Here is a 57,224-nt window from a genome sequence, read left to right as displayed (position 1 = left end):
GGTGTCGTCGCGGTGGCGGCGGTGTGTGACCTCGTCCGAGGTTTGCGGTTTGGCAGTGTAGCCCGAGGCCGTCACCGCCTCGATGAGGTCGGCTGATAGGCTCTCGAGGTCACCCGCGCGAGGATGGTCGATGGGGACGTTTGCGCGAGCCGATTCCGTTGCGAGATTGACCGTAGCGTCAACCCCGTCAACGCTATTGAGGGCACGTTCCACGCGGGAAACGCAGGCCGCACACGTCATCCCTTCAATGGCGAAGTCGAGGGAGGTAGCGGTCGGCTCCGGCTCTTTGTCTCCGCCGGTCTCCTCGGCTGCGTCGTGCTCCGTGGGCATTTCGTGGCCGAGCGCGACGGCGACGACGCTCGCGCCGCTGATCGCTGCCTGGCGCTCGGCATTGCGGAGCTCAGTGGGGACGTCGAGGCCGAGTTCGCTTAGCCAGCGAGTTTGTCCGACGAGAACGAGCTCATCGCCAACGACGGCGTGAATACCCATCCCCGCGTGGTTGCCGAAACGCGTGCCGGCCGGGAGGGGGGTGTCGCCGTCGGCGACCGCGGCGCGCACGACGGCGCGGGCGAGGGGGTGTTCCGACGACGCCTCGGCAGCCCCGGCGAGCCGCAGCAGCCGGGTGCCGGCGGGGGTGAGTCCTCTGGGTCCGCGCGACGACTCCCCCAGCGGATGAACGGCGTCAACCTCCATGACGCCCGTCGTCAGCGTGCCGGTCTTGTCGAGCACCATCGTGTCGATGCGGTGTGCGCCCTCAAGGATCTCGGGGCCGCGGAAGACGACGCCGAGCTGGGCGGCGCGTCCCGAACCGACAAGGAGAGCCGTGGGCGTGGCGAGACCTAGTGCGCACGGGCACGCGATGACGAGCACGGACACGGCGACGGTGATCGCCTGAGAGACGCTCGCGCCCATCACGAGCCAGCCGATGAACGTCGCGAGCGCGAGAGCGAGGATGACGGGAACGAACACCGCGGAGACGCGGTCGGCAAGCCGCTGAATGGGCGCCTTCCCCGCTTGCGCGTCGGCAACCATCCGCGCGATATGGGCAAGCATCGTGTCGCGCCCAACCGCCGTGACGCGGACTAGCAGCGCTCCCGACGTGTTGAGCGTGGCCCCGATGACGGGATCAGACGGGCCGACTTCACGGGGCAGCGATTCTCCCGTCACGAGGGAGGTATCGATGGCCGACGTCCCCTGCTCGATCCGCCCGTCAGTGGGGATCTTTTCCCCCGGTCGCACGCGGACGAGATCACCCTCAACGAGGTCCTCAACGGGGACCTCGTGCTCGCTCATCGCCCCATTGTCGTCAACCTGGACAACCGTTGCCCGCTTGGCTCCCAACGACAGCAGCGACCTGAGCGCGTCGCCCGCGCGGTGGCGCGAGCGCGCCTCTAACCAGCGTCCGAGGAGCAGGAATGTCGCGATCATTGTGGCACCCTCGAAGTACACGTGGGGTGCGGCAGACCCCGAACGCGGCAGGAACTCCATGGGGGCCATGACGCCGATGGCGCCCGCCTCGGTGAAAAATAGGGCGTAGTACGACCACGCGATCGAGGCGATGATGCCGAGCGATATGAGCGTGTTCATCGTCGTTGACCCGTGACGGCCAGCCTGCCACGCCGAGGCGTAGAACGGGGCTGCGCACCACGTGACCACGGGTAGCGCCAGGGCAGCGCACACCCATTGCCAGCCGGGAAACTGAGCGCCCGGAACCATCGAGATCACCATGACGGGCAGCGAACATACGCACGCAACGATCAACCGGTGCGCCAACATACGAGCCCGCCGCGCCTGCGAATCGATAGGCGCGGCGGTGGGTGAAGACGACGTCATGGTTAGCGCTCGATCGAGGTGACCGCGTAGCCGGCCTCGGTGACCGCTGCCGTAATAGCGGCATCATCGACTGCGCCGCGCGCGCTAACCTTGGCGGTGGACACGCCGTCCTTGACGAGGTCCACGCTCACCTTCTTCACGCCCGGCAGTCGCGACAGCGCGTCGCTCACGTGCTGTACACAATGGCCACACGTGAGACCGGTCATCGAGACGGTGAGGGTGCGAGAACCAAACATGATCGAGTCCTTTCGTCAGGGGCTAGTGCGCAACCCGCGCATGTGGACCGTATCGAGGACACGTGAGCACACCAAGCGTCTGCGGGCGCATTTCGGCGTCAGCGAACGCGGGGAATAAGTCGCTATGCTGAGGCGTTTGTGCCCAGATATGCGCGTGAGGAGGAACGAGATGTCGGCACTATCGCGATGGTATTCCACCGCGCGGCGCCTGTGCTCCACCTTGCTCCTCGCTAGTCTTCGCGTCGAGATGGATCACCAGTGGCAGCGGGCACGCTGGCATCGCGAGCGCAAACGAACGCGCGCGCGTGGGGTGGCGCAGTGGCTGCCGCCGGCGTGGGGAGTGGCCACGTCGATGCTTCTGGCCACTCGCGCGCGTGTCATGTCCGCTTCGCCCCTGGCCAACCCGCGCCGAATCGATGCTCTCGACCACCGCTCGCGCGCGCGCATGAGCGAGGCGATGGAGGAGATGCAGCGCGCGTATTTCGCCTACCCGTGGCTCGGTGCCGCGACCATCGGCATGAGTGGAAGGGTCGGATCACTGCTGGCGCGGCTCGCCCGCACCAGCCTCCGCCTGGCCGTGTGGAGTCGGCGCGGGGATCGTGAACGCCATCTCGATCGACTGAGCCGCATCCCCGAGGATGGCTACGAGGCCTTCATGGCCGCATGGCTCGCTCTGGCCGAGGCCGCCGGGGTCATTCGCGCCGGTGACATCCACGTGCGCGAGGTTAACTGGGAGCGGACGGATCCGCCGGTGCCACGACTCACCCGCACCGGCGTGCCCCACAGTCTGGCCGATGCGCTCGAAGACATCGACGATCTCACCTTTGCCGCCACCTACGGATCGCTGGTGAAGATCGTTCGGGTCGGCGACGTCGACCAGGCATGGCTGCGGCCCCTGCGCCACGTCTACACCCGCGTGCGGGGCCGCCGGCAGCGCTGGATCGTCGAGATTCCCGGTACCGATCACCTATCGATGGCCACGACGACGAACCGGCAGATCCGCAGGCCAACCTGCTCGAAACCCTCGGGCAGACATCCAACCAACGCATCGGGGTTCACCGCGCGATCCTCGCGACCATGGCGCGAGCCGGGATTACGACGCCGGAGGAACTCGCTCGCCAAGACGTCATCATGATCGGTCACTCCCAGGGTGCCATGATCGCCATGGCACTCGCGGCCACGACCGATCTGCCCTATCGCGTTGGGGCGATCGTCTCGGCCGGCGGACCTATCGGACGGATGCCCGTCCCGCGCGGCGTCGCTATCCTGGCTCTGCGCCACGTCCAGGACCCCATCCCGCTCTTCGGGGGTCTCGCCGGTGAAGTCGATCCCAGCATTACCGTCTTTGAACGCTCGCTGCGTGCCCCGCAGGCCGGCGTCCTCTACTATGCCCACGCGGCCAACACGTATGCGACGACGGCACGGCACGCTGCCGAGTACGCACGCCACGTACCCAACTCCCCCGTCGGGCGGATCATCGAGCGAGTACGTGACTACTTCCCCCAACCCGAGCCCCTGGGGGCGACAGAACCGGGCAGAGTCTTTCTTTACGAGCTTTACCAAGATGTCCTTGACCAGGCTTCGACAGAGAGGTCACGACCGTGGCACCGACACCGCTAAACCGCGACGACAACCACCTCATCCATTCCCCTGCTATTCGCCGCGGTGCTCGTGGGATCCGCCGCGTCGTCGGTACGCTCGGGCGACTCGTCGACGGTGGCCGGGCTCGCGCAGTGGGCAGGGATAGCAGGCGATCGAGGGAGACGATTGTCGCCGATGCGTTGGCTAGCCACAGCGCCGTTGACCGGGTTGACTGCGAGCTGACACGCCGCTTCGGATCGACAACGCGCCTGCTCGTGCGGGCATGGATCGACTCCGCCGCGGCCGGTATCGACGCCGCCCAGCTCATCGACAGCGGTGCTGCCGGAGTGGCCACTGTCGAACAGGCCCGGCGGATCCAACACGCCCGACTCGCCGAGTGCTCGGCCCCCAGCTGGCCCCAGCACGCGGGCGTCGAGGGCACAGGTGAGGGGGATAGCGTCTACCGCGCCCGCCGCCTCATCGACGATCTCACGCGCGGGGTGTGGCAGTGCGTGCGAGACGAGCGTCCCGCCCTTGACGTCATCCTCGTCGCCGCCGAACTCGACCGTCCGTGGGCGGTCGGACTCGAACTCATCGGAGTCGAGTCGTTGCTGACGCCGGCGGCTGCGGCGGCCCGCTACGGCGCGGCGACGTAGACGACTTACGCGGTGGGCGGGGTCGAATGCCAGCTGGCCTGTTCGCGCGCGTACCCGATGTAGTCGGCCGGACTCAACGCGACGAGGCGCTCTTCAACCTCGCTGGGCAACCCCAATGAGCTGACGAATTGGCGCAGCTGAGCGGCGTCGATCCGATGCCCGCGCGTGAGCTCCTTGAGACGTTCGTACGGGTTATCCATGCCCTCGACGCCGGAAAGGGCAGCAACGCGCATTGCCTGCTGAATGGCCTCCCCCAGGACCTCCCAATTGGCGTCGAGATCGCGAAGAAGCACCTCCCGGTCGACGTCAATGCCGTCGATCCCGCGCGCGAGATTGGTCAGAGCAAGCAGGGAATGGCCTAGGGCGACCCCGATATTGCGTTGCGTCGTCGAATCGGTGAGGTCGCGCTGCATGCGCGACGTGACGAGCGTCGCGGCCAGCGAGTCGAGAAGCGCGCACGAGACCTCGAAATTCGCCTCGGCGTTCTCGAAGCGGATGGGATTGACCTTGTGGGGCATGGTCGAGGAACCCGTCGACCCCTGGGCGGCGAGATTCTGGTGGAAATAGCCGAGCGAAATGTATGTCCACGCGTCCGTCGCGAAGTTGTGGGCGATGCGGTTGAAGCGAGCCATGTCGGCGTAGAGCTCGGCTTGCCAGTCGTGAGACTCGATCTGGGTCGTCAGCGGATTCCACGTCAGCCCCAGGGACTCGACGAAACGACGGGTCAGGCCCGGCCAGTCGACGTCGGGACAGGAGACGACGTGGGCCGCCCACGTGCCCGTCGCACCGTTGATCTTGCCGAGATACTCGGTCGCCTCAATGCGGCGAAGCTGACGAGACAGGCGGTGAGCGACAACGGCGCGCTCCTTGCCCGTCGTCCCGGCGTCGCGGGTTGGCCATGAGTGTGGGCGAGCATGGCGGCATCGGCGTTGTCACACGCCATCTGGTCGATGCGATCGACGACGGCGCGGGCGGCCGGAAGCCAGCATTCCTCGACCGCCTGGCGAACGGTCAGGGCGTAGGCAAGATTGTTGATGTCTTCGGACGTACAGAAAATGTGGACACCCTGGACGAACTCGGGCAGCCGGGTCTGCGACCCGAGAACAGCGGGAGCATCCTCCATCCGCTGTCGCACGAGGTACTCGACGGCCTTGACGTCGTGCTTCGTGACGGCCTCGGTGCGGGCCAGCTCGGCGATATCCTCGCCGTCAAAATCGGTGACGATCCGACGCAGATAGGCGACGTCGTCCCCACTCAGCGCCCCACCGGGAATGACGGCGGCCTCGAGAAGGAAAATCAACCACTCAACCTCAACGTGAACCCGCGCCCTATTGAGCGCGGGTTCAGACAGGAAATCGACGAGAGGACGGGCGACCGAGCGGTAACGGCCATCGAGCGGACCCAGGGCCACCGGGTCGCTCAGATCGTAGAGGTGACGGGTGGGCACGGGAAGGAGGGCAAGTCGCGCACTACTCATGCCCCCATTATGCCGCCCGCACACCCGCCGGCCTCAACCACCCTCAGGCATGCCGAAGCGCCTTCCACACGGACATCCGGGTGCCGAAGTGGAGGATCTGGCGGGCATACACCCGCGAGGCCACCCACGCGATTCCCGCCAGGGAGACAATCTGGATGCCGAACGACATCGCCAACATGGCAAGCGGCAGCTGGTTGACCGCGTAGACCGCCGGAGCGGTGAAGCAACCGACGATGGGCAACATCGAACACACCGTGAGGAAAGTGGATCCGGGCGCGTACATGAGGCCGAAGAACGGCACATAGAAGCACACGACGAGGATGAGCGTCATGGGACCGGTTGCCGCCGACGAATCCTCCATTCGCGTCGCCGTCGAAGCCATCGCCGCGTAGAGGAAGGAAAAGATGAAATACCCGACGATGCCAAACACCAGCGCCGGGCCGAGCAGCGCCGGCAGATCAATCGGGAGCGAGGATGCGAATCCCGACAGGGCGAGCGCCCCGAGCGAAGCAAGCATGTACAGGAGCGTTTGAGCAAGGACAAAACACCCCAACCCCAGGACCTTGCCGACGACCAGCTGCAGGGGGCTGACGGTGGAGATGATGACCTCGATGATGCGTGAGGCCTTCTCCTGGATAACCCCCATAGCCAGCGTCGCCGATCCCGTCGTCACGGCGAGAAAGACGAAAAAGATGATGACCAACACCGGCGCGAGGCGCTCGATACTGATGGACGAATCCCCGCCGTCCTCACCGATCGTGCGCGTCACCACGTGCGCCGAGGCCATCCGATGGGCTAGCTCGCTCGTGTTACCGCCCAATTCGGTGACGTAGTCGCCGAGCTTGGCCGATTGCAGGAGTTGGGTGAGGGCAAGCTCGAGGCTGGGGGCGACGGCGTCCGTCGTCACGAGTTCCCACCCGGCATCGGGGGTGGCGATGAGCGCATAATCGGCGTCACCGTCCTTAACCTGCTTCTCCGCGGCAGCTGCCGAGGGAGCCGAGGTGACGGTGAGGTCGGGCATTCCCGGCTGCGACCCGATGGCGCGAAGCGAGGACGCGTACGGCGAGGTGCCCGGCTCAAGCACGATCATCGACTCCGACGACATCCAACCGCGCTCGGAGGCGAACCGGATTCCGCCGCCCGCGGCAAGCATGACGATGACGATGACGAGCGACGTGATGATCGTTGACTTCGTGCAGGCGATCTCGGTAAAGCTGCGTCGGGCAATGAGAAGAACCTTGTTCACCGCGCGCCTCCTTTCTTCCACCAGCGCCGTTTCGGCGTCGGCTCGGTTTCGGCTGGCGTGGCCGGGGAAACATCGACAACCGAGCGATACATGAGGGAGAGCGGTTCGTCGTAGCGAGCAAATCGAGTCAGCCCGGAGGCCTCCAGCGCCACCGTCGCGAGTCGGGCGACGCGCGGATCCTCGGGGGCACCGTCGACCAGCAGCCCATCGCCGTGTTCGGTGACCTGTAAGCCCGCGGCGTGGGCCTCGCGGCGGACGGTCTCGCACGCGCTCGCGGAGCCACCAAATTCCGTTCGAGCCGGTGCGTTGGCGCGCAATTGCGCAATGGTGCCGCACGCGACGAGCGACCCGTTGGACAAGATGCCGACGCGGTCGCACAGCTTCTCGACCAGCTCGAGCTGGTGGGAGGAAAACAGCACCGGGAGACCCTCGTCGGCCTTTTGGCGCAACGTCGCCGACATCGATTCGACGGCCAACGGATCCAGGCCGGAAAACGGCTCGTCGAGGACGAGCGCTGTCGGGTCGTGGGTGAGCGCGGACGCCAGCTGGACGCGCTGCTGGTTACCCAGTGACAGGGCCTCGACCGTGTCGTCGCGGGTAGTGGCTGATCGACAGGCGCTCTTCCCACATCGTCGCATTTGCCTCGGCGCGGTCGCGGTCGGTGCCGTGAAGGCGGGCGAGGTAGACGAGCTGATCGTGAACGTGCATCTTCGGGTAGAGGCCGCGCTCTTCGGGCATGTAGCCGAATTGCGAGCGGTTCTCCGCCGTGATCGGCGCGCCATCAAGGAGCACCCGGCCTGACGTCGGCGCGGTCACGCCGAGCATCATCCGCATCGTAGTCGTTTTCCCCGCGCCGTTGGATCCGACGAAACCAAAGATCTCACCGCCGTGAATATCGAAGGAGACGTCGTCAACGGCACGCCGGGTCGGGTAATCCTTCGTCAAAGACTCCAGCGTGATGGTGGTCATGTTTCTATATATAGCCGCTCGGGGGGGGGGGTAGCTGCTAGTGGCAGGGCCGAGGCAGGGGAGAGCCGAGGGGTGGAAGCTCGCGACGTCGCGGGATGATGCGCCCCATAATGGAGAAATGGCACAGGATTCTCACCCGATTCGCGTTCGTCCGGCCCTGGAAAGCATCGCCACGTACAAGCCCGGCAAGGGCCGGCCGGGACGGGTGCGAAAACTGTCGTCCAACGAAAATCCCTTCCCTCCCCTGCCCCAAGTCGTCGATGCGATTGCGGGAATGGCTGACTCGGTCAACCGCTACCCCGACATGATCGCGGCTCCCCTGATCGAGCGACTGGCTGAGCATCACGGCGTCGATGCCGACCGGATCACCGTGGGAAACGGGTCGTGTTCGCTCATCGCCCACCTGCTCCAGGCCGTCGCGACCGAGGGTGACGAGATCGTCATGCCCTGGCGCAGCTTCGAGGCCTATCCCATTCTCGTGGGGATCACCGGAGCCCGGGCAGTCGAGGTGCCGCTCACCCCGGCGTTCGAGCACGATCCTCACGGCCTCGCGCAGGCGGTGACGGAACACACCCGGGCCGTCTTGCTGTGCACGCCCAACAATCCGACGGGGACACCGCTGAGCGCCGAGGCGTTCGAGGCGATCATGGCCTCGGTCCCCTCCGACGTCCTCGTTCTCCTAGACGAGGCCTACTACGACTTCGACGATTCCCCCGGGCGCCTGGACGGCTTCGCACTGGTCGAGAAGTATCCGAACCTCATTGCCGCCCGCACGTTCTCGAAGGCCTACGGCCTGTGCGGGCTGCGGGTCGGCTACGCGGTCTCGTCACCCTTCATTGCCGAGTGCATCCGTAAGACGACGCCACCGTTTGCCGTCAACTCGGCAGCCCAGGCAGCGGCGATCGAGGCCCTCAACCACCGCGATGTCGTCGACCAGCAGGTGGCGACGATCATCGCCGAACGCGACGCCCTCGTCGCCGCTGTTCGTCAGCGCGGTTTCGACGTGCCCGAGACGCGCGCCAACTTCTTGTGGTTCCCGGGTGAGCGGGCGCGCGATGCGATCGTCGCGGCGTGTGAGCGTCACGCGATTTCCGTGCGGGCATTCCCCGACGGCGTGCGCGTCTCGGTGGGCGCCCCCGACGACAATCAGGCGTTCCTCGACGCGATCGCAGACATCGATCCGGCAGCGCTGTAGGGTCCCGCGCACGGAGACGTCACGCCTGAAGCGGGATTGCCCAGCCGCGGAAATCCCACAAGACGTCGCGTCGCCAGTCGGGCGTACCTGGATTGACGAGGACACGCGTCGGCCCCAGCACCGCCTCTAGCCGCGCGCACATCGAGGCGTCAAGCGGCGGTGACGTACCGTCGCCGGCCTGGACAAAATACACGCGATATGGGCGCGGTCCGGCCGGGTTAGCGAGCATATGCACCTCCACTCGGTGCAGGCTCAGCCCCTCAGGTAACTGGGCGATGGCCGCGCGCTCGCGATCATCACAGGGGGAAATTTCGGCCGCCGAATCGAGCGAGCGGTAGGGTTCGGTGGCCGCCAGCTCCTCGACCCCAATGGCCGAGAAGGCTTCGGCGATTGCCTCCCCGCGTTTGAGTGCGCTGATGGTCGCCGCATGATGCGGCTCGACGGTGAGCTCGGTGTCCCTGTCCGGGTCGACAACGGCGCCGGCTCCGGGGTGGTCGGCGAGAATGTCGACGAGGGAGCGGGCGACCAGGTCGGGGGCCGGGGCGTCACCGGGGGTGGCGAGGACCGCGCGCGGGCGAGTTGCCCACACGCTGACGAAGGCGATCCCGTCATCGGCGTTGCTCACGCGCGGCGGTTCGCACGTCCACACGTCGACCGCGGCGAGGGTGCGCAGGTAGGGCTCGAGACGGCCTGAACTGACAGCGACGTAGCGGGCGCTATCGAGGGGCAGGCGCTTTTCGCGCGCAACCTGGGCGCGCGCGAGACGGTGACGCAGCGACGACAGGGGTGACGCCATGGCTTAGGGCCGCGCTCGCAGGACGAGGAACACGCCGGCACCGGCAACACAGCTGGCGAGTGCCACGCCTGCGACGAGAACGGTCGTTGAGGCGGTGTTGGCCCACTTACGCGACGACATCTGGACGTCGACGCTCGAGGAAGAAACCGTCGGGTAATCCCCGTCCGAGGAGGTCTGGCGATCGCCGTTTGTCTGGTTGTCTGGGCGCGACTCCGCCGAGGAGGAGGGAGTGGCCGGCTGATCCGGCGAGGAGTCGCGCGTGGGGGATATGGGGGAGTCGGTCACACCTGGGGCGCCGGGAAGGGTGGGGGTCATGCGGATGGGCAGCAGGTGTGACAGCTGCATCGGCGACGAACCCGCGGAACCCTCAGACGAGTGTGCAGATGACGACGGGGTGGCCGACGGCGACGACGGCGTCGGTGATGACGGGACGGGCGTGGTGGAGGAAGACGGAGTGGAGGCAGATTCGTCGGGACTCGGCGAGGGTGGGGTCACCGGCGGCGAGGGCGGATGAGGACTCGTGGGGGCGGGGGTGTCGGGAGTCGAGGGCTCGGGATCCGGCTTCGTCGGCTTGGTGGGATCCGGGGTTGTGACGTCCGGGTCAGGCGACTCACCGGGATCGACGACGAGGGTGAGGTTCATCGGCAGCGACGAGATCCACCCGTGCGTGCCGCGCCACTGCTGGGCGACGAACGTCAGCTGATAGATGCCCGGGTCGCTGAACGAGATTGGCACTTTCGTCAGATTCCCGACATCGACGATGGCGACGGAACCGTGGAGCCCCTTGTCGTTGCCGACCACGCCGACGTCGCCGCGCGCACCGGCCGCCGGGGTGTAGGGCTCGGGTGGGCACCGATCCCGCCGTCAGGGTGTCCGTGCCGATCTGGGCGCTGGCATCGGCGGGGGTGTCCCCAAGCGGACGGAAACCCGTCAGGTTAAACCGCAGGTCGTAGCCCAGTTCCTGCCACTGGGTGCCGCGCACATCCAGCACCGGATTGGTCGTCGACGCGAGCGTCAGCGTTCCCTTTGTCGCGGGCATGCGCACGCACAGGGCCACGGGCGTGTTCAACGACAGCGACCGGGTAGAGAGGATGACCGAGTCGGAGGAAGCGCCCAGCGGACTGGCGATGGAGTGGGCGTGCACCGGGTACACGGCGTCGGCGTCCACAACCCCGCCCGGGCACTGTGTCGACAAATCGAACGTATAGGAACCGATCCGCCACGATAGAGATGATGACGCCGAGTACGCGAAAGGCACCGGTATTACCAAGAACACCGATGTCAATAGGGCGGCGATGCCGTGCCTCCAGCGCCGGGAGTTCATGACTCCTCTCTCATCTATCTCATGTGTGAATTTCATTTTACGAGATCGCACACTGTTATGCGAGTCCATATTGGCCCAACTCGTCGGCGTGTCGCGGCTCGTGTGCGGCGATATCTCGCGGGTCGAACCGCACGGGTACGGCCCAGATGAGAACGGCGATGACGGAGGGATATTCCTCACGCTGACCTACGATGGATTCATGAGTCTCACCGCGTCGCAGTCCCTGTTTGCCCGCTCCCAACTCGCGACGCCGGGTGGCGTCAACTCGCCGGTGCGCGCCTTCGGCTCGGTCGGCGGAACCCCCTCGTTCATCGCCGACGCGAAAGGCCCCTACGTCCGCGACGTCGATGGACGCATCTACGTCGACCTCGTGGGCACGTGGGGACCGGCTCTGCTCGGCCATGCTCACCCTGAGGTCGTCGCCACCGTGACCGAGGCCGCCGCACGCGGACTGTCCTTTGGTGCTCCAACGGCCGCCGAAGCCGAGTTGGCCGAGGCCGTCACCGCCCGCGTCCCCGCGGCCGAGCAGGTACGCCTCGTCTCCACCGGCACCGAGGCGACAATGACGGCGATTCGCCTGGCCCGTGGCGTGACCGGGCGTGACCTCCTCGTCAAATTCGCCGGCTGCTATCACGGTCACTCCGACTCGCTGCTCGCGCAGGCAGGTTCCGGTGTCGCGACCCAGGGACTGCCGGGATCGGCGGGGGTGCCCGCTGACATCGCCGCGTTGACGATCGTTTTGCCGTACAACGACGAGGACGCACTGCGCGAGTGCTTCGCCGAGCACGGTCGCGACATCGCCGCCGTCATCACCGAAGCGTGCCCGGCCAACATGGGAATCGTCCCGCCGGCCCCAGGCTTCAACCGAGCCATCCGCGAGGTCACCCGCGACCACGGCGCGCTCATGATTACCGACGAGGTCCTCACGGGCTTCCGCGTCTCACCCGCGGGCTTCTGGGGCCTCGAGACCGGTTGGCGACCTGCCCGACTCCCCGCCGTCCTGCCGAGCGACCTCGTGGGAGCTGAGGCCATGCTCGAGGCTCGCCAGGAGTGGTGCCGAGGCCAGGTCGGCGACCTTGACTACGTCCCCGACCTCTTTACCTTCGGCAAGGTCATCGGCGGAGGAATGCCCCTGGCAGCGCTGGGGGGCAGCGCCGAGATCATGGGGCACCTCGCCCCGCTCGGCCCCGTCTATCAGGCCGGCACCCTGTCGGGGAATCCCCTGGCCACCGCCGCCGGCCTGGCGACCCTCAAGCTGGCCGACGACGCCTGCTACGCCCGCGTCGACGCGGTTGCCCAGTCGATCCGCACCTACCTGAGCGCGACACTGAGCGCCCACGACATCCCCCACGTCATCAACTCGGCGGGATCGCTGTTCTCGGTGTTCTTTGGCGAAGAAGTTGCCGAGAGCGGCGTCAGCTCCTACGCGGATGCGCAGCGCCAAGACGAGGATCTCTACCGCGCCTTCTTCCACGCCATGCGTGACGCCGGAGTCGCCCTGCCGCCGTCGTGCTACGAGGCCTGGTTTGTCTCGCGCGCCCACGATGACGACGCCGTCGCCGCCATCTTCACCGCCATTGACACCGCGGTTGCCGAGGTCGCCCAGACCCGCTAGGACATACAGGGCCGGGGGCGGCGATTCGCTGGAGAATCGCCGCCCCCGGCCCGTAGTCGTTCCGAATTAGAGAAGCTGGGCGCGCAGCTCCTCGGGCGCACCGGGGTGCAGCGACCCGAGCGGCACGTCGAACAGCGTCAGCGCGCCCGTCACACCGCCGCTCACGAGACGGTAGAGCGCGCGCCCGCACGCGGTCACGACGGCACCCGTAAACTGCGGATTCGATTCCAGGTCAAGCGAAAACTCGATCCCCGCGGCCGATCCGCCGGCAGTGTGACCGCGCCGCAAGACGCTGCCCCCGTGCGGCATCCCCTGGTGGTCGCGCTCGAGCTCTTCGGCACTGATGAACGTCACCGTCGTGTCGTAGTCGGCGAAGTAATTCGGCATCGACACGATCTCCTCGCGGATGCGCTCGCGGTCGGCACCATCCGCGGCGACGACGTAGCACTCGCGGGTGTGCTTGGCCCGCGCTTCCGCCGGCTCGGTGGCCTGTCCGGAGCGAACGGCCTCGAGGGCTTCTGGACGCGGCACCGTGTACTGCACGGCCCCGACGACGCCCTCGATACGACGCAGTGCGTCGGAGTGCCCCTGCGAGACACCCTTGCCCCAGAACGTCTCCTCCAGCGAGTCGGGGAGGACGGCCTGGCCGAGCAGGCGCGTCAGCGAGAACAGGCCGGGATCCCAGCCGACCGAGATCAACGCGGCCGTGCCCGCTTCGCGCGCTGCCTCGTCGCAGCTGGCAAAGTACTCGGGAATCTTCGCGTGCGTGTCGAAGGAGTCCACGGTCGGGAAGTAACGCAGCGCGGCGGGAACCTGTTCGGCCAGGTCGGTCGCTGAGCCGCCGCAACACAGGCAGACATCGACGCGATCCTTCCACTGCTCCATATCGTCGACCGAGGCGGCGGGAGTGCCCAGGGTCTCAAGCGTGTCGGGATCGCGCCGAGTGAAGACGACGACCGGCTCCATATCCGGTGCGGCGAGCGCGGCCTGCTCGACGCCGCGACCAAGATTTCCATATCCACAAATGGCAAGGCGAATAGTCATGGGGGACAGAGTAAACCAGTCACGTCCCGACCGGGGACGTGTCCACGGTTGCGATGTAGAAAAGAACCATGGAGCTCATCGTCATCCGCCACGGGCAGACGGCCTCAAACATCATCGACGCCCTCGACACGGACTTTCCTGGCGCTCCGCTCAATGCGGCGGGACTGGCTCAGGCTCGCGAGATTCCCGCTGCCTGGAACGCCGCCGGTCTGGGTCGACCCGACGCGATCATCGCCTCACCATTGACGCGAACCCGGCAGACGGCTGCGCCGCTGGCTCGAGCATGGGGGATCCCCATTCGCTGCGATGACCGCTTGCGCGAGGTGCGGGCCGGGGCGTTGGAGATGCTGTACCGCGCCGACGCCCCCGCCACCTACCTGGCCATCATCGCTGCGTGGGTTCGCGGCGACCTTGATCGCCGGATGCCCGGGGGAGAAGTGGGATGCTGCGTTGTCGGGCGCGTCGATGCCCTCATTCGCGATCTGGCGAGCGAGTACGGTCCCGATTCGCGCATCGCCCTCGTCACCCACGGCGCCCTCACTCGCCTCTATACGGCGACGCGAATCGAGGGGATCTCGGCCGATCTCGTCGTGAGTCAACCCGTGCGCAACTGCTCGCTGACGTACGCGATCGGCGACGTCGAGCACGGCTGGCAGGCTCGTCTGTACTCCTCACGCCCGCCGGCATCGTGGGAGCTGCTGCCCGGGCTGCGCCATTTCCGCCGCAGCGTCCAGGTGATCGGCGCGCAGGCCTAAGCGGTCTCCTCGCTGACCTCGCCGGCAATCCCAGCATCGAGCAGTGCCCGGTTGCGTTCGCGTGCGACCAGGTCGTAGTCGAGCGGTTTGCGCAGCCGCCCTTGCAGCGCGTCGACGATGAAGCCCACGCACCCCAAGATGAGGGTGGGCAGCAGCCAGCCGAGCGAGAAGCCCGACAGCGGGATAGCGTCCTTGAGGGCGAGGAACCAGCTCGCCGTGAGGCCCGCGGCCGACGCGGCGTCGACGAGGCCGAAGATGCCCGCGGTCCACACCGCGCACCGATACGTCCAATACATGTGCCCGGGAATGGGAATATCGAGCAGGCAGACGATGACCATGGCAATCGTCACCGGGTAGCACAGCAGCATGATGGGGACGACGACCTTCAGCAGCAGCGTCAGGCCGAGGTTGGCCACGGCGAAGGACACGACGATGTGAATGAGGATGAGGCTCGTGCGTGAGAGCTTGGGGAACAGCCCAGAGAAAAACGCCGTCGACGCCCCGCACAGGCCGACCGCGGTCGTCAGGCACGCGAGAATGACGATGGCACCCAGCACGACCAGGCCCGTATTGCCGAACAACGTAGATGCGGCATAGGACAGGCCGGCACCGCCGTTGTCGACATCGATGTCGCCGATGCGCAGGCCCAGCTGCGACAGCCCGAAATAGACGAGACCCAACAGGACTCCGGCGACGACACCACTCAGCGCCGTGGCGCGGACAGCTGGGTGCCACGCGAATAACCGCGCGCTTTGAGCGAGGTAATGATGATGATGCCGAAGACGAAGGACGCGATGGCGTCGAGCGTGTTGTATCCCTCGAGGATGCCGTTGATGAAGGGATGGGATTCGTAGGCCCCTGCGGCCGGGTGAGTGACCGGATCGAGTTGGACGAAGGCGGCCGTGATGAGGATGACGAGGAGCACGAGCAGTGCCGGGGTCAACCAGCCGCCGATCTTCTCGATGAGGGTCGACGGATTCATCGAGAGCGCGCCGGTGACGGCGAAGAAGATGAACGTGTAGACGAGCAGCGACGTCGTCGTCGAGTCCTCGCCGACGACACCGCCGACGCTCATCTCAAACGACACGGTCGCCACGCGCGGGATCGCGTAGAGCACACCGGTTGACAAGAACGCCATGAGACAAAACGCGAATCCCGGCCAGTGCCCGATGCGTTCGGAGATACCCAGAATTCCGGTTTCCGACGTCGCCGCCGCGACCATGGCCAGCAGGGGCAAGAGGACGCCCGTCGCCATAAACCCAAGTGCCGCGAGCGAGGCAGACTCTCCCGCTTGGATGCCGATAAAGACGGGATAAATGAGGTTGCCGGCACCGAAGAACATGGCGAATAACGCCAGTCCCGTGATGACGATGTGGTAGATGTGGCTCTTCGCGCTCATGGACGCCTCTCGCTTCGATCGATGGGCAGTGGGGAACAATATCGGTTCTTCGAACCCGGTCGCTACTCGACGATCTCGGTGCCGAAGGCAGTCGTGCGCAGCCGGGGCGCCCACGACTCGGGGTCCGGGTGCTCGCGCGGGGGAATCCACCCGGTGATGACGTCGCGGCCGACACCGGTCATCATGGCGATGACCGGGCGCTCGCTGCCGGCGGCTTCGCGCATGAGCGCCGGATTCAGGCTCGCCCGCGCGTGCGTCGCCGCCTCGGGGGCGACCCGGTGGGCGTCGTCGTCGAGGCTGGCGGAGAGGGCGGCGCAAATCGGAGCGAAGTCGTCGCCAAGGGCAGGCATACACGCGGCGACGACGGTTGCCGGCAGGGTGTCGAGGACGCCGCGCAGCAGCGGACCCGCCGAAGCGAACGCCGCCTCGAGGTGGTCGGTCCCCGGCATCTCGTCCTCGCCGGGAACGTCGGCGGCCAGCGCGGCCAGCAGCTGCGTGCCGCCCCACACGAGGATCATTCCGCGGCGCTGTGCCGGGTTGGAGGTCGTGTCCACGCCCGATTCCACGGCATCGCCGAGTCGCCGCACCAGGGCGATGTCGGTCGTCGTCTCCGCCTGGGGCAGCCGATCGGCGAGGCCGCGCCGATCAGCCTCTTGGCAGACCTCGGCGATGATCTCGGCCGCCGCGGTGACGTAGAAGAATCCCTCAAGGTGATTCACGGGTCCCGCGGGCAGAATCGTGCCCGGATTCTCGCCGTCGGCGTGGGCGCGCACGGCGCGCAGAACATCCGTGAGGATCGCCAGACGCAGGTCGTCAATGGCGGTGGGCAGGGTGTCGGCGCCGGACATGGGACTCCTCGTCGTGGGGACAGGTGCGCTCATTGTGTCACGCGCTGGGCGCTCAGCCAACGATGCAGGCCGAGCGTAGACACGCAGTCGTATTCGTTGTAGGCCGCCAACTCGGCGAGGACACCGGGCAGCGCGTCGGGACGGACCTCAAGCTGTTCGGTCGTCATCGTCTCGCGCAACCGGTCATAGAGGACGACCGAGCGCGCGCCATCGGCCAGGTCGCCGCGGTGAAACGCACCCATGTAGAGGGGCTCGAGATCCTTCAGGCTGGCTCCCGGCTGCCCCGTGCGCACCGTCGCGCTGACGACGTCGAACAGATCGGTGAAAATCCCGCGGGGACCGGTGAGGGTGCGTGCACGTTGCTGGTCGATCCCGTGGCGGTTAGCGAGGCGGCGAATAAACAGCGGCTCGGGAGCGGCGTAGTGATAGACGCGCATGCGCGGGTAGGCGCGGCGCCGGGCCTCAAGCCACGAGATAAGGGAGTGGGCCAGGGCGGCTTCCTGCTCGCGCGAGTGCGCCCACCACGACACGTAGCGCCACCCGGCGGCGCGGGCGAGGCCGCCTGCCGGCAGCGACGCGGCGGCGGGATACTCCCACGCCGGCGCCACCGTCATCTCGCGCGGCGCCGAGACTCCCGGCGGCGCCCACACTCCCGGCCCGGTCGGGGCGGGTCCTTCTTCCGCACGGATGAGCGCGCCGGCCAGGTAAATCAGTCCCGTATGGTCCTCGGGCGTCCACCCCCACACTGAGTCGTTTTCGCAGTCGGAAATAGACGTCCCCGGGCGCCGGGTCGGGCAGGGTCGCCAGGGCGCGATGCGTGCGCTCGCACGTGGCGAGGACGCGGGGTCCGTAGGGCCCGGGTGCTTCTTCGCGTTGGGAAACTTGGAGACGCACCCGCTCCAGACTCGCCGTACTGACACCGTCAACCGGGTGTGTGACCAGGTCACGACGCGTGTGGACTCCCTGCGAAAGCAGTCGGGCACGCTGGGCCAGGCCGATACCGGGAACCGCGAGGACGTCGTCGTGGGCCTCGATGGCCCAGGCACAATCCGAGCATTCCCCGCACACCCTGCTCACCTGCCACCACGTCGGGAAGACACCGGTGTGAGCGCGTGCGATGAGGTCGCGGGCCTCTAGTAGGCGGGCGTCGAAATCGTCGATGATCCGAGACGTTGTCAGGGTGACGAGGCGCCCGGACGCGAGGGTGAGCAGTGCGCGTGAGGTGAGCGTGTCGACGCCGCCGCGGGCGAGCAGCCACGCGGCACCGCCGACCTCGAGACGTAGGCGTGCGCGCACGTGCGAGGAGAAGGCAACCCCGCTGACGCGCACGCCCTCGTCGATGAGGACGCTCAGGGGGACCCGTCCCTCAACGCCGTCGATGCGCAGGCGCTCGCCGACGACGACTCCCGCCCGCTCGGCTGCCTCACCACGAGCGCGCACCGACCGGGACGCGGGCGCGAGGGAAGAGGCATCGAAGACTCCGTGAGGATGCTCGGGATCCATCACCCCCAGCGCGGCGCGATAGCGCGCGGCCACCTCGTCCATGAATCGGTGGCGCAGCCGCGAAATATGGGCGGGTAGCGCCGGCGGATCCGGTTCAGGTTCGCCCGCCAGGGTTCTGCGCAGTCGAGAGACGAAATGCCACTGGCACGAGGCGAGGCCGGCGACGTCGCCGATGCTGACGACGATCTCGCCGCCCCTGAGCTCCATCCCTTACACCCCGATTCGCTGAGCCGCCTCCAGCGCCCAATACGTCAGCACCTGATCCGCACCCGCCCGCACGATCGACGTGATCGATTCGTCGATGACACGCTCGCGCTCGAGCCACCCGTTCGCCGCGGCCGCCTCGATCATCGCGTATTCGCCCGACACCTGGTAGGCGCACACGGGCACCGGCGAGATCTCGGCGACGCGGGTGAGAACGTCAAGATAGTAGCCCGCGGGCTTCACCATGACGAAGTCCGCCCCCTCGGCAATGTCGAGTTCGGCTTCGCGCAGACCCTCGCGGGAGTTTCGCGGATCCTGCTGGTAGGTGCGTCGGTCCCCGCGCAGGGAACAGCCGACGGCGTCGCGGAACGGCCCGAAGAAGCCCGAGGCATACTTCGCCGAATACGCCATGATCGCCGTCGAGGTGAAACCGTGGCGATCGAGGGTGTCGCGGATGAGCGCGACCTGCCCGTCCATCATTCCCGACGGGGCGACGACGTGGGCACCCGAGCGGGCCTGTGACAGGGCCATGCGCGCGTACAGCGGCAAGGTTTCGTCGTTGTCGACGTTTCCGCAGGGATCGAGGACGCCGCAATGACCGTGGGAGGTGAACTCGTCGAGGCACGTATCCGCCATGATGACCGTGTCGTCACCGACGGCGTCCCTGATCGCGGCCAGCGCGCGGTTGAGGATTCCGTCGTCGGCCCAGGCGGCGCTGCCGCGCGGATCCTTGTCCTCCTTACGCGGCACCCCGAACACCATGATGCCGCCGAGGCCGGCGGTGACGACGCGTTCGGCCTCGCGCACGAGCGAATCGAGGCTGTGCTGGACGATCCCGGGAAGCGAGGCAATGGGCCTAGGCTCGGAAAGCCCATCGGCGACGAACACCGGCAGGATGAGCTGACGCGGATGAACGTGGGTCTCGGCGACGAGATCGCGCATGGCGGCGCTGACGCGGCCTCGGCGAGGCCGGATGAGGGGATGGGCGGAAGAATCGGCGGGGTTCACAGTGACTCCTCAGCTAGACGAGCGGACAAAACGGGGCGAGGGCTGCGGCAAATCCCTCCGGGGTCGGCGTTGGCGCATGGGCGACACTAGGGATGCCCAGGTCGCGCGCGACGCGCCAGCTAGGGCGACCGATCGTCACCAACCTGGGTCCTTCTCGGTGCCAGAGTCCGGCCTCGGCGAGGGCGCGCACGGCAGATCCCGCGGTTGCCGCAACGACGTCGGCTGCGGCGAAGACCTCAGGGATTCTGGGAAGCGGGCGGGTGTCGTACAAGTCAACTCGGTCAACGCTCCATCCCAGCTGCGTCAGCCCGTCGGGGACAGTCGACGAGGCGCGCCGCGAAGCCGGCAAGACCACGCGCCTGCCCGGGCGAGTGGGAGGCGGGAACGCGGCGACGAGATCACGACCGCTGCCGCCGGCGACGAGATCGACGCGCAGACCGTGGTCGCGAAGTACCCGCGCCGTCGCCTCACCGACAGCGCCGACGCGGACACCGTCAGGTATCGGCGACGTCGCGGAACAGATGAGGCGCGCCGCGCTGGGCGACGTCACGCACACCCAGTCCGCCGTGGCGATTGCGGCGAGGGCGCCGGCGGGTTGACCGTCAAGGGGGACCTGCTCGGTGACCGCTGCGCCGCGAACGATCGCTCGGCGCGACATGAGTTCGCGCAGTCTCAGCGTGAACATATCGGTGTCCGGGCGAGTCAGGGCGACGAGCGAGAGCGTCACGATCGAGCCGCTCCGAACCGGTCGCGTCCGGGAGCGAGCGCGAAGTAGTCGGGATCGACTCCGACACGCTCGGCGTGAAGATCGGCAATATCGGCGGCGCCGGCAGCCAACAGGTCACGGCCCACGCGGGTACCGAGTTCGTGGGCGGCATCGTCGTCGGCCGGCAGAGGGGTCGACCCCGAGGCCGAGGCCCGCCGGCTGCCGTCGAGAGCACACACGCTGGCCCTGAGTACGATCTCGCTGCCCTCGGTGGTGGCCAGGGCACCCACCGGCGCGGCGCACCCCGCCTCGAGATGAGCGAGGACGCCGCGTTCGGCGAGAGCTGCGGCACGGGCCGTCGGGTCGTTGAGCGAGGCAAGGGCGTCGGCGAGTTCGGAATTCTCGGCGAGGGCAGCCTCGGACGCCTCGATGGCCAGCGCACCCTGAGCCGGTGCCGGGGCCATGATCGACGTCGGGAGGATCTCGGCGGCTCGCCCGAGCAGACCGAGTCGGGCAAGACCGGCCTGGGCGAGAACGACGGCGTCGAGGTCACCCGGGCCGTCTTCGAGGCCGCCGACGCGGCCGAGCCGGGTCGGCACGTTGCCGCGAATGTCGCATATGCGCAGGTCGGGACGCTGGGCCAGGAGCTGAGCCGCGCGGCGAATCGAGCCTGTTCCCACCAGGGCACCCTCGGGAAGCTCGCTCAATCGCCGCCCCTGTGCCGAACACAGGACGTCGGCCACGGGCGCGCGCTCGGGGACGGCGGCCAGACACAGCCCGGGAACGGGTGCCGTCGGCAGATCCTTGAACGAATGGACGGCGAGGTGGCAGCGCCCATTGAGCATCGCCAGGCGCAGGGCGGCTGCGAACACGCCAACCCCGCCCAACCGGGACAGCGACTCGCGGGTGATGTCGCCCTCGGTGCGGATGGTGACCATCTCGACGTCAATGCCGCGCTCGGTCAACGCCTGCGCGATCGTCCGCGACTGCGTCAGCGCGAGGTCCGACCCGCGGGTTCCAAGGATGACGCTCATCGCTGGGCCTCCGTGACGACGTCGAGGGCCGGGCCGCGAGAAGCAGGGCCGCTCGCGGCCAACTCTCGCCCACCATCGAGGGCATGGGGGACGACCGAGGCGATGCCGGAGCCGGCGATCCACGACCCTGCCACCAGCAAGCCCGGGCACCTCGCCGCGACGTCGGCGGTAAGTGAGCGCACGCGCTCCCAGTGGTCGGGTCCCAACGGCGGCAGCGCCCCATCCCAGCGCACGACGAGAGCGTGCTCGATCGCCGTGGGAGGCAGTTCGACCCCCAGCAGCGCCTGGGCATCCGCGCGAGCGCGCTCGGGGGTCAGCTCCACCGGGTCCTCCCCGGTGCGACCGTACGAGACGCGAAGGACGTGGACGTCCGGGTGGTCCTCACGCATCCACCCCCACTTGTACGAATAGTGGGTGAGCGCCTTCGCGCGGACACATCCCGCCGCGATCTCGGCCGCAGAGGGCGCGCGCACGAGCATCCCCGAGCCGCGCGGGCCGTCGTCGAGCTCGGGGGCGCGCACGACGAGGCTGACGTGGCCAATCGGTCCCCCGGGAGTCGGCTGCCACCCGTGAACGTCAATCCCGTCAACTGACTGAAGCAGGGCCAATCCGGCCGCCACCGGCAGTGCAAGGACGACCCGAGGAGTGCGCACCCGCACCGCCGCTCCTGTCGTCACCGGCGGATCCGCCGGATTGCGCGCCGAGGCTGTGCGCGCGAGATCAACCATCCACTGCTCGTCAGGGGCGCGCGTGAGTGACAGGGCGCGCACGTGGGTGGCGATGTGACCGCCCTGCTCGGTGATGGCGCTGGCGAGCGCTCGCGGTAGCTGGAACATCCCTCCGCGTGGCGCGCTTACCGCCGGCGCGCCCGGAGCGGCCCCGCGCAGCCGGGCAACCGCCGCCGTCACCGACCCGATCTCGGCCAGCGCCTGGCGCAGACCCCGACACACGGTATCGACGGCCAGGCGGGCCGGATCGGCAGAATGGATCCCCCCGGCGACGGGGCCGACGATCTTGGCCAGGACGGCCTCGCCGAGGCGAGCGCTCACAAACGATGCGAGATCCTCGCACTCGGCACCGGCGTCGGGCCCCATCGTCAGGTCCTCGCGCGCCCGAGTGAGTTCGGCAGGTGTGAGGGTGCCGGTGACGGCCGGATCGTCCAGGCTGGCGGGAATCCCTAGCATTCCGTGGGGGATCGGGGTGGCGCCGGCGTCGTGGCTGTACACCCACGACCCTCCCGATGGGGCGATGACCGGTAGCCCTAGTTCCTCGCACAGGTCGCTGACGCGGGTGGCCGAGGCGGCGAAAGATTCGGCACCAATGTCGAAGGACAGGTTGTCCAGGTTGACCCCAGCTATGAGCCCGCCCGGCGTTCCGCGCTCCTCGACGACCAGCGGGGATAGCCCTGCCAGCGTGAGTGCGTAGGCGGCGCTCAACCCGGCAATCCCGCCTCCGATGACAACGGCGTCGACGACGGGATCGGCCGATGATGCTGGCTGTGACACGACTAGTCCTTTCCGGGCCGCAGGGAGTGGATGTAGGCGACGAGATCACTCAGGCAGTCGGGATCGGTCGACGGCGGTACTCCGTGGCCGAGGTTGACGATGTGGCCGTCGGCGCCCATCCCGGCCTCGACGACCGCGCGGGCGTGGGCGCGAAGGACCGGCGTGGGGCACGACAGTAGGGCGGGATCGATATTGCCTTGGACGACGAGCGGGGAGGGTCGGCCGATTGCGCGCAGCCGGTCGATCGCCTCGTCGAGACCGAGCCGATAGTCGACGCCGACGCACGTCGGCCCGGCGGTGGCGAGCAGATCGAGGAAGGGTCCCGTCCCCGTGCCGAAATGGATCGTCGGAACCCCGTCGGCGGCCAGCGCCGAGAAGACGCGCGCGGAGTAGGGCAGGCAGTAGCGGGCGTAGTCGGCGCGTGAGAGTGAGCCTGCCCACGAGTCGAAGAGCTGCGCAACTGTGGCCCCACCACGGATCTGGGCGCGGATGAAGGCGATCGCCAGATCGCCGGCCCACGTCATGAGGGCGTCCCAGGCTTCGGGATCGGCGTGCATGAGCGTGCGAGCCGCCAGGTGGTCGCGCGTGCCGCGCCCCTCGACGACGTAGGCGGCGAGGGTGAACGGCGCCCCGGCGAACGCGATGAGCGGGGTTGCCTCGGGATCGGTGGGGTCTCCGAGCTCGGCAATGCACGCGCGGGCCGCGTCCTCGATGACGCCGAGTCCGTCTGGGGCCAGTGTGGTGAGGGCGCGGACGTCGGCGGCGGTGCGCGGCGGCTGGGCGAGGACGGGGCCGATGCCGGGGCGAATGTCGACGTCGACCCCCGCAAGCTTGAGGGGAACCATGATGTCGGAGAAGAAGATCGCGGCGTCAACGTCGTGGCGGCGCACGGGTTGACAGGTGATCTCAGCGACGAGATCGGGCCGTACGCACGCGTCCAGCATGGCGATCCCCTCGCGCACGCGCCGATACTCAGGCAGCGAGCGGCCGGCCTGGCGCATGAACCACACGGGCGGACGCGATGGGCGATGCCCGGCGAGCGCGCACAGCAGTGCCGGCTGGGCGGGCGGGGCGGTAGGACTCACGCGAGTCATTGTGCCCTATGGGTCGCCCTCGCGGGCGTGACCGCGGCATATTCGCGCAGGCCAGAGCGCATTTACGAAAGATCAGATCGCGAATATGTGTCAGAAAAACGTCGGATCGACGCATCGAGGCGAACTCCGCGTCAGCACAGTTGCCGAGATCGCGCGCACCGCCGCCGCCATCGGGACGATTCGCTGGCAACTGGGCAAAACGTCCTGATCTCGGTGATTCAATGGACGCGCTATGGCGATTTGCAGCTACACGGTCCACCACGCGACCCACGGACTCGACACGGTCGCGGCCGCGCACGCCCACCTCGACGGGCTCGCCGGCGACCTGATAGAGCGCCCCGGCGTCGATGGGATCGTCGTCATCCCCACGTGCAACCGCCTGGAAGTCCTCCTCGACGCCGCCCGCGACGACGCTCTCGATCGCCACGTCGCGACCCGGATCGACGTCGAGACTCCGACGCGCTACGAGGGGCATGACGCGATCCGCCACATCGTTCGCGTTGCCGCCGGCCTCGATTCACTCGTCGTCGGCGAGCGCGAGGTGTCCGGACAGGTCCGCCGTGCCCTCACCGTCGCCCACAATCACCACACGGCCACCCCCGCACTCACCCGCATCATTCAGGGCGCCCTGACGACCTCGCGACGCATCGCTCAGTTGACCGGGTTGTCGTCGCAGGGGCGGTCGGTCGTCGCCGCCGGCCTCGACCTCGTCGGCGATACGCTCGCCGGCCGCCGCGCCCTCATCGTCGGCACCGGCGCCTACGCGGGAGCCACTGTCGCCGCGCTGCGCGCGCGCGGCGTCCTCGATATCCGCGTCTACTCCTCATCCGGGCGCGCCCGCGACTTCGCGCGCGGTCACGACCTGGTCCCGGTCGACGCGGACGACCTCGCCGAGGCGCTCGCGCACGCCGACCTCACCATCACGTGCCGGGGACTCGGATCGCCCGCGCTCACGCGCGCCGATATTCGCCGGGCACGACGAGAACGCGACAGCGACCTCGTCATCCTCGACCTCGCACTGCGCCGAGACATTGAGGCCGGAAGCGAAAACGAGCCGGGCGTGCGCGTCATCACCATGGCCGACGTACGCGCGGCGGTCCCCGACGCCGAATCCCACCAAGTTGCCCGGGCGCTGACGCTCGTTGACGAGGGAGTGGCGGAGATCGAGAGCGAGCTGCGCTCGCGCGCCGCCGTCCCCGCCGTTCGCGCCGTGCGGGAGTTCATCACCGCCGCCCTCGATGACGAGATCGCGCGACTGCCGGCGACGGCGACCCTCAGCCGCGATGACGCGTTGCGCTCCCTGCGCCGCCTCGCCGCCCGCCTCGCCCACACCCCGACGATTCGCGCCCGCGAGGCCGCCGAGGGCGGGCGCACCGACGCCTTCGTCGACGCCCTTCACGAGGTCATGGGCCTCGTCGTCGACTACCCGCGCAGCGACCGCGCGGGTGGCGCCACCGATTGGGACGAGGCACGCTGCCCCGCGACCGGCCTCAGCGTCACCGACCTCGTGTCCGAACCATCACCGACCCAGGAGGCTGTGTGACCTCGAGTCCATCACCGCTTGCGCCCTACGACGCGATCCTCATCTGCTCCTACGGCGGCCCGCGCACGCCCGACGACGTGTTGCCGTTTATGCGCAACGCGACGGCGGGGCGAGGCGTGCCCGACGATCGGCTTATCGCCGTGTCAGGCCACTACGGTGGCTTCGGCGGCGCCTCGCCGATCAACGCTCGCAATCTCGAGATCCGCGACGCCCTGGCCGCCGAGCTGAGCGCCCGCTCGATCACCGTGCCGCTCGCGCTGGGAAACCGGAACTGGACGCCGTTCATCCGCGATAGCCTCATCGACTTCTACCAGCGCGGCTTCCGCCGCGTCCTCTGCGTGTTCACCGCCGCCTATGTGTGCTACTCGGCCTGCCGGCAATACCGCGAGGACCTGGCCGCTGCCCTTGACGACATGGCGAAAAACGGGATGGACGCGATGAGCGTGGACAAGGTCCGCGCCTACTACACGACGGAAGGCTTCGTCGAGGCGACGACCGCGCGTCTGCTCGAGGCCTGGCAGCGCATGGAGGAGACCGGCCAGTCCGATCCCCGCCTCGTCATGGTCACCCACTCGATTCCCGAGGCTATGGCCGATCATTCCGGCCCCGCCGACGGGTCTCGGCCCGGATACGTGCGCCAACACCTCGACGTCGCCACCGAGGTCGTCGCCCGCGCCGAGGCGGCGCTGGGACGCACGATCGAGTGGCAACTGGCGTATTGCTCGCGCTCGGGTCCGCCCCACGTGCCGTGGTTGGAACCCGATATCAACGACGTTCTCGAGTCGCTGGCTGAGGCCGGTACGTCGGCCGTCATCGCCCAACCGCTGGGATTCATCAACGACCACATGGAAGTCGTCTACGACCTCGACACCGAGGCGAGCGAGACGGCTGAGCGCCTCGGACTGACCTATGTGCGCGCCGCGACCGTCGGGACGCATCCGGCGTTTATCTCCTCGCTGGCCGATGTCATCTGCGAGCGAGCGGCCCAGGCACGCGGCGAGAGCGCGCCGGCCGCCGACGCCGTGGAACCGACGTGGCCGGCGATCCCTCCCGAAGGCGATTCCCGTGCCTCAGCGAGCGCCCCCGCCCACGCCGCCGCATGCGGCACCGATGCCCCGACCACTTACCCGCTTCCCGCCGAGGTCACCCACGCGATTCTCGGCACCGTGACACCAGCAAAGGAGACGACGATGACCCACCCGCACCACCCGGCCCCCGACGCCCACCCCACACCGGATCCGCACCCGGGCGCCCACCCCGAACACCACCACCCCCACGGGGACGCAGCTGCGACGCCGCCGAAGGACCCGCGCGACCACGACGTCGACCCCGAGGAGGTCAACGGTCGCGACAACTTCGCCCTCTACGGCGTCTTCTCGACCGCACTGCCCCTGCCCGAGGACCCCGAGGTCCGAGCCGAAATGGCCGCCGACGTCGTTCGCGCCGTCGAGGAGGCGGGTGCCGAGATCCGCGGCTGGTACGACACCGCCGGTTTCCGCGCCGACGCCGACCTCATGGTGTGGCTGCTCGCCGATCACGTGGACAAGGTTCAGGACGCCTATCGCGCGATTCGCGCTTCGCGCCTGGGCGAGCACCTCCAACCCGTGTGGGCCGTCACGAGTGCCCACATGGTCGCCGAATTCAACCGCCCCCATCTGCCCGCCTGCTTCGGCGGCTGGGGAGCGCGCGACTACATGGCCGTCTACCCCCTCAACCGCAGCTGGGACTGGTACTACCTGCCGAAGAATCGCCGCGCCGCGATGCTGCGCGAGCATGGAATGAACGGCAAGGACTACATGGACGTCGGCGTCTCGACGCTCGCGACCTTCGCGCTGAGCGACTACGAGTGGACGATTTCGCTCGAACACGACGACATCACCCGCGTCATGGGTGTACTGCGCCAGCAGCGCGATTGCGAAGCGCGCCTGTTCGTGCGCGAAGACTGGCCGTTCTACACGGGTAAGCGCATGGAACTCGCCACCTGGGTCCAGCGCCAGCCGACGATGGAATAACCCTGTCCCCACGGGTTCGTCGGTAGCCCGCATACCCTGACGGCTCCCTCCCAACACGAGACCATGCACGCTCCGGCGCGATGGTGGTGTCGACGGGAGGGAGTCGTTATGGATCCACACGGCGACATCGAGACGGCGTGCGCGGCGCTCATGGTCGCGCGCACGCACCGAGATGCCATCGTGGTGCCGCAGCGCTGGAGTGGGCGGGGAGCCCGCGCAGCGCGTGCTCGCATCACCGCCTATCGCGCCAACCACGAAAGCGGCGAACACGAAGCGCTGTGCGAGTTGCATCATGCCCGCGCCCTCGTCGACCAGGCGACTGCCGCGCTGGGTAGGTGAGCTTCGACGTGGCCACCCTCGAGATCCAGGGCGAGCCGATCGACGTCGACACCGCCGCGCTGACCGCCCTCGCCGAGGGGCTGGATGCGCTCGCCACTGCGACCGAGGCCGCCGCTCGGGCCCTCGAGGCGCGTCGCTCGCCTGCCTCTCCCTCGCGTGGCAACTGCGCCACCACCTCGACACGTCCCGGTATCGGGTCGACATCGCCACGAGCATCGAGCAGATCCGCCTGGAGCAGCTTCACGCCGACCTGACCCACGCCGTCGCCACGATCAGGAGCTGTGGCGAAAAGGCGAGACCACGAGTCGAGGAGGCACGCGAGCTGGCCGAGGCCACGCTGGAGACCATCGATATCTCCACCGGTGGCGAGGCACGCCTCGTCCAGAATTTCCTCCGGCTTATCCCCGCGATGGCCGCTCCGACGACGGTGATCGCCGACGTCGGCACACTCGGGTGGGGATTGGCTGCCACGCTCGGGGTCATCCCCACGCAGATGGCACCCTCGGACGAGGCGATGGCCGAGGCCCTTGCCCACATCGGTGCGCTCGTTGAACCGGGGCTGCTACTGCTGACCCCCTGGACCCCGCTGACGCGACGCGGTGATACCACCGCGGCCCAACGCGTCACGGGGATGGGCGTGGCGTGGATCGACGCCATCGGTGAACCACGCCGGCGGGTCAGCGTCGGCCGCGTCGATGGGAACAGCTGCGCGGTGGTGGGCTATCCCGCGGCCGGCGGCGGGGGAGTCGCGCCGAGACAACAGCGGTTCGCGCCGGCATGCCCGGTCATCACGAATCGTCGCGACGGCCCCGTCGCGACCCCGCTCACGGGATTCGACCTCGTCCATGCCCTCGATATCCCCGCCGCTACGCCCCACACGCTGCGGATCTTGCGGCACACCACCGGGGAGCACACGTCGTGGACGGTCGTCGTCCCGGGGACCGAAGAATGGGGAATAGGCGGGGACAATCCCTTCGATATGGACACCAATCTGCGGGTGGTTGCCGGACTGCCCAACGCCCAGGAGACGGCCGTGGCCGAGGCGATGAAGCAGCTGAATATCCCCGACACCGATCCCGTCGAACTCGTTGGCCACTCGCAGGGCGGCATGGTTGTCTCGCGCTTGGCCGCCGATCCCCTGTTCACCAAGCGTTTCACCGTGACTTCGGCCCTGTGTGTGGGGGCGGCGACGGGAGGAGTCCAGCCGCGCGCGGGTACGCGGATGCTCGTCGTCGAGAACAGCCGTGACATCGTTCCCCAGCTCGATGCGAGTGCGCGTGAACGCCGCCGCACGGGGGTGACGCGCGTCGTCGCAGATGTCAGTCCCGCCGAGGCGCGCACGTATGCTCCCGGACAGGTTCCGGGGTCGGGGCAGCATCACTCGCGCGACCTCTACGCCCACCTCGTCGACCAGGCCGAGCACTCCGACAATGCCGACATGCGTGCGTGGGTGGCGAACCGCCGAGTAACCATGGGCTTGAACGCGACCACGCGCACGGAAGCGATCGACTTCGTCGTGCGCCGCCCCTGAACGTCTCAGACGTGAAGAACGAGGAGCATAGCGATGGTGACGATGACCTCGCTCCAGCCGATCGTCTTGGGCGCGACGCGCTTACCGGTTCGGCGCGACCACGCCGGCAGGGCGATCGCGCGCACCGTCAGCGCGAGCCACAGGATGGGCAGCAGCGGCGAGCACCACCCGGCGAGAGCGCACATCCCCGCCCCGATGGTGATGACGACGTGGGCAAGCACAGAAAAGACCAGGTAGCCACGCGAGGATCGCTCGCGCACGAGCGTCTTGACGTAGGGGACCGTCGACCAGAAATACGCGGTGAGGGCACACGCGAGGAACGTCACCCACGCCCATCCCTCAAGCACCGAATGGGGCGGTGACGCCGTCACGGCCAGAATGCTTTCGCCCGCCGAATGCTGCAACCACGAGGCGCCCAACCCCAATCGGGTGAACCCCGTGCCCAGGTCGTAGGCGACGAGGCACATGAGCCCCGAGGCGAGGATCGTTGACGTGCGCGCGAGCAGGGAGCGCTCGCGCTTACGCCACGATTGCCACGCCATGATGGCGACCAGCGGAGCAAAGGCGATAGCCCACTCGAGGACCGGCGGGGCGACGAGGACGGTGATCGCCCCGAGGATGAGGGTGACGATTCCGTAGGTGCGTACCGGCGGCCAGTAGCGTTCGCGCCGACCCGAGCGAATCCACAGACTCGTCGAATAGAAGCAGAAATAGCCGACAAACCACAGGGCGAACAGCGCCAGCGTCGCCGCTCGCATGTGCGACCACGCGACTCCGCACCAAAACGGCACGAGCATCATGGCCCACGCGCCATGCTGATCGGGGATCCAGCCGGCCCTCGTCGATTTTGCGCGGGCTCGCGTGCGCACCTTCGGGAGCGACCCCGACGACGTCGTCTTATGGGAGGTCAGGGGGCTGCGGACGGCTTCGATGCGTCCCGTCGACGCCAGGGAGACGGGAACCTCGTTGGGATCGATGCGGGGCAGGGATCCCGTGTGCGGCGTCGCCGTCACTCCCGCGCCCGGCGACTCCGATGCCGGGGTGTATCCGGGCATGGTCAGACGTTGGGCCAGCGGCGTTCGCCGAGGCAGAGAGCCGCGGCGTGGTGCCTCCTGTGAAGATGATTCCCGTCGTCGCACTCGGTCAGCCTAGCCGATGCACCTGAGTGGCTCCCGAGTGTTATCGGCGCAGCCGCGCCCGGAGCGGGCCAGCTAGATTTGCCAGTCCGGAATTGCCGAGGACCGCGAGGATCCCCAGGTAAATGATCGCCATGACGATGCCGCACGCGACGATCCGCCACAGGGCACCGATCATCGTCCCCGCGACGCCGGCGCCTTCGGGGGCGTAGGGGCCGACGAGGTGGAGAACACCCCAGCCCGCGCATCCGGCGATGACGCTGGCCAGCGTCGTTTGCCACAGGGCTGCGATGACCGGCCACACGACCGGTTCAGCCAGGCGCCGCTGGAGGATGATGAGCGCCCCGACGAGGCCTGTCGCGTAGACGAGTCCCTCGCCGAGCGATGCCATGGGGACCCACCACGCGGGATCCATGGCGACCCACGCGACGACGACGAAGACCGCCTGCGTGAGGAGCATCGGCAGTTGAAGGTAAAACAGCGATCGCGCATCGCCGAACGCCAACAGCAGACGCTGGGCAAGACCCCAGATGCCGAACAGCGGAGTCGCCAGCCCGAAGAGGGCGAGCAGAAGGGCGAAGATCGCGATATTGGCGCGATCCGACGAGGGCATGATGATCTGCATGACGGGGATGGCCCCGCTGACGAGCGCCGCCGCGCAGAACCCCGTGACGACAGCCAGAGAGGCCTGGGTGCGCAGGAACTGATCGTGAACCTCGCGAATCTTATTCGCCGCAACGAGGGCGGACATCGACGTGAACAGCGCCGTCGTCACCGAGGTGACGATCGTCGACTGCGGGATCATGAACACCTGGAACGCCGTGTTGTGCGCGGTGATCGTCGCGACGACCGTCCCCGTGGAGGTGGCATAGCCGTTAGCCGCACCGGCGATGTTCGTGACGAACAGGAACGACACCTGGGCGACGATGAGGGAGGCGAAGGCCCACGCGGCTACCTGTGACACCTCGCGCAACCCGTGACCGCGCACCCCCCACACGAACCGCAACCGGAATCCCGTGCGATAGAGGGGGATGAGGAGGATGAGGGCCTGGATGACGATCGATGCCGTCGACGACCCCGCCAACAGCGCGATCGGTCCCGCGGTCCACACCGACGGATCGGACGCCCAATCCTTGGAGGTCCCAAGCGTTTTCCAAAATACGGCCAGGCCGACGATCGCACACACGTTGTTGACGACGGGCGCCCACATGTAGGGGCCGAACGACCCCTTGGCGTTGAGCAGCTGCCCCCACAGCGAGTAGAGGCCGTAGAAGAAAATCTGCGGCAGCGACCAGAACGCAAAGACGATCGCCAGGGAAATCCACTGCGCATCCATGCGCGCGGCATAAAGGTAAACGAATGCCGGCGCCGCCACCGTGCACAGCACCGTCAACCCCGCCAGGGCGACGGTGAAGAGGGTGAGGAGCCGGTTGATAAAATCCTCGTCGTTGCCCCGATGCAGCGCCCGCACGATCTGGGGAACGAGGATCGCCGAGAGCACCGAGGATGCCAACAGGTTGTAGATCGTGTTCGGCAGGTTGTTGGCGACGTTAAAGGCGTCGTTTGCCCCGATCTCGCCAATGAGCGCGATGAGCAACGCCGTGCGAATGAACCCGAGCACGCGCGAGACCATCGTGCCCGCCGCCATGATCCCGGACGCGCGCGCGACGTTGACCTGCTTAATTGCCGGTCGCTGCGTCACCACCGGCTGAACCGGCAGCGTTCCCGTGGAATCGACATCGGGCAGGGGAACGAGAACGAGCGGGGGACGTGGCTGTCCTTTAGCGAGGGCGTGCCGGGGCTGACGGGGCATGCGAGAGCGGGAGAACACGACGGAGACCTTCCTAGGCGCTCACGCCGGCAGCGCGAACGCGCTCGGCGTGCAGCTGGTCGACGAGCGGCATATCTAGCTCGGCCAGATCGCCAACCTCGCACCCCACGGCACGCGCCAGCAGATAATCGGCCAGCTCGGCATTGCGGGCGAGCACCGGGCCGTGCATATAGGTCGCGACGACGCCACCCTGACAGGCCCCATCGACGGCACCACCGTCGTGGTCGGCCGCGTTGCCGCTGCCCGAGAGCACCCGCCCGAGAGGACGGGCATCCGGACCCAGCTGGGTCGCGCCGCCGTGATTTTCAAACCCCGTCAGCGGCTGAGTGAGACCGGGTAGCAGCGGTGCCGTGACGAGCTCGCCGATGGAGCGATGCCCCTGAGGCGTCGTCGAAATGTCGAGAACCTCGGCGCCGGCGACTTCGCGTCCCGTTGCGTCGGTATAGGAACGCCCAAGAATCTGTAGTGAGGCGCAGATCGCCAACAACGTCCGTCCCCGGCGCAGCGCCGCCGTGAAGTCAGCGCAGCGACGCAGATGATCCGCCGCCAACGCCTGCGCCGTATCCTCGCCCCCACCCATGACGTAGAGGTCGAGATCGGCCGGAATCGCCTCGTCCAGATGGATCTCGACGATGTCGGTGGCGATCCCGCGCGCGCGTGCACGGTGGCTGAGGACGAGGGCATTTCCCGTATCGCCGTAGGTCCCGAGCACCTCGGGATCAATGACGCCAATGGTCAACCGATCGGTCATTTCGTCTCCCCCTTCGCGCGGCGCACCTCGGCCTCAAAGAGGCGCTTAGCATCGCGGAAGGCGGTGTAATTGGCCAGCAACTCCACCCGGCCCGGCGCGCACTGAGCCAGCGCCGCCGTGACCGTTGGCGCAAACGTCACCTCGCACTCGGCATACGTCAACCGCACCGCCAGATCGAGACCGCGCTCGCCCGTCACGACGACCCGCTTGCCGGCGCTATCGCGACAAAACTCCTCAAAGTCGACGTCCCAAATCCACGACAGGTCCGTCGAATCGGCCACCTGACCGTTGACGGCGACGACGATGCTCGGCGTCGAATAGTCGATCATCGTCAGCGCCTCCTGCCATCCGGCGGGATTCTTCGCCAGCAACATGTGCACCTCGCGCTCGCGGACGCGATAGGTGGCGTAGCGCCCGGCAACCGAGCGCACGCTCGCGCACGCGTCGAGGGCGTCGGCTAGGTCGATGCCGAGGTGATGGGCGGCGAGGGCGGCCTGAGCCGCGTTTCCGCGGTTGGCCCGTCCCGGCACCTCCAGGCGGATCGGCAGGGTGCGTCCCCGAGTGACGAGTCCGTCGTCGGTGACGGTGAAATCGGGGGTCGGGCGCGCGTACTCGGTGCTGGGTACGCGCCAGGTTTCGCCCTCCCACACGACGGAGCCACCGCCACGAGGGAAGCCGACAGAATCGGCCCGCCACGGTGCGCCGACGCTGACCCACGTTACCGACGGGGCATCCCACGCCGCCGAGGCAATGAGGGGATCGTCGGCGTTGGCAATGATGTGGGCGCGCGGGTGAGCATCGACGACCGCCCGCAGATGGCGTTCAACCGTCCCGATCTCGCCGACGCGATCAAGCTGGTCGCGCGAGAGGTTGAGCAAGACGATGACCTCGGGATCGCAGGCGGCGGCCACCTGCCCCATGTGCATCTCATCGATCTCGAGGACCGCCACCGCCGAGGGGCGGCTCATGAGGGCACTGACCGCACCGGCATCCATGTTGTCGCCGTTGGCATTCGTCGCCACGGGTCCACCGACTCGCGCGGCGGCCGCTGCCATGGCCGTCGTCGTCGATTTTCCGTTCGTCCCGGTCACGAGCACGACGCGGCGGCCGTGGGCCAGATGGGCGAGCACATCCGGGTCGATGCGGCGGGCCACCGTGCCACCGATCATGCCGCCCGAGCCACGACCACTCACGCGCGAGGCAAGCGCAGCAGCCTTGCCGGCCCCGACGGCGAGGCGAGTGCGCCACGTCGGGCGCTGGCTGTGTTGACGATTCACGCGGCCAGTCTACGGGGTAGCCGCAATTGAGCAGGGAGGCCACCTCGTGGAAATGGCGCGCCGCGCACCGGTTGTGTCGCTAAGCTGCATCTGCCCGCCCCGTGAAGGAGCACCATGGTTAGTCTGAGCTTCGCCGAGAGCGCCGAGGATCGCCGTGCCCTCGCGGCCCTTGACGTGCCCGCCGCTCGGTTTACGACTCCACCGCAGTCGCTGCTCGCGTCCGTCGACGCCAATCCCCACATGAAGGCGGTGGCCATTCGCGATGACGAGGGCGTCGCCGGGTATTTCGCCGTGGAGACGGGTCCCTCTATCAGTGAGGTCTCGGCCGATCCCGCCGATGTGTTGCTGCGCATGCTCGCGGTGGCCCGCTCGCGGCGTCGTCGAGGAATCGCTCGCGAGATGCTGAGTACGGCCCTCGAGCCGTTTCTGTGCGCCCACTATCCGACCAGCCCGCGCGTGTTGCTGCTCGTGTCTGTGGCGAATTGGGGAGCTCACCGCCTCTACCTCGACTGCGGCTTCCGCGACACGGGATTTGCCCGGCTGGGCCCGTGGGGACGCCAACGCGTTCTCGCCCGCACGCTGGGCGTGACCCCTCTTTAGCGCACAATCCCAGGCCGGGTGAGAAGGCGCGCCGATGCGGGTAGGATTAACCGTGCACTGTCTGTGGTGAAAGGGGACAAAGTGAAGTTTCGCGTAGACCGGGCCGCCCTGGCCGATGCCGTGACCTGGACCGCGCGTACGCTGCCGCAGCGACCGGCTATCGCCGTTCTCGCCGGTGTGCGGCTGGTCGCCGAAGACGGCCAACTCACGCTGTCCAGCTTCGACTACGAGGTCTCCGCGACCAGCCACGTCGAGGCCGACGTGGACGTCCCCGGCGAGGTCCTCGTCTCGGGGCGCCTGTTGGCCGACATCTGCAAGTCCCTGCCGGACCAGCCGGTTGACGTCGCCCTCGACGGCGCGAAGGTCACCATCGCCTGCGGTGCCGCCCACTTCACGCTGGCCTCGATGGCCATGGACTCCTATCCGCAGTTGCCGACGATGCCCGCCCTCATCGGTCACGCTGACTCGGCGAAGCTGGCGCAGGCCGTCTCCCAGGTCGCCCGTGCCGCAGCCCGCGACGATACGCTGCCCCTGCTGACGACGATCCACCTGGAGTTTTCCGGTGACCAGCTGACGCTGATGGCCACCGACCGCTATCGCCTGGCCGTGCGCACCCTGGAGTGGCAGCCCGAGGACCCCGAGATTTCGATGACCGCCATCGTCAAGTCCAAGACGCTACAGGACATGACGAAGTCGCTGAACAACGCCGGAGACGCCGCGATCTCGCTGGCGACGGCCGATGGGGCGCCGAAGATCATCGGCATGGAGCAGACGGGCCGGCGCATGACGTCACAGCTCACCGACGGCGATTACCCGCCGGTCGCCAAGCTGTTCCCCGAGGTCGCCGAGGCGACGGCCGTCATCGACCGCCAAGAACTCATCTCGGCCGTCAGCCGCGTCGCCCTCGTCGCCGAGCGCTCCGCCCCTGTCCGCCTCACCTTCGCCGGCGACCAGGTCGAGCTCGAGGCCGGACGCAGCGACGATGCCGAGGCCAGCGAAAAGCACGGGTGCGCCTACCGCGGCGAGCCGATTCAGTCGGCCTTTAACCCCAGCTATCTCCTTGACGGGTTGACGGCCCTCAACCAGCCGTATGCGCGCCTGTCCTACACCGAGGGGACGAAGCCGGTCGTCATCACCGGCCAGGAGGCCCCCGGCGAGGATGACTCGCAGGAGATGCGCTACCTCCTCATGCCCATTCGGTTCTTCTAGGCCGTGTATCTGCGCAACGTCGCACTCGACGACTTCCGCTCCTGGCGCAGCGTCGTCGTCCAGCTGCGACCCGGCGTGTGCGTCCTGCTCGGGCGCAACGGGCAGGGAAAGACGAATTTCGTCGAGGCCCTGTCTTACCTCTCGACGCTGCACTCGCATCGGGTGTCGGCCGATACGGCGCTCGTGCGCTTCCCAACCCCGGATGAGCGCGAGGCCCAGCACCGCCCCGCGGCAGCGGTTATCCGCGTCAAGGTCATTGAGGGCGGCCACGAGCGACTGGTCGACCTCGAGATCGTTTCGGGCAAGGCTAACCGCGCCCGGCTCGGCCGCACCCAGGTGCGCCCCCGCGAGATCCTCGGGCAGGTTCGCACGGTGCTGTTCGCTCCCGAGGACCTCGACATCGTTCGTGGCGACCCGTCCGGGCGCCGGCGTTTTCTCGACGACCTCGCGATTCAGCGCGAACCCGTGCTCGCGGGCGTGCGCGCCGAGCACGAGCGGGTCCTCCACCAACGCGCCGCCCTGCTGAAACGGGCGGCGACCGTGACGCGGCGCGGCGGGATCGCCGACGTGTCGACCCTAGACATCTGGGATGAGCAGCTGGCCGGTCTCGCCGCGCGCCTCATTCGCGCCCGCCACCGCCTCGTCGTCGATCTGGCTCCCCACGCGGGCGTTGCCTACACGACGATCAGCGAACACGGGCGCACGCTCGAGCTGGCCTACCAGGCGTCGCTATCGCGGTGGGAGCCCGACGTCGACCTCGCCGACGTCGAGGCCGTGACCGCGGCTCTGCGGCGTGCCTACGCGGCGGTGCGTGACGACGAGGTGCGTCGCGGCGTCAACCTCGTCGGAGCCCATCGCGACGACCTCGAGACGTGCCTGGACGCCATGCCCGTGCGCGGCTTCGCCTCCCACGGCGAGACGTGGTCGGTCGCCCTGGCTCTGCGCCTGGCACAGTTCGAGATCTTGCGCGCCGACGGCGGCGCCCCCATCCTCATCCTCGACGACGTGTTCGCCGAACTGGACGCCGCCCGCCGCCGCGCCCTGCTCGACGTCATCGCCGAGGCCGATCAAGTTCTCATCACGGCCGCCGTCGACGACGACGTCCCCGATGAGCTGGAGGCGACGATCTATCGGGTGGCTTATGGCGACGATGGAACGTCATGCATGGTGAGGGAGGGCGATGACACCGACGCCAGCGCCGTCCCCTGAGGCTCCCGAAGACTCCGTCACCCTGCGGACGCTGCGCCGCGCCCAAGCGGACGCGTGGGCCAACGGGCACACCCGGCTGCCCCTGCGTGCCCTGCTGTCGATGAGGCGGGCGCGCGGCGCCGAACTGTTCGTCGACGAGGTCGAGGACGGCCCCCGCGATGACCTGTCCTTTTCCGGCGTCGCCGCCGCCGACCTCAGCGCCGCCGAGCGCCGCATTCCCGGGGCCTCCCTGTTGCAGGACTCCCCGGGAATCGCGCGCTCGTCGGCACGCTGGCGCCGCCGCGACCCGCAGCGGGCGGGATCGCACGTGAAGCGAATCCTCAAGGCCCAGGGATGGACGTCGATTATCGCGGTTGCTCGCGTCGCCGAGAACTGGGAATCCATCGTCGGTCCCCAAGTGGCCGAGCACGCCCGGGTCGAACAGATCGAAGACGGTCGCCTCAACGTCCGCACGACGTCAACGGCGTGGGCCGTCCACCTGCGCTCCCTGCTGCCTCAGCTCATGCGCAACATCGACGAGGCCGTCGGGCCGGGCGTCGTCCAGACCGTCGTCGTCAAAGGCCCCGATCAACCCTCGTGGAGTCACGGCCCGCGCAGCGTGCGAGGTCGCGGAGTGCGCGACACCTACGCGTGAGCACCATTTCCCCGGAATTTCTCAGCTTCGCCAAAGCCCCAATCAAGGTCGGCTGCGTAATGTCTGTGACATCGCAAGGCGGTGATGGCCCGCAGGGGCCGCCACCACACGAGAGAAGAAAAGGGGAATGCCACTGGGGACCAGCCTTCTTTGAGATGGGGAACACAGGATGTGGGGTTCGGGTAATACACCCGGACCCCACATCTATATGCGCGCAGGTGAGATCAGGTGGGCGCTCCACACGAGAGTGAGCGACGGCAGATCGATCGCGAGGTCAGCGGGAATCGCGAGAAAATCGTGCAGGTACCAGTCGAGATTGGCGCGCATGTGCGCCCGCCCCGCATCGCTCGCGCGTAAATAGGATGAGCGGGTTTGCCCGATGAGGCCGATCTGGTCGGGAGTGAGGCGCTGAGAAAACGCGACGAGATCGAGGGTGGGTCGAGTGAAGCGCGGGCCCAGGCGTGGGGGACGATCCGGGGTGTGGATGTCTCCCGACCGCATGATTCGCGTCAGGCGTTTAACCCAGCCGATCCGCGTATCTAGCTGATTGAAGACGACGCACACGCGTCCACTCGGGGTCAGCAGCCTCGCCGCCTCTGCCGCAGCCTGGGTCGGGTCGAGCCAGTGCCACGATTGGGCGTACACGACGAGGTCGGCGCACCCCGAGGGCAAACCCGTCTCCTCGCCGCGAGCCACCACCGGCGTCAACTCTGGACAGGTGCGGCGTAGCTGGGCGACCATCGCCTCCGCCGGCTCCACCGGCGTCACCTGAGCGCCACGCGCACTCAGAGGAGCGCTCATGAGGCCCGTACCGGCCCCGATGTCGACGATTCGGTTCCCGCCCGCGGTGCGTGCCTGAGAGTAGACGAAGTCGACGGCGCGGTCGGGATAGGGCGGGCGGGCGACGTGATAGCGCGAATCGGCGCGCTCGTACGGGTTGTCGAGGCTCGCCTGCCCCGCCCCGAGGCCGAGGGGATCGGTGACGTCGCCCGGACCCGGGGGGAGCGGATGTCTCACCGAGTCCCCGCACCCAGCGGGCGCGAGCGGAACAGCGCATAGCCGGCTGCGACGGCGATTGCCGTCCACACGGTGGCGGCGAGGGCGTTCATCCACCACTCGTCGAGCTGCATCCGCGACAGCTGCGGATCGCCGCTGGGTTGGTAGTTGGCCGTCAAATCGAGAACGACGCTGGGCGAGAGCGCGCAGATCCACTCCGCCCACGTCTGCTGGCTGAGCGCGATCATCGGCATAATCATCGAGCCGAACACGATGATGAGGCACAGGGTGATGATGGCCCCCAGCGAGGAGCGCAGGATGAAGCCGAGACCGTAGCCGATGAGCGCCAACAGAACGCACGCCAGGGGCATCGAGATCAGGGGAAACCACGTGCGGGCGTCGGTGAACGGAAACGCCCCCGCATCCATCGCCACGGTGGCGAACAGGCCCGAGAGAAGGATGGCGCACAGCGCACCGACGAAGGCGCATACGGCGACGATAGCGACGATGACGACGGCCTTAGCCGCGGCCAGCCGCGCTTTTGACCCCGCCGCGACGAAGGAGGTGTTGATGACGCCGCAGCTGTAGTCGGCGGTGACGACCATCGTGCCGAGCACCCCATAGAGCAGCGAGATCAGCGAGGCACCCGTGGCACCGACTCCGTGAAACGTCTGCGTCACGTAGCTGGTGTCGGCACCTGCGAAGGTCTGGCGCAGCAGCAGGAGCACGAGGATGGGAAAGACGATCTGACAGATGAGTGCGGCGATAATCAGACCGCGCACGGCGTTCGTCGTGCGCGCCTTGATGAACTCCGAGCGCACGACCCCGCCAAAGGTGACGGCGTCATGACTGGTCAGGCGCGTGATGGCGACGGTACTCATCGGCGATCCTTCCTCGACGGGTAGCGGCGACGCGGAGCGGGGGAGGCGGGGGAGGGAGGCTGCGTGGTCGGGCGAATGCGCGCCTCGCGCGACTCGGTGCGGGCCAGGTAGGCGTCCTCGAGCGTGATCGGGCGCGAGGACAGCTGACGCAGGACGATCCCCGCGGCAAGGGCGGCCCGCCCGACTTCGGCATCGGTTGTGCCGGCCACGACGAGCGCCCCGTTATCGGTGCCGAGAATCTGCGCGCCGGGCAGCGCCTCGATGACACCGGCGAGACGCGGGTCGTCAGAGGCCACGACGACCGAGGACGCCTCGGTGCTCGTGACGAAGTCGCTGAGCGCGGCCTCGTCGGTGATGACCCCGTGCGAGATGACGGCGACGCGATCGGCGATCTGCGCCATCTCGGCCATGAGGTGCGACGACAACAGGATCGATTTTCCCCGCTCGGCCTCGGAGCGCAGCAGGTGGCGTAACCACGCGATGCCGTGGGGATCGAGGCCGTTCGCCGGCTCGTCGAGCAGATAGTTGCGGGCGTCGCCGAGGAGCGCGGCGGCGATCCCCAGCCGTTGCCGCATTCCCAGCGAATAGGTCTTGACGGGCATGCGGCCCGCCCCGGCCAACTCCGTCACCTCCAGCAGGTAGTCGACGCGCTTCATCGAGATCCCCTGGGGGGCAGCAAGCGCACGCAGGTGGTCGCGTCCCGAGCGCGCGGGCAGGAACCAGTGGGCATCGAGCAGGCACCCCAGCGCGCTGATCGGGCTGGGGTGCTCACCCATGGGGCGACCATCGACGAGGGCCGTGCCCGACTGCGGCTTCTCCAGGCCGGCAATGAGGCGCAACGTCGTGGATTTGCCGGCGCCGTTCGGGCCGACGAATCCCGTGATGCACCCGGGAGGGATTGTCAGCGACACGTCGTGCAGCACGCGCGTGCTCCCGTAGAATTTTGTCAGTCCGGTGACCTCGATCACGGGATCCTCCTGCCCTCGGTCCTGTATCTAGTCTAGGGGCCGCCCGACGAGAATATGAGGAGTACGCGCTGTGCCAGACTCGGCAGCATCCGCGACGACGAGGCGAGCGCGCGCCATCGAAGAACGCCTCGCCCGTACCTATCCCGATGCGCACTGCGCGCTGCGCCATCGCAACGCGTTCGAGCTGCTCGTTGCCACGGTGTTGTCGGCACAGACGACAGACGCGCGGGTCAACACGGTGACTCCCGAGCTGTTCGCGACCTACCCGGACCGGACGGAGGCCCTCGCCGCCGCCGACCCCGACGACGTGTCCGCGATCGTGCGTCCCCTGGGATTCCAACGCCGACGCGGCACGCAGCTCGTCGCCCTCGCCGACGGGATCGTCCACCGTTTCGGCGGGGAGGTGCCGCAGAACCGGCGCGACCTCGTCTCACTTCCCGGCGTCGGCCGCAAAACCGCCCACGTCGTCCTCGGCAACTGCTTTGGCGTGCCCTCACTCACCGTCGACACCCACGTCGGCAGGCTCGCCGCGCGACTGGGCATCAGCGACAAGACGACGCCGCGCGCCATCGAAGACGACCTCGCCGCGCACTTCACCCGCGACGGCGAGCAGACGAACTGGACGGTTCTGTGCCACCGGCTCATCACACTGGGGCGCGAGATCTGCCACGCGCGCGGACCCGAATGCGACGTCTGCCCGCTGGCTCAGTTGTGCCCGTCGGCTCCGGGCGAGGCGAACGCGGCGTCGGCGACCTCACTCAGCTGAGTCGCCAGCGTTGCCGGCGCCTCCTCGGCGATGAAATGGCCGGCCCGCGGGATGACGAGCTGGGTCAGCGGCGCGGCCGAGTGCATGGCGTCGTGAGCATACGCGGTGGGTGGGAGGACCCGATCAGCGGCCCCACGCACGGACCACACCGGGCACAGCACCGGGCGGCGCAGCAGGCGACGCTGGGCGCGCGAGAGGTAGCGCAGCTCGCGCAGAGGCCGCAGGGCGCACTCGGCAGCGAACGGCGCCTGAAGCACCGCGGCGTAGCGATCGGCCTCCTCGAGCATGACCGCGCGGTTGTCGCGTCCGGTCCACCGGCGCAGCAGGGTGCGAATGAGGCGGCCCGAGCGCAGCGTGCGCGCGGCAAGAACCGGCACCTGGAAATAGCCGTACGAGACGGCAGCGCGCGTCAGCAGACCCGCCGGGTGCGAGCGAACCTCGAGGGGATGAGGGGCACAGATCGGCACGATCGCCTGCACGACGTCGGGGGCCAGGTGGGGAATCATCCACGCCAGCGCCCCGCCGATACCCGCACCGGCGACGACGATGCGGCTGGCCCCCACGGCCGTCGCCACGCCGACGACGTCACGCGAGAGCGTCAGCAAGTCGTAGCCGGTCGGAGGACGATCCGAGCCACCGCACCCGCGCAGATCGACGGCGACGATCCGCCGATCCGAATCGGCGAGCTCGGCAAGCACGTGACGCCACGACCACCAGAACTGGGGAAACCCGTGAAGAAGAATGACGGCGTCACGGCTGCGCAGGTTGCCGGTTTCGACAATGTGCAGCTGCGTGCCGTTGACCGATAAGTCACGGTGAAGCCACGGGCCCGCCGGACGCACGAGCTCGGGGTTGGGCGGCTTCGGAGTCCTCACTGGTCGAGGCTGTCAATGGCGCGGCGCGCCAGGTAATCGCGACGACCCTTTCGGCGTGCCCCGTGCGAGACGAAGCCCAGCGCGATGAGGACGACACCTGCGAGGACGATGATGCCGCCGGTCAGGCTGAAGGCCAGGTGGTGGGCGACATTGCTAAAGAATCCGTTGACCCCGCGCATCGCCTGCAACAGGTGATTGAGCGAGCCGATGACGTTCAGGGCGAGGCCCTGGACGACAAAGAACGCGACGCCGGCCACCAGCGAAACGATGCCCCACACGAAACTCCCCAGCGACGACCAGCGGGCCAGGAGGACGAGCAGGAACATGACGAGGGCCGCAGCGGCGATCTCGAGCAGCCCCGCGACGTTGTGGATACGCGGGGCGACCTCGGTGAGAGTACCGGGGAGCAGCCGGGCAACGCCGTCGCATGCGAAAAACCACGCAACCGGGGTGAGGATAAGCGTGAGCAACACCGACCAGATGTGTGCGGGCACGCGCGAGGGAATCGACGGCAACGCGGTGGCCCCATCGAAGATCGCCTCGTCAAGGGTGTAGCGCTCGCGGGCCGGGGCCGGCGCGGGATCAGCCGGCTCGGTGGCGGGGGCATTGTCGTCGCGCGGGGACTCGGCTGTCACCGGGACGGGCGTGACGGGAACGCTGGGCGCGGCGGCCGGAATGATCGTCGTCTCGGGTAGGTGCTCCGAAGCTTGCGCCGGCTCCTCATCCACCGCCTTCTCGGAGTCCGCCTCGTTCGCTTCCTCAGCGGTGTCGGCCTCGATCTCGACAGCTGCGGTGGCCGCGTCCTCGGTCGGGGCGTCGGGTTCGCTCGGGACGCTCGGCTGCGGTGTTGCCTCCATGAGGGACAGGCGACGCGTCTGCGTCGTCTCCACATCGTCGGTCTCGTCGACCTCGGCGGTTTCCTCGGCGTCATCGCGGTGTGCATCGTCTTCGGCGGGATCGACGAGGTGGCGGGCAGGACGATCGTGTCGTCTGCCGCGGGCGCATCGGTGGCTTCCGCGACGGTGCCGCCGGCGATCAGCGAGTCGTCCGTGCTGATGCGCGGGGCGTCCAGGGCGGGATCGTGCGGGCCGTCGGCCTCGTCGACAAACCACAGCCGCGACGTCGGTTCCTCGGCGGGAGCGTCCTTGCGCTCGGTCATTGCAGCCTCCTCAAAATGTCTCGTCATCCCCGAGCGTACCCATACCCCGAGGCCGATCCGCGCAGAAAACACCGCGCGGAGGCCACTTACGTATCCGCATCCACCTGGGCCAGCGCTGCTCGTTCGACGCACGCCATCCCGTCGCGGCGCGCCAGCACGGTGGCGATGACGAGGGCGACGACGACGACTCCCCACACGCCGAGCACGGGAGCCGACAGGGTGATGGAGCGCAGCGACGCCCGCGTCACCGACTCGCCGAGCGTGATGAGTTGAAGAACCGAGGCGTAGGCGGCGGGAACGATCATGAGGACGGTGACGACGACCAGCGGGCCAAACGCCGACAGGGCAGCAGACATCGTCAAAATCGCGCCCGACATGACGGCGACGATGATGGCGAACTGGTGGCTGGCGATCGCCCCGGACGGCATGAGCGAGACCTCGACGGGATCGACAACCGTGTGGGAGGCCAACCACAGGACGCTGGCAAGCAGGAGAATTCCCGCGATTCCGGCGGCCAGCAGCGACAGCCCCCACGACGTGCGGATTCGGTGAGGGCGCACGTACAGGCGCGTCGGCAGCGTCCCGCCGCGGTGGACGGGTGCCCCCACCTCGCTGTGCGCGCCGGCGCGACGGGCGGAACCGCACGCGTACGTGGCTCCGATGACCGACGCCGGGATCCCCGCGATGAGGGGAGACCACGACAGCTGACGCCCGACCTGGCCGATGAGCGTCGCCATCACCATCGGGCTATAGGCCGTCGCGAACGTGAGAATGCTCGTCGTCACGGCCATCGACACGAGCGACCACGTCGACGCCGAGCCGGCCGAGACGACGACCGCCGACATCATCGCGAGGCCCGCCACCAGAGAGGCCATCGCGAGTGAGGATCCCCACGGGATCCCCTGAAGGACGCCGACCTGAAACCCTGCCGCGGCGTGAATGATCGTGAGAAACGCGCCGGTTCCGCAGATCACGCCGGCGGCCACCGCCAGCGCATACAGGCGGGTGGGAGCGTGTCCGGCCAGCGGGTCGACGTCACAGTTCGCGGTCATGGGGCCAGGCTAGGCGAGGAAGCCGGGAAAGGACACAACGTGTCGGACACCTCGAGCAGTGTCCCCACGGGGTAGGAGCGTGTACACGTTCTGCCGTGCGGCCTCTGCGGCCGGCTTGCCGTCGTGGGTGAGACAAAGGTTGCCAACATGAGGAACAACGCGGGTGCCGACGTCACCATCGGCCCCGGTCCCGAGTCGCTGCGGGCGGCGCTGGCCGAGGTGTGCGCGCTCGGCGGCTGGTCGACGGGTCCGGGCGGGCTCGTCCTCGCCTGCTGCGAGGGTGGTGCAGACGGGGAGGGCCCGATCGCCTTCCGGATCGGGCAGGCCCCGGGACCGGGAATCGACTTCGTGATCCCCGGTGACGAACCCGCGCTCCTCGTCGCCCTCGACCATGCGCTCGCGCCGAGTGCGGGTCACGTCGTCACCGTACGCGGACTGGCGGGCGGGGTGGGGACGTCCCTCCTCGCCGCTGCCCTCGCCTGGCGCCTCGGCGCTGTTCTCGTCGATGCCGATCCCGCGGGACCCGGAGCCACTCACCTCGTCGGTATCGACGCGGTGGCGCTGAGTGTGAGCGACGGCGGGGTGCTTGCGGCGGCGACGGAGACCTTGTCGTCGTGGGGACCGGTTCGCGTCGCGCGCGTCGAGGGCAATGTGGAGGCCGCATGCGCCGCCCTCGCGCGCATGTGCGCCTGGGTGGTCTGCGACGTCGGCCGCGGCAGCGGATGGGGCGATGTCACCGTTGGGGTTGGCCGGGTCGGTGTCGTCGAGGCCGCGACCCTGTCGCGAACGGGCACCCCCGACGTCCTCGCGCTCGTCGACACCCGGCGTCGATGCCGCGCGTCGTGCCGAGTCGTCCCCGTCCCCTCGCTCACTGCACCGATCCGCTCGATCGGCGGGGGATGGGGGCCACGCCCGACATCCTCGCGTGGTTTTGCCCGCTGTCTTCGCCAACTGGAACGCGAGGTGCGCGCATGCGTCGCCTAGCGCGTCCGCAGCCTCGCGATCCCCGAGTCAGCGTTGCCCGCGGTCTTGCACCCGCACAGGCCGTAAGCCAGGCGCGCGTTCCCCTGACGTCGGCGGCGCAAACGTGGGCCGACAAACTCGCCCTCGACGCGGCCGTGGCCGGTTACGGTCCTCACCTGGCTCCGCTGCTCGCCGACGAGGCCGTCACCGACGTCCTCGTCAACGATCCCCACGTGGCCTGGGTCGACCGCGGCGAGGGGCTCGTCGCGCACCCGCTAGCCCTGAGCGGAGACGAGCTGCGCGCGCTCGCCCTGTCCCTCGCTGCCGCCGCCCGCCAGCGCCTCGACGACGCCAGCCCCATCGTCGACGGCACCCTGCCCGACGGCACCCGCCTACACGCCGTCTTGCCGCCGCTGTCGACGTGGCCGCTCATCTCGCTGCGCACGAGCCGCCGGCGCCGCCTCAGCGTCGACGACCTCGTCGCCTGCGGCACCATCGCCCCGGCCCTCGAACCCGTCATTCGCGCCCTCGTGGCCGAGCGCGCCTCGACGTTCATCTCGGGTGCCACCGGATCGGGAAAGACGACGCTGCTGTCGGCCCTGCTCGGCCTCGTCCCGACCGACCAGCGGATCCTGTGCATCGAGGAAGTCACGGAACTGCGTCCCGACCATCCCCACGTCGTCCACCTCCAACAGCGCCGAGGAAACGTCCAAGCCGCCGGCGAGGTGACGATGAGCGATCTCGTGCGCGCCGCCATGCGGATGCGCCCGGCCGCCTCATCCTCGGCGAATGCCGAGGCGGCGAAGTCCGTGACGTGTTGGCGGCCATGAACACCGGCCACGAGGGCGGTTGGGCCACCATCCACGCCAACGCCGTGACCGACGTCCCCGCGCGCCTGTATGCCCTGGGCGCGCTTGCCGGAATGAGCGCCCACACCGTCGCGACCCAGGCGGCTGCCGGGATCGACACCTTCGTTCATATCCGTCGCGCAGCCGGCGGCGAGGGGCCGACTCGATGGATCGGAGAGATCGGTGTGCCCGTGCGCGTGGGCGGCGACCTGCGCGCCGACATCGCGGCCTCGATCGCGCGCGACGGCACACTATCGCCCGGCCCGGCGTGGCCGCGATTGCTCCAGCGCCTCGACATTCCTGCGGAAAACGAGGAGGCGCGATGAACGTCATCGTGATGGCAGCGGCAGGTCTCGCCGGTTGGATTCTCACCCCGCCCCACTCCTGCGTGCACCGGCGATGGCGCGACGCGCTGAGACAGCGACGCTCCCAGAACATCCGAGCTCGCTTGCGCGCGGTTAGCGCCCGGTGGCGCGCGCGGCGGGTGCGGATCGATTCGGGACAGCTGGCCATCGAGATCGCCCAACGGCTGCGGGCCGGGGCGTCCATCCCCGATGCCTGCGAGCGGGCCTTCAGTCGCCGCGACATCTCGCGCGACGACGTGGCTCGCGACATTCCCGAACTCACCGCGGCGCTCACGCTTGCCACTCACTCGGGCGCCCCACTTGCCGATGTCCTCGATCGGGTGGCGGCCGGCATCGGCGAGGCCCAGGCCGCCCACCATCACCGCCGCCTCGCGCTGGTCGGTCCCGTCGCCACCGCGAGACTGCTCGCCGCCCTGCCGCTTGCCGGGATCGCCATGGGTGCCGTCTTGGGCGCCCATCCGGTGAGCGTGTTGCTCGACGGAAGCCTGGGCACGCTCAGCGGGCTGGTGGGCATCATCGTCGGCTGCATCGGCATCGCGTGGATGCGCCGCCTCATCGCGGCCGCAGTCGAGGACAGATCATGATGACGCTGCTGTGCGCCGCCGCGGCGGGACTGCCGTGGGTCCTCGGTCATCGCGAGCCGAGAGACGCCGCGTCGCTCGCCATCGTGCCGTCGACCTCGCGGTAGTCCTCGATCTGGCGGCCGCCGCCGTCGCCTCCGGGGCGAGCGTGCCCGGCACCCTGGAGGCCCTGGGAGTGGCGATCGGCGAAGACGACCTGCGGTGGTCGCTCGCGCGCTACAACTGGGGGCGGCCTGGGACCTGGCGTGGGCCGAGGCGTCCGCACGCTACGCACCCCTGGCCGAGGCGTTGGCTCCGCATGGCTCGAGGGAGTTGGTCCGCACCCGATGCTGGTGGCGAGCGCGGATCACGTGCGCTCGAGACGCCACCAGCAGGCGCGAGAAGCGGGCCGAGCGGCTGGCTGTTCGCCTGGTCGTACCGCTCGGCCTGTGTCAGCTTCCCGCCTTCGTCCTCCTCGGCCTCGTCCCCGTCCTGCTCGGACTGCTCTAGGGAGCCTGCTCGGCCGTGGCGGGACCCGCGCGAGATCGAGCGTGCACGGTCCACGCCTGCGCACCGACGACGACGTCGCGCTCGACGCGCACCCGCACATCCCACCGGTCTGCTCGCAGCTGAGCAGTCGGGCACCGTTGCGCGCCGCGCGCCGCGCTCTCGCCGGCGACCGCGCACGGAGAGGCATCCCCGAGGCCACGGCAACCTGCGCCGCTGCGAGAGGCGGCACAGTCGGCAGCCGATTGCGCTCGCGCCTTAGCGACACTCACCCCGGCGAATGCGCCAATGGCGAGGGATAGGCAACGGCGACGGCGAGGAGGCCGACCATGAGGACGGTCCCCGACCCGCCCTCGCCCGCGCTGAGCTCGCGCGGGCGCTCACCGGCCAGGCCGGGCGAAAGCGACGCACTCATGAGGCCGGCACCGTCTCGGACAGGGCGTGGGCCTCGCACGTGAGCGCACCACCGAGGTCGCCGAGCAGGGGCGCCGAGGAGCGCGCGTAGGCGCTGACCCACTCGCCCTCGGTGACCACCTCGACGCTCACACCACGTCGCGGCGGCGGTGCAGCCTCGCCGATCGCGGCGGCGCGCACGCTCACCCGCGCCGCATCACATGCCTGGATCTTCGCCGCCCCGCCCTGGGCGAGGCCGACAAGGAGGACACACACGGCAATAACCGCCGGCAAGGCCACGGCGATCTCGGCCGTGACCATGCCGGACTCGGGGCCGGCGCGCCTCACACGGACAACGCCTGCTGAATGATGGCCGTCAGCGCCTGCTTGATCGCCCCGCCCTTGACGATGAGCAACAGCACGCCGGCAAAGGCGGCCGCGGCAATCGTGCCGATGGCGTATTCGGCCGTCGCCATTCCCTCCTCGGCTGCACCGCGCTCGCGCAGACGCAGCCACCACGAGTGAACGCGGGCTTGAGCGGACAGGTATCGGGTCGACATCGTGGACTCCTCTCAGTCGGTGACGTGCCACAACGTGGCACTTTCACCCTGCCGAGGACCCACCGCGCCCGCGGGCGCGCCCGCCCCGGCCGCGGCCCGCGTCGCCCTTCACCATCCGTGGGGACAACGGCCACGACCGGGACGAGGCCACTACTTCCGATACAGCGTCTTGCGCTGGTAGTGCGGCTCAGACGTCACCTGGATCCCGAGATTACGGAAGATCGTCTCGTCGACGCTGCCGAGGATCGTCGTCGTGTGCACGTCGCATCCGCGCAAATCGCGCAGGTGATCCAGCGCCGCACGCGCATGCGGATCCGATCCCGCCGACACCGACAGCGCGATGAGCACCTCGTCGGTGTGCAGCCGCGGATTGCGCGATCCCAAATGCTCGGTCTTGAGCGTCTGAATCGGCGCAATCGACTCGGGCGAGAGCAGGTTGACGTGCGGGTCGATCCCGGCCAACACCTTGAGCGCGTTGAGGAGCATCGCCGCCGAACAGCCCAGCAGCTCCGACGTCTTGCCCCGCTCGATCCGCCCGTCGGGAAGCTCGATGGCGCTGGCGGGTTGCCCCGTCTGCTCAGCCAGCTCCACGGCAACGGGAACCACCGGGCGATCCGTCGGAGAAATCCCCAACGTCTTCATGATGATCGCGATGCGCTGAGACTGATCGGGATCGCTTTCGCGCTTGCGCTCCTCGACGATCGCGTGGAAGTAGCGGCGAATGATCTCGGCCTTTGCCGCCTCCCGACACGCCTCGTCATCACTGATGCACAGCCCGGCCATGTTGACACCCATGTCGGTGGGCGAGGCATAGGGGCACTCACCGACGAGCTTCTCCAATAGCGCGCGCAGCAGCGGGAACACCTCGACGTCGCGGTTATAGTTCACCGTCTGCTTGCCGTAGGCGGCCAGGTGGAACGGATCGATCATGTTGACGTCGTCAAGGTCGGCCGTCGCCGCCTCGTAGGCAAGATTCACCGGGTGCGACAGGTCGAGATTCCAAATCGGGAAGGTCTCAAACTTCGCGTACCCCGCCGAACCCCCGCGCGCAAATTCGTGGTAAATCTGCGACAGACATGTCGCCAGCTTCCCCGACCCCGGCCCCGGTGCCGTGACGACGACGAGATCGCGCGTCGTGTGCACGTAATCGTTGAGGCCGAAGCCCTCCTCGGAGACGATCAACTCGGTGTGCGAGGGATAGCCGGGGATCGTCCGGTGCTTGGCGACCGACAGCCCCAACCGCTGCATCCGCTGCATGAACTCGACGGCCTGCTCGTTGTGCTCGGCAAAACGGGTGAGGACGACGTTGTTGACGACGAACCCGCGCTCGCGGAACGCATCGATGAGCCGCAAGGCGTCGTCGGCGTAGGAAATCCCCAGGTCGGCGCGAATCTTGTTGCGGGTGAGGTCGCGGGCGTTGACGACGACAACGATCTCGAGTTCATCGCGAAGTCGCTCGAGCATGGCGATCTTCGTGTCGGGAGTGAAGCCGGGCAGAACCCGGGAGGCATGGAGGTCGTCGAAGAGCTTTCCCCCCATTTCCAGGTACAGCTTTCCGCCGATCTCGCGGCGGCGGGCCTCGATGTGGTCCGACTGCAAGGACAGATACTTTTCGCGATCAAAACCCGTCATCGTGTGTGTCACAGAACCTCCTCGATCGGCTGATGGCATCTACGCCGTGTCTCAGCGTAGACCTGCTGAGACGTCACCCGGAGCCAGACGCGCGAGAAGATCGATGGCGCCCACCTTGTAGAGCGGATCGTTGTTCGTTCCACACTTGGGCGACTGGATGCAGCGCGGGCAGCCGTCGTGACACTCGCACGCACTCACCCGCCCCCGCGTCGCGCCCATCCACGCGTCGCGATGAGCGAAACCGTAGTCGGCAAAACCCGCGCCACCGGCGGCGCCGTCGTAGACGAACACCGTCGGCAGGCCGGTTTGGGGATGCTCGGCGATGGACAATCCACCGAGGTCCCAGCGGTCACACGTTGCCAGCAGGGGCAGCAGGCCGATCGAGGCGTGTTCGGCCGCATGCAACGCCCCGGGCAGGAGGTCGGGGCCAAGCATGAGGGCGTCGACCAGCTCGGGATCGAGTGTCCACCACACCGCGCGCGTAGGAAAACGCCGGGCCGGCAGATCGAGGGGAACATTGCGGATGAACTGAAGACCCGGCAGCCGCAGCAGGTCGTAGTCAGAGACCTGACGCTCGACCTCGACGTCCCCGACGTGCCACGTCACCGCCGCATCGGTGCCCGCGACCGTGCTCTCGACGCCGAGGATGCGCACCCGCGTGTGCTCGGTGACGCGCGTGCGCAGCTTGGGCGGGGCCGGCTCAACGACGACGACGTCCTCGTCGCGTTCGCGCACGCGAAAGACCCGACCCTGGTGAACATAGATGGCCCCGAGGTGAGCCTGCGAATCGGCGGCCGCGGCATCGATCGACCCGATGATCGTGCCGTCATCGGCCCTGGCGATCTGAATCTCGTGGCCACCCCCGCGGATGTCGACGAGATCCCACGGACGCTCGTGAGCTGAGATGTCCCAATACCAGCCGCTGCGCCGGCGCACGAGGAGCCCGCGCTCGGCAAGCATGCGCACGAAGCCATTGTCACTCAGCCCGAAGAGCGTCAGGTCGTCCTCGGTCAGCGGGGATTCCGCGGCCGCACAGCACAGGTGGGGGGCGAGGACGTGGGGATTGTGCGGATCAAACACCGAGGCCTCCACCGGGGCGAAGACCTGGTCGGGGTGGTCGCACAGGTAGGCGTCGAGCGGGTTGTCCGAGGCGATGAGGACGCTAAGCCCATCTCGTCCCGCCCGCCCCGCGCGCCCGGACTGCTGGCGAAACGACGCGCTGGTCCCCGGCCACCCGCACGAGATCGTCGCGTCCAGACCCGCGACATCGATCCCCAACTCGAGTGCCGACGTCGTCGCCAGCGCCCGCAGCCGCCCCGAGCGCACGTCGGCCTCGAGGCCGCGCCGCTCCTCGGGCAGATAGCCGCCGCGGTAGGCGGCAACGGTGTCGATGGCATCGGGATAGCGTCGGGCGAGGTGGTCCCGCGCGATGTCGGCCAACGATTCCGCTCCCTGACGAGAACGAGTGAACGCGAGGAGCCGCACGCCCATTCCCACCAGCTCCCCGGTGAGTTCCCCGCCCTCCGACGTCACTGAACGGCGTTGAATCCCGCCGCCGGGAACCCCGGTTGCCGGGGACATGAGCGCCACCCACTCGGCGGAGTTCGCCGCGTCGTCGTCATAGAGAACCGCGCCATCCTCGGCACTTTCGCTCACGACGCGCGGGCGCCACAGCACGAAGCGGTGCTCGCCGCTGCCCGAGCCGTCCTCGCTGACGGTGGCGATTTCTGTCGGATCGACCCCGAGGAACCGGGCGGCCGCCTCGCCCGGATGCGCGCACGTCGCCGACAGCAGCGCCACGGCGGGCGACGCTCCCAGCCGGCGAGCCTGGCGCAGCAGCCGGCGCAGGACGAGGGCGACGTGGGCCCCCGAGATCCCCCGGTAGCAATGCATCTCGTCGACGACGATGACGCGCAGGCCGCGCAGCAGATGCGTCCACCTGGCCGTCTGCGGCAGCAGCACGTGGTGAACAAAATCGGGATTCGTCACGACGACGTCGGCGCGGGTGCGCGCAAAGTCCTTCGCCTCGCGCTCGGTATCCCCGTCGGCCGCCGCGACCCGCAGCCCCAGGCCGGCGCGCGTGGCCAGGTCGGTGACGTGGCGCATCTGATCGCGCGCGAGCGCCTTCGTCGGCGCTAGGTAGCAGGCCGTCGGCGCTCGCTCGGCAAGGCTGCGCGGACCCGCCGCGGCCTCGCCGGCGCGGGCGAGGTAGGCCAGCCACACCGCCAGCGACTTCCCCGATCCCGTCCCCGTTGCGACAACCGTGTGGCGTCCCTCGTAGAGCGCCTGAGCGGCCTCCACCTGGTGCGACCACAACCTGGCGCGGCCGTCCTCGCTCAGCGCGGCACGCAGCCCGGCGGGCACCCACCCCGGCCACTCGCCGTAAACGGCATCGCGACGAGGCAGAACGCGCGTGTCCACCAGCCGCTCGTCGATGCCGCCGACGCCGCGCAAATACTGCCAGGCCGCGTCGACGCCGGCAGTTGGACCGTGCTCACTCACGCCCCCAGCCTAAGAGGCGCGACCGGCCGGTGCCGCGCGGGTGAACGAGCGGCTGGCGCGCGCTGACGTCGACCGTGAGTACTCTTAGGGGCTATGCCAGCCAGGGATCGCACCGCCACGCGCACGCGCCGCACGTGGCGCGCCGCCTATCTGTGGCGAGCCTTCGGCGCCGCCGCGGGCTGGGCGCGCTCGCGGCAGCCTGGGGAGCCTTCGTCCTCACCCGGCTGGGGCAGGTCGTCGATACCGTCGCGATGACGGCGACGACCGGGGCGCTGCCGAGCCTGCGTGGCCTCGATCGCGTCGTGTTGTCCCTCGTGTCGATTCCGACGGTCGTCGGCCTCATGATCGCCGCGGGCGTCATCGCCGCGGTGCGGCGGCGCCCGGCGCTGGCCGTGCGCGCCGCCGCGATCATCGCCCTGGCCGTCGCGTCGACGCAGATTCTCAAACACGACATCCTGTGGCGTCCCGACGTGGGCATCAGCCCGGCGATCGCGAACTCGCTGCCGTCGGGCCACGTCACCGCTGCCGCGACCGCCGCGGTCGCGCTGACGATCGTCGTGCCCGTGCGTATCCGCTCCCTCGTCGCCCTGGCCGGTGCGGCGTGGACGGCCCTCATGGGGATCGCGGTCGTCCTCAACGAGTGGCATCGGCCCTCGGATGTCGTCGCGGCCATCGGCGTCGTCACCTTCTACGCCCTGTTGCTCGCCCCGGTCGAGACGGGGACGCGGACTCCCCGCGGTCGGCGCGTGCTCGCGTGGGCGATGACGATCTGTGTCGCGGCCGCGGTGGTCGGGCTGGTGGCGGCGCTTCTCACCGTCGCCGCAGCGACGGGAGGACCCGCGGCACCCGCGGGTGCGAGCTGGCTCGCCGATGCCGCACACGCGCAGACGCCGGCGACGCTGGCGGCCGCGACCGCGGGCCTGGCGTCGATCCTCGCGGTGGCGACATTTGCCGCGTGGAGCGTCGACCGCCTCTACTCGTAACGACACGCGTGCGCGCCTGAGCGCATCCCAACACGCCGATCGCGACGGAGGTGACGGCGGGGACATGTGGGCATCCGGGACCGGCGTCCCACGCGACACGCCACGACTTGAAAGCACAATATCTAGTGCTAGCGTCAATGTCGCACACAATATCTAGTGGTTGCCCGGATTGGCGCCGACGCGCGATCGCGGGCGTGGGGACACGTGAGGACACCTGATGAGTAAGCCCGTGAGCATCGATCCGATCACCACCGTCGAGGAATACCTGACCCGCGCCGACTGGCGGGTCAAGGCGAATGCCAATCAGGACTATTCGCGGGCGGCTCATCCTCAACGCCTCGGGCAAGGTCAGCGCGAACTATTGGCTCTCCCACATCTACGATCCCGAGATCGGGCAGGCGCACCGCGACGGCGACCTGCACATCCACGACCTCGACATGATCTCGGGCTACTGCGCCGGCTGGTCGCTGAAAAACCTCCTCCACGAGGGGTTCAACGGCGTCGCCGGAGCGATCGCCTCGCGTCCGGCGCGACACTTCTCGACGGCGCTCGGTCAGATCGTCAACTTCCTCGGGACACTGCAAAACGAGTGGGCCGGTGCCCAGGCGCTGTCGAGCTTCGATACCTACCTCGCCCCGTACGTTCGCCTCGACGGCCTCGACCAGCGCGCGGTGACGCAGGCGATGGAGGAATTCGTCTTCAACCTCAACGTCCCCAGTCGCTGGGGATCGCAGTGCCCGTTCACCAACCTCACGTTCGACTGGACGTGTCCGGCCGATCTGGCTGAGGAGCGCCCGCTCGTCGCCGACGAGCTGTGCGACTTCACCTACGGCGAATTGGCCGAGGAAATGGGGATGATTAACCGGGCCTTCCTCGACGTCATGACGGCCGGCGACGCCGACGGACGCGCGTTCACCTTCCCCATCCCGACCTACAACATCACCGCTGACTTCGACTGGGACGGGCCAAATGTCGAGCGGCTATTCACGATGACGGCGAAATACGGGCTGCCCTATTTCCAGAACTTCATCAACTCCGACCTCAACCCCGGCGACGTCCGCTCGATGTGCTGCCGGCTGCAACTCGATTTGCGCGAGTTGCTCAAACGCGGCAACGGCCTGTTCGGATCGGGCGAGCAGACGGGATCGATCGGCGTCGTCACACTGAACATGGCGCGCCTGGGCTACCTCTACGCCGGCGACGAGGCCGCGCTCATCCAGGCGATGGATCGCCTCATCGACCTGGCCGCCGCCAGCCTCGAGACGAAGCGCGAGACAATCGGTCGGCTCATGGATCAGGGGCTGTTCCCCTACACCCGGCGTTATCTCGGCACGCTCGACGCCCACTTCTCGACGATCGGCGTCAACGGGATGAACGAAATGGTCCGCAACTTCAGCGCCGGTGCCGACGACATTACGACGCCGGCGGGGGAGGCCCTGTGTCTGCGCCTGCTCGACCACATTCGCGCGCGCATGAGCGAGCTACAGGAGGCCACGGGGCACCTGTACAACCTTGAGGCCACCCCGGCAGAGGGCACGACCTACCGCTTCGCCCGCGAGGATCGCCGCCGCTACCCGGCGATCATTCAGGCCGGCACCGCCGAGGCCCCCTACTACACGAATTCCTCGCAGCTTCCCGTCGGCTTCACCGACGACCCCTTCGAGGCCCTGCGCCGCCAGGAGGCGCTACAGCAGCGCTACACGGGTGGCACCGTCGTTCACCTCTACATGGGGCAGGCGATCTCGTCGGCGCGGGCGTGTCGCGAACTCGTTCGGCGCGCGCTCACGACCTTTAAAGTTCCCTATCTCACGGTGACGCCGACGTTTTCCATCTGCCCCCTCCACGGCTACCTCGCCGGTGAGCACCCCCACTGCCCGACGTGCGAGCGTTCCGGGCGCGAGAGCGAATGCGAGGTGTGGACCCGCGTCATGGGGTATTTCCGCCCCGTCGCCTCGTTCAACGCCGGAAAGCGCTCGGAATACGACGAACGCGTGACCTTCGCCGAACCCCAGATGGTCGCCCGATGATCCGGCGTACCCGGTCAGCCACCGAGTTGAGCATCGCCGGGCTCGTGCCCTGCTCGATGGTTGACTGGCCGGGGCGCCTCGTCGCCACCGTCTTCACCCAAGGCTGCCCGTGGTCGTGCGTGTACTGCCACAACCGCGCCATCATCGATCCACTGACGCCCGGAGCCGTCGCCTGGGACGACGTCGAGACGCTGCTGGAGACCCGCCACGGCCTCCTCGACGGCGTCGTCTTCTCCGGAGGCGAACCCACGCGGCAGGAGGCCCTGGTGCCGGCCGCCGTGCGCGTCGCCGAGGCGGGATATGGCGTCGGCCTGCACACGGCGGGTACCTACCCGGAGCGGCTTGCCCGATTGCTGCGAACGGGAGTCCTCGACTGGGTGGGCCTCGACATCAAGGCGCTACCCGAGGACTACGAGGCCGTCGTCGCGCGTGCGGGAGCGGGACAGCGGGCATGGCGAAGCCTCGATGCTGTCCTGGCTAGCGGAGTCGACGTCGAGGTTCGGGTGACCTGCTACCCCGACGGCCCCGACCTCGGTGGTCTGGCGGGCGCGCTGCGGCGGGCGGGTGTTCGCGTTGTCGCCCTCCAGAAGGCGCGAGGCAACGGCACGGCGACGTCGTTCGCGTCCTGGCGCCCGGGGTGGGACGAGCGTTTTCGGGCGATCTGCGACGCGTTTGTCGCCGAGGGCTTCGACGACGTCGTCATTCGCGGCGGCGATTAGGCGCTGTTGGTTACACTTGGGGCGTCTTATCCGCCGCGGGTAGCTGAAGGAGTCCGCATGAATACGGTGCCCGACGATATCTTGCGCGAGGCCGTCGATCCGCAGATCAGCGCGGAGCGTCTTTTTGAGATCGCCGGGCAGTACCCGGATGCTCACCCCTTCGTGGCGTCAAACCCCCAGGCCTATGAAGCCCTGCTCGATTGGTTGCGTCAGGTGGGATCTCCCCTCACTCAGGCCGTGGTGGCCCAGCGCGACGCGGGCCTCAGCGGCGCCGAGGCCTACGACGCCGCCTGCGCCTCGCTTGGCGCTCCCGCCCCCGCGAGCGACGGCGGCGAAACCCAGGTGATGGCGACGACCGAGGAGCCGCA

At 68.5% G+C, this 57,224-nt stretch carries 55 protein-coding genes and 4 pseudogenes (2 of these 59 only partly in view); 24 read left to right on the top strand and 35 right to left on the bottom strand.

All coding sequences use genetic code 11. The features are described 5' to 3' along the window. Positions 1-1,833: the 5' portion of a heavy metal translocating P-type ATPase gene (locus H8R18_RS08855; RefSeq protein ID WP_191071652.1), read on the bottom strand. It extends 588 nt beyond the left edge of the window; only the first 1,833 of its 2,421 coding nucleotides appear in the window; it begins with the start codon at positions 1,831-1,833; its stop codon lies off the left edge, out of view. Between the two features lie 2 nt (positions 1,834-1,835). After that, a complete protein-coding gene (locus H8R18_RS08850) occupies positions 1,836-2,069 on the bottom strand; it encodes a heavy-metal-associated domain-containing protein (RefSeq protein ID WP_191071651.1) in 234 nt (77 codons plus the stop codon). 169 nt (positions 2,070-2,238) lie between these two features. On the opposite strand from H8R18_RS08850, the gene H8R18_RS08845 reads away from it, so the two are divergent. From H8R18_RS08845 to H8R18_RS08835, 3 genes are read left to right on the top strand one after another with little or no spacing between them, the layout of a single operon-like run. Beyond that, positions 2,239-3,204 carry a hypothetical protein gene (locus tag H8R18_RS08845; RefSeq protein WP_194189274.1) on the top strand — a complete coding sequence of 322 codons (966 nt, stop codon included), beginning with the start codon at positions 2,239-2,241 and terminating at the stop codon, positions 3,202-3,204. Beyond that, the gene (locus H8R18_RS08840; protein ID WP_194189273.1) at positions 3,147-3,689 is read left to right on the top strand and encodes an alpha/beta fold hydrolase; all 543 of its coding nucleotides are present in this window, start codon (positions 3,147-3,149) and stop codon (positions 3,687-3,689) included. The genes H8R18_RS08845 and H8R18_RS08840 overlap by 58 nt, the downstream gene beginning before the upstream one ends. After that, a complete protein-coding gene (locus H8R18_RS08835; protein ID WP_191071649.1) occupies positions 3,671-4,306 on the top strand; it encodes a hypothetical protein in 636 nt (211 codons plus the stop codon). The genes H8R18_RS08840 and H8R18_RS08835 overlap by 19 nt, the downstream gene beginning before the upstream one ends. A gap of 5 nt (positions 4,307-4,311) precedes the next feature. Here the strand turns inward: H8R18_RS08835 and purB are convergent. From purB to H8R18_RS09685, 4 genes and pseudogenes are all read right to left on the bottom strand, one after another. After that, positions 4,312-5,783: pseudogene (gene purB / locus H8R18_RS08830) on the bottom strand (adenylosuccinate lyase). Positions 5,784-5,826: 43 nt separating this feature from the next. Then, entirely contained in the window at positions 5,827-7,029 is a 1,203-nt protein-coding gene (locus tag H8R18_RS08825) for an ABC transporter permease (RefSeq protein WP_191071647.1), read from the bottom strand. Continuing rightward, positions 7,026-7,574 (bottom strand): ATP-binding cassette domain-containing protein, encoded by a 549-nt coding sequence (locus tag H8R18_RS08820; RefSeq protein WP_338089218.1) that lies wholly within the window; start codon positions 7,572-7,574, stop codon positions 7,026-7,028. Before H8R18_RS08820 ends, H8R18_RS08825 begins: the two co-directional genes overlap by 4 nt. 6 nt (positions 7,575-7,580) lie before the next feature. Continuing rightward, positions 7,581-7,998: pseudogene (locus H8R18_RS09685) on the bottom strand (ABC transporter ATP-binding protein); the annotation flags it as partial. 118 nt (positions 7,999-8,116) lie between these two features. On the opposite strand from H8R18_RS09685, the gene hisC reads away from it, so the two are divergent. Further along, complete coding sequence (gene hisC, locus H8R18_RS08815) at positions 8,117-9,193, top strand: histidinol-phosphate transaminase (protein ID WP_191071645.1); 1,077 nt, start codon at positions 8,117-8,119, stop codon at positions 9,191-9,193. A gap of 19 nt (positions 9,194-9,212) precedes the next feature. Here hisC and H8R18_RS08810 read toward each other — a convergent pair whose 3' ends face one another. Then, a complete protein-coding gene (locus tag H8R18_RS08810) occupies positions 9,213-9,989 on the bottom strand; it encodes a hypothetical protein (protein WP_191071644.1) in 777 nt (258 codons plus the stop codon). Positions 9,990-9,992: 3 nt separating this feature from the next. Further along, complete coding sequence (locus tag H8R18_RS08805) at positions 9,993-10,790, bottom strand: hypothetical protein (protein ID WP_194189272.1); 798 nt, start codon at positions 10,788-10,790, stop codon at positions 9,993-9,995. Between the two features lie 722 nt (positions 10,791-11,512). Between H8R18_RS08805 and hemL the strand changes: the two genes are divergently transcribed. Further along, complete coding sequence (hemL, locus tag H8R18_RS08800) at positions 11,513-12,928, top strand: glutamate-1-semialdehyde 2,1-aminomutase (protein WP_191071642.1); 1,416 nt, start codon at positions 11,513-11,515, stop codon at positions 12,926-12,928. Between the two features lie 66 nt (positions 12,929-12,994). Here hemL and H8R18_RS08795 read toward each other — a convergent pair whose 3' ends face one another. Then, entirely contained in the window at positions 12,995-13,972 is a 978-nt protein-coding gene (locus tag H8R18_RS08795; RefSeq protein WP_191071641.1) for a diaminopimelate dehydrogenase, read from the bottom strand. A gap of 68 nt (positions 13,973-14,040) precedes the next feature. Here H8R18_RS08795 and H8R18_RS08790 point away from each other — a divergent pair, with 68 nt between their 5' ends. Continuing rightward, on the top strand, positions 14,041-14,727 hold the full coding sequence (locus H8R18_RS08790; RefSeq protein ID WP_191071640.1) for a histidine phosphatase family protein: 687 nt from the start codon (positions 14,041-14,043) through the stop codon (positions 14,725-14,727). On the opposite strand, the gene H8R18_RS09680 is transcribed toward H8R18_RS08790, so the two are convergent. The 10 genes from H8R18_RS09680 to hemE form a co-directional block, all read right to left on the bottom strand. Then, a complete protein-coding gene (locus H8R18_RS09680) occupies positions 14,724-15,407 on the bottom strand; it encodes a branched-chain amino acid transport system II carrier protein (RefSeq protein WP_265087376.1) in 684 nt (227 codons plus the stop codon). The two genes, H8R18_RS08790 and H8R18_RS09680, sit on opposite strands and share 4 nt — an antisense overlap. Positions 15,408-15,430: 23 nt before the next feature. Then, on the bottom strand, positions 15,431-16,126 hold the full coding sequence (locus H8R18_RS09675) for a branched-chain amino acid transport system II carrier protein (protein ID WP_194189271.1): 696 nt from the start codon (positions 16,124-16,126) through the stop codon (positions 15,431-15,433). 62 nt (positions 16,127-16,188) lie between these two features. Further along, positions 16,189-16,974: a hypothetical protein gene (locus tag H8R18_RS08775; RefSeq protein ID WP_191071638.1), complete on the bottom strand. Its 786-nt coding sequence runs from the start codon at positions 16,972-16,974 to the stop codon at positions 16,189-16,191. Between the two features lie 29 nt (positions 16,975-17,003). Further along, complete coding sequence (locus H8R18_RS08770) at positions 17,004-17,504, bottom strand: ribonuclease H-like domain-containing protein (protein ID WP_194189270.1); 501 nt, start codon at positions 17,502-17,504, stop codon at positions 17,004-17,006. Continuing rightward, positions 17,437-18,684, bottom strand: a complete 1,248-nt coding sequence (locus H8R18_RS08765) for a hypothetical protein (protein ID WP_194189269.1) — start codon at positions 18,682-18,684, stop codon at positions 17,437-17,439. Before H8R18_RS08765 ends, H8R18_RS08770 begins: the two co-directional genes overlap by 68 nt. Positions 18,685-18,687: 3 nt before the next feature. Continuing rightward, on the bottom strand, positions 18,688-19,689 hold the full coding sequence (hemB, locus tag H8R18_RS08760; RefSeq protein WP_227712811.1) for a porphobilinogen synthase: 1,002 nt from the start codon (positions 19,687-19,689) through the stop codon (positions 18,688-18,690). Between the two features lie 13 nt (positions 19,690-19,702). Continuing rightward, positions 19,703-20,416 carry a uroporphyrinogen-III synthase gene (locus tag H8R18_RS08755; protein ID WP_191071636.1) on the bottom strand — a complete coding sequence of 238 codons (714 nt, stop codon included), beginning with the start codon at positions 20,414-20,416 and terminating at the stop codon, positions 19,703-19,705. Beyond that, positions 20,413-21,429, bottom strand: a complete 1,017-nt coding sequence (gene hemC / locus H8R18_RS08750) for a hydroxymethylbilane synthase (protein ID WP_191071635.1) — start codon at positions 21,427-21,429, stop codon at positions 20,413-20,415. The genes H8R18_RS08755 and hemC overlap by 4 nt, the downstream gene beginning before the upstream one ends. Continuing rightward, on the bottom strand, positions 21,426-22,934 hold the full coding sequence (locus tag H8R18_RS08745; protein WP_191071634.1) for a protoporphyrinogen/coproporphyrinogen oxidase: 1,509 nt from the start codon (positions 22,932-22,934) through the stop codon (positions 21,426-21,428). Before H8R18_RS08745 ends, hemC begins: the two co-directional genes overlap by 4 nt. Before the next feature lie 2 nt (positions 22,935-22,936). Next, positions 22,937-24,028, bottom strand: a complete 1,092-nt coding sequence (hemE, locus tag H8R18_RS08740) for a uroporphyrinogen decarboxylase (protein ID WP_191071633.1) — start codon at positions 24,026-24,028, stop codon at positions 22,937-22,939. 232 nt (positions 24,029-24,260) lie between these two features. Between hemE and H8R18_RS08735 the strand changes: the two genes are divergently transcribed. From H8R18_RS08735 to H8R18_RS08715, 5 genes are all read left to right on the top strand, one after another. After that, positions 24,261-25,571: a glutamyl-tRNA reductase gene (locus tag H8R18_RS08735; RefSeq protein WP_191071632.1), complete on the top strand. Its 1,311-nt coding sequence runs from the start codon at positions 24,261-24,263 to the stop codon at positions 25,569-25,571. Further along, positions 25,568-27,583, top strand: a complete 2,016-nt coding sequence (gene hemQ / locus H8R18_RS08730; RefSeq protein WP_227712809.1) for a hydrogen peroxide-dependent heme synthase — start codon at positions 25,568-25,570, stop codon at positions 27,581-27,583. The genes H8R18_RS08735 and hemQ overlap by 4 nt, the downstream gene beginning before the upstream one ends. Positions 27,584-27,691: 108 nt before the next feature. Then, positions 27,692-27,922 (top strand): hypothetical protein, encoded by a 231-nt coding sequence (locus tag H8R18_RS08725; RefSeq protein ID WP_191071631.1) that lies wholly within the window; start codon positions 27,692-27,694, stop codon positions 27,920-27,922. Positions 27,923-27,930: 8 nt separating this feature from the next. Continuing rightward, entirely contained in the window at positions 27,931-28,176 is a 246-nt protein-coding gene (locus tag H8R18_RS08720) for a hypothetical protein (RefSeq protein ID WP_194189268.1), read from the top strand. Between the two features lie 155 nt (positions 28,177-28,331). After that, positions 28,332-29,453, top strand: coding sequence for a hypothetical protein (locus tag H8R18_RS08715; protein WP_194189267.1), 1,122 nt, complete (start codon positions 28,332-28,334; stop codon positions 29,451-29,453). Positions 29,454-29,458: 5 nt separating this feature from the next. Here H8R18_RS08715 and H8R18_RS08710 read toward each other — a convergent pair whose 3' ends face one another. The 4 genes from H8R18_RS08710 to H8R18_RS08695 form a co-directional block, all read right to left on the bottom strand. Further along, complete coding sequence (locus tag H8R18_RS08710) at positions 29,459-30,508, bottom strand: YwiC-like family protein (protein ID WP_191071629.1); 1,050 nt, start codon at positions 30,506-30,508, stop codon at positions 29,459-29,461. 124 nt (positions 30,509-30,632) lie between these two features. Further along, positions 30,633-32,402 carry a murein biosynthesis integral membrane protein MurJ gene (gene murJ, locus H8R18_RS08705; protein WP_194189266.1) on the bottom strand — a complete coding sequence of 590 codons (1,770 nt, stop codon included), beginning with the start codon at positions 32,400-32,402 and terminating at the stop codon, positions 30,633-30,635. Positions 32,403-32,433: 31 nt separating this feature from the next. Continuing rightward, positions 32,434-33,171, bottom strand: coding sequence for a type 1 glutamine amidotransferase (locus H8R18_RS08700; protein WP_191071627.1), 738 nt, complete (start codon positions 33,169-33,171; stop codon positions 32,434-32,436). After that, complete coding sequence (locus H8R18_RS08695) at positions 33,168-34,448, bottom strand: Mur ligase family protein (RefSeq protein WP_227712808.1); 1,281 nt, start codon at positions 34,446-34,448, stop codon at positions 33,168-33,170. Before H8R18_RS08695 ends, H8R18_RS08700 begins: the two co-directional genes overlap by 4 nt. Positions 34,449-34,562: 114 nt before the next feature. Between H8R18_RS08695 and H8R18_RS08690 the strand changes: the two genes are divergently transcribed. From H8R18_RS08690 to H8R18_RS08675, 4 genes are all read left to right on the top strand, one after another. Next, positions 34,563-35,048 carry a GNAT family N-acetyltransferase gene (locus H8R18_RS08690; RefSeq protein ID WP_191071626.1) on the top strand — a complete coding sequence of 162 codons (486 nt, stop codon included), beginning with the start codon at positions 34,563-34,565 and terminating at the stop codon, positions 35,046-35,048. Between the two features lie 81 nt (positions 35,049-35,129). Then, the gene (dnaN, locus tag H8R18_RS08685) at positions 35,130-36,257 is read left to right on the top strand and encodes a DNA polymerase III subunit beta (protein ID WP_191071625.1); all 1,128 of its coding nucleotides are present in this window, start codon (positions 35,130-35,132) and stop codon (positions 36,255-36,257) included. 3 nt (positions 36,258-36,260) lie between these two features. After that, a complete protein-coding gene (gene recF / locus H8R18_RS08680) occupies positions 36,261-37,466 on the top strand; it encodes a DNA replication/repair protein RecF (protein ID WP_191071624.1) in 1,206 nt (401 codons plus the stop codon). Beyond that, complete coding sequence (locus tag H8R18_RS08675) at positions 37,438-38,100, top strand: DciA family protein (protein ID WP_191071623.1); 663 nt, start codon at positions 37,438-37,440, stop codon at positions 38,098-38,100. Before recF ends, H8R18_RS08675 begins: the two co-directional genes overlap by 29 nt. 204 nt (positions 38,101-38,304) lie before the next feature. Here the strand turns inward: H8R18_RS08675 and H8R18_RS09410 are convergent, their stop codons facing one another. Genes H8R18_RS09410 through H8R18_RS08665 form a run of 3 tightly spaced genes read right to left on the bottom strand, consistent with a single transcriptional unit; the run spans position 38,305 to position 40,945 of the window. After that, the gene (locus H8R18_RS09410) at positions 38,305-39,117 is read right to left on the bottom strand and encodes a class I SAM-dependent methyltransferase (RefSeq protein ID WP_227712807.1); all 813 of its coding nucleotides are present in this window, start codon (positions 39,115-39,117) and stop codon (positions 38,305-38,307) included. Then, the gene (locus tag H8R18_RS09405; protein ID WP_223875122.1) at positions 39,114-39,977 is read right to left on the bottom strand and encodes an ABC transporter permease subunit; all 864 of its coding nucleotides are present in this window, start codon (positions 39,975-39,977) and stop codon (positions 39,114-39,116) included. Before H8R18_RS09405 ends, H8R18_RS09410 begins: the two co-directional genes overlap by 4 nt. After that, positions 39,974-40,945, bottom strand: a complete 972-nt coding sequence (locus H8R18_RS08665) for an ATP-binding cassette domain-containing protein (protein WP_191071621.1) — start codon at positions 40,943-40,945, stop codon at positions 39,974-39,976. Before H8R18_RS08665 ends, H8R18_RS09405 begins: the two co-directional genes overlap by 4 nt. A 70-nt stretch (positions 40,946-41,015) precedes the next feature. Here H8R18_RS08665 and nth point away from each other — a divergent pair, with 70 nt between their 5' ends. Then, positions 41,016-41,711 (top strand): endonuclease III, encoded by a 696-nt coding sequence (gene nth / locus H8R18_RS08660; RefSeq protein WP_194189265.1) that lies wholly within the window; start codon positions 41,016-41,018, stop codon positions 41,709-41,711. Here the strand turns inward: nth and H8R18_RS08655 are convergent. The 3 genes from H8R18_RS08655 to H8R18_RS08645 all read right to left on the bottom strand — a co-directional run bounded on the left by H8R18_RS08655 (position 41,651) and on the right by H8R18_RS08645 (position 44,797). Continuing rightward, entirely contained in the window at positions 41,651-42,586 is a 936-nt protein-coding gene (locus tag H8R18_RS08655; RefSeq protein WP_191071619.1) for an alpha/beta fold hydrolase, read from the bottom strand. The genes nth and H8R18_RS08655 overlap by 61 nt on opposite strands. Then, a complete protein-coding gene (locus tag H8R18_RS08650; protein WP_194189264.1) occupies positions 42,583-43,476 on the bottom strand; it encodes a hypothetical protein in 894 nt (297 codons plus the stop codon). The genes H8R18_RS08655 and H8R18_RS08650 overlap by 4 nt, the downstream gene beginning before the upstream one ends. 355 nt (positions 43,477-43,831) lie before the next feature. Continuing rightward, the gene (locus H8R18_RS08645) at positions 43,832-44,797 is read right to left on the bottom strand and encodes a hypothetical protein (protein WP_191071617.1); all 966 of its coding nucleotides are present in this window, start codon (positions 44,795-44,797) and stop codon (positions 43,832-43,834) included. 147 nt (positions 44,798-44,944) lie between these two features. Between H8R18_RS08645 and H8R18_RS08640 the strand changes: the two genes are divergently transcribed. The 4 genes and pseudogenes from H8R18_RS08640 (at position 44,945) to H8R18_RS08625 (ending at position 48,043) form a co-directional block, all read left to right on the top strand. After that, entirely contained in the window at positions 44,945-45,781 is an 837-nt protein-coding gene (locus H8R18_RS08640; RefSeq protein WP_191071616.1) for a CpaE-like family protein, read from the top strand. Beyond that, a pseudogene (locus tag H8R18_RS08635) lies at positions 45,697-46,934 on the top strand (TadA family conjugal transfer-associated ATPase). Before H8R18_RS08640 ends, H8R18_RS08635 begins: the two are co-directional and overlap by 85 nt. Further along, positions 46,931-47,557, top strand: a complete 627-nt coding sequence (locus H8R18_RS08630) for a type II secretion system F family protein (protein WP_191071614.1) — start codon at positions 46,931-46,933, stop codon at positions 47,555-47,557. The pseudogene H8R18_RS08635 and the gene H8R18_RS08630 overlap by 4 nt, the downstream one beginning before the upstream one ends. A gap of 198 nt (positions 47,558-47,755) precedes the next feature. Beyond that, complete coding sequence (locus H8R18_RS08625) at positions 47,756-48,043, top strand: hypothetical protein (RefSeq protein WP_194189263.1); 288 nt, start codon at positions 47,756-47,758, stop codon at positions 48,041-48,043. Here H8R18_RS08625 and H8R18_RS08620 read toward each other — a convergent pair. The 6 genes from H8R18_RS08620 to H8R18_RS08595 all read right to left on the bottom strand — a co-directional run bounded on the left by H8R18_RS08620 (position 48,040) and on the right by H8R18_RS08595 (position 53,127). Then, on the bottom strand, positions 48,040-48,312 hold the full coding sequence (locus H8R18_RS08620) for a hypothetical protein (protein ID WP_194189262.1): 273 nt from the start codon (positions 48,310-48,312) through the stop codon (positions 48,040-48,042). The two genes, H8R18_RS08625 and H8R18_RS08620, sit on opposite strands and share 4 nt — an antisense overlap. After that, positions 48,309-48,455 carry a hypothetical protein gene (locus tag H8R18_RS08615; protein ID WP_194189261.1) on the bottom strand — a complete coding sequence of 49 codons (147 nt, stop codon included), beginning with the start codon at positions 48,453-48,455 and terminating at the stop codon, positions 48,309-48,311. Before H8R18_RS08615 ends, H8R18_RS08620 begins: the two co-directional genes overlap by 4 nt. Further along, positions 48,452-48,781, bottom strand: coding sequence for a hypothetical protein (locus H8R18_RS08610; RefSeq protein ID WP_191071612.1), 330 nt, complete (start codon positions 48,779-48,781; stop codon positions 48,452-48,454). The genes H8R18_RS08615 and H8R18_RS08610 overlap by 4 nt, the downstream gene beginning before the upstream one ends. Continuing rightward, positions 48,778-48,993 carry a DUF4244 domain-containing protein gene (locus H8R18_RS08605; protein ID WP_191071611.1) on the bottom strand — a complete coding sequence of 72 codons (216 nt, stop codon included), beginning with the start codon at positions 48,991-48,993 and terminating at the stop codon, positions 48,778-48,780. Before H8R18_RS08605 ends, H8R18_RS08610 begins: the two co-directional genes overlap by 4 nt. A 150-nt stretch (positions 48,994-49,143) precedes the next feature. Next, positions 49,144-50,625 carry a DUF1846 domain-containing protein gene (locus H8R18_RS08600; RefSeq protein ID WP_191071997.1) on the bottom strand — a complete coding sequence of 494 codons (1,482 nt, stop codon included), beginning with the start codon at positions 50,623-50,625 and terminating at the stop codon, positions 49,144-49,146. Between the two features lie 51 nt (positions 50,626-50,676). Beyond that, positions 50,677-53,127: a DEAD/DEAH box helicase gene (locus H8R18_RS08595; protein WP_191071610.1), complete on the bottom strand. Its 2,451-nt coding sequence runs from the start codon at positions 53,125-53,127 to the stop codon at positions 50,677-50,679. Between the two features lie 74 nt (positions 53,128-53,201). Here H8R18_RS08595 and H8R18_RS08590 point away from each other — a divergent pair, with 74 nt between their 5' ends. The 4 genes and pseudogenes from H8R18_RS08590 to H8R18_RS08575 all read left to right on the top strand — a co-directional run. Then, entirely contained in the window at positions 53,202-54,110 is a 909-nt protein-coding gene (locus tag H8R18_RS08590; RefSeq protein WP_194189260.1) for a phosphatase PAP2 family protein, read from the top strand. Positions 54,111-54,327: 217 nt separating this feature from the next. Further along, a pseudogene (locus tag H8R18_RS08585) lies at positions 54,328-56,137 on the top strand (ribonucleoside triphosphate reductase). Further along, complete coding sequence (locus tag H8R18_RS08580) at positions 56,134-56,856, top strand: anaerobic ribonucleoside-triphosphate reductase activating protein (RefSeq protein WP_191071607.1); 723 nt, start codon at positions 56,134-56,136, stop codon at positions 56,854-56,856. The pseudogene H8R18_RS08585 and the gene H8R18_RS08580 overlap by 4 nt, the downstream one beginning before the upstream one ends. Before the next feature lie 57 nt (positions 56,857-56,913). Further along, positions 56,914-57,224: the beginning of a variant leucine-rich repeat-containing protein gene (locus H8R18_RS08575; protein WP_191071606.1), read on the top strand. The gene runs 865 nt beyond the window's last position; the window shows 311 of its 1,176 coding nt (coding positions 1-311); the start codon lies at positions 56,914-56,916; its stop codon lies beyond the right edge, outside the window.

The sequence above is a fragment of the Nanchangia anserum genome (assembly GCF_015240065.1).
Taxonomy (GTDB): Bacteria; Actinomycetota; Actinomycetes; order Actinomycetales; family Actinomycetaceae; genus Nanchangia; species Nanchangia anserum.
Note: the sequence above shows the minus strand (reverse complement) of the source record. Positions and strands in the feature narration are given on the sequence as shown.

Coding starts and splice junctions, on each gene's coding strand:
- H8R18_RS08850 (WP_191071651.1), bottom strand. CDS start 2,069: ATGTTTGGTTCTCGCACCCTCACCGTCTCGATGACCGGTCTCACGTGT.
- H8R18_RS08845 (WP_194189274.1), top strand. CDS start 2,239: ATGTCGGCACTATCGCGATGGTATTCCACCGCGCGGCGCCTGTGCTCC.
- H8R18_RS08840 (WP_194189273.1), top strand. CDS start 3,147: ATGGCGCGAGCCGGGATTACGACGCCGGAGGAACTCGCTCGCCAAGAC.
- hisC (WP_191071645.1), top strand. CDS start 8,117: ATGGCACAGGATTCTCACCCGATTCGCGTTCGTCCGGCCCTGGAAAGC.
- H8R18_RS08810 (WP_191071644.1), bottom strand. CDS start 9,989: ATGGCGTCACCCCTGTCGTCGCTGCGTCACCGTCTCGCGCGCGCCCAG.
- hemL (WP_191071642.1), top strand. CDS start 11,513: ATGAGTCTCACCGCGTCGCAGTCCCTGTTTGCCCGCTCCCAACTCGCG.
- H8R18_RS08795 (WP_191071641.1), bottom strand. CDS start 13,972: ATGACTATTCGCCTTGCCATTTGTGGATATGGAAATCTTGGTCGCGGC.
- H8R18_RS08790 (WP_191071640.1), top strand. CDS start 14,041: ATGGAGCTCATCGTCATCCGCCACGGGCAGACGGCCTCAAACATCATC.
- H8R18_RS09675 (WP_194189271.1), bottom strand. CDS start 16,126: ATGAGCGCGAAGAGCCACATCTACCACATCGTCATCACGGGACTGGCG.
- H8R18_RS08775 (WP_191071638.1), bottom strand. CDS start 16,974: ATGTCCGGCGCCGACACCCTGCCCACCGCCATTGACGACCTGCGTCTG.
- H8R18_RS08765 (WP_194189269.1), bottom strand. CDS start 18,684: ATGGAGCTCAGGGGCGGCGAGATCGTCGTCAGCATCGGCGACGTCGCC.
- hemC (WP_191071635.1), bottom strand. CDS start 21,429: ATGAGCGTCATCCTTGGAACCCGCGGGTCGGACCTCGCGCTGACGCAG.
- hemE (WP_191071633.1), bottom strand. CDS start 24,028: ATGACTCGCGTGAGTCCTACCGCCCCGCCCGCCCAGCCGGCACTGCTG.
- H8R18_RS08735 (WP_191071632.1), top strand. CDS start 24,261: ATGGCGATTTGCAGCTACACGGTCCACCACGCGACCCACGGACTCGAC.
- H8R18_RS08725 (WP_191071631.1), top strand. CDS start 27,692: ATGGATCCACACGGCGACATCGAGACGGCGTGCGCGGCGCTCATGGTC.
- H8R18_RS08715 (WP_194189267.1), top strand. CDS start 28,332: ATGGCCGCTCCGACGACGGTGATCGCCGACGTCGGCACACTCGGGTGG.
- H8R18_RS08710 (WP_191071629.1), bottom strand. CDS start 30,508: ATGCCCGGATACACCCCGGCATCGGAGTCGCCGGGCGCGGGAGTGACG.
- murJ (WP_194189266.1), bottom strand. CDS start 32,402: ATGCCCCGTCAGCCCCGGCACGCCCTCGCTAAAGGACAGCCACGTCCC.
- H8R18_RS08700 (WP_191071627.1), bottom strand. CDS start 33,171: ATGACCGATCGGTTGACCATTGGCGTCATTGATCCCGAGGTGCTCGGG.
- H8R18_RS08690 (WP_191071626.1), top strand. CDS start 34,563: ATGGTTAGTCTGAGCTTCGCCGAGAGCGCCGAGGATCGCCGTGCCCTC.
- H8R18_RS08675 (WP_191071623.1), top strand. CDS start 37,438: ATGACACCGACGCCAGCGCCGTCCCCTGAGGCTCCCGAAGACTCCGTC.
- H8R18_RS09405 (WP_223875122.1), bottom strand. CDS start 39,977: ATGAGTACCGTCGCCATCACGCGCCTGACCAGTCATGACGCCGTCACC.
- H8R18_RS08645 (WP_191071617.1), bottom strand. CDS start 44,797: ATGACCGCGAACTGTGACGTCGACCCGCTGGCCGGACACGCTCCCACC.
- H8R18_RS08640 (WP_191071616.1), top strand. CDS start 44,945: ATGAGGAACAACGCGGGTGCCGACGTCACCATCGGCCCCGGTCCCGAG.
- H8R18_RS08630 (WP_191071614.1), top strand. CDS start 46,931: ATGAACGTCATCGTGATGGCAGCGGCAGGTCTCGCCGGTTGGATTCTC.
- H8R18_RS08615 (WP_194189261.1), bottom strand. CDS start 48,455: ATGAGTGCGTCGCTTTCGCCCGGCCTGGCCGGTGAGCGCCCGCGCGAG.
- H8R18_RS08605 (WP_191071611.1), bottom strand. CDS start 48,993: ATGTCGACCCGATACCTGTCCGCTCAAGCCCGCGTTCACTCGTGGTGG.
- H8R18_RS08600 (WP_191071997.1), bottom strand. CDS start 50,625: ATGACGGGTTTTGATCGCGAAAAGTATCTGTCCTTGCAGTCGGACCAC.
- H8R18_RS08580 (WP_191071607.1), top strand. CDS start 56,134: ATGATCCGGCGTACCCGGTCAGCCACCGAGTTGAGCATCGCCGGGCTC.